36 protein-coding genes (2 of these 36 only partly in view) are annotated in these 57,671 nt (G+C 34.9%); 5 read left to right on the forward strand and 31 right to left on the reverse strand.

The window, feature by feature from the left end; all coding sequences use genetic code 11:
- Both QLQ96_RS18805 and QLQ96_RS18810 read left to right on the forward strand, forming a co-directional pair.
- Positions 1-354 carry the 3' portion of a TonB-dependent receptor gene (locus QLQ96_RS18805; protein ID WP_482492449.1) on the forward strand. 2,043 nt of this gene lie to the left of the window's left edge, so only the last 354 of its 2,397 coding nucleotides appear in the window; its start codon lies beyond the left edge, outside the window; it ends in the stop codon at positions 352-354.
- A gap of 37 nt (positions 355-391) precedes the next feature.
- Positions 392-1,723, forward strand: coding sequence for a hypothetical protein (locus QLQ96_RS18810; RefSeq protein WP_482492450.1), 1,332 nt, complete (start codon positions 392-394; stop codon positions 1,721-1,723).
- 111 nt (positions 1,724-1,834) lie between these two features.
- On the opposite strand, the gene QLQ96_RS18815 is transcribed toward QLQ96_RS18810, so the two are convergent.
- On the reverse strand, positions 1,835-2,710 hold the full coding sequence (locus tag QLQ96_RS18815) for an NmrA family NAD(P)-binding protein (protein WP_482492452.1): 876 nt from the start codon (positions 2,708-2,710) through the stop codon (positions 1,835-1,837).
- Between the two features lie 81 nt (positions 2,711-2,791).
- Here QLQ96_RS18815 and QLQ96_RS18820 point away from each other — a divergent pair, with 81 nt between their 5' ends.
- Complete coding sequence (locus QLQ96_RS18820; RefSeq protein WP_482492453.1) at positions 2,792-3,157, forward strand: winged helix-turn-helix transcriptional regulator; 366 nt, start codon at positions 2,792-2,794, stop codon at positions 3,155-3,157.
- Positions 3,158-3,200: 43 nt separating this feature from the next.
- Here the strand turns inward: QLQ96_RS18820 and QLQ96_RS18825 are convergent, their stop codons facing one another.
- From QLQ96_RS18825 to QLQ96_RS18895, 15 genes are all read right to left on the reverse strand, one after another.
- Positions 3,201-4,154 carry a M20/M25/M40 family metallo-hydrolase gene (locus QLQ96_RS18825; RefSeq protein ID WP_482492454.1) on the reverse strand — a complete coding sequence of 318 codons (954 nt, stop codon included), beginning with the start codon at positions 4,152-4,154 and terminating at the stop codon, positions 3,201-3,203.
- A gap of 155 nt (positions 4,155-4,309) precedes the next feature.
- Positions 4,310-5,356 (reverse strand): sialidase family protein, encoded by a 1,047-nt coding sequence (locus QLQ96_RS18830; RefSeq protein ID WP_482492455.1) that lies wholly within the window; start codon positions 5,354-5,356, stop codon positions 4,310-4,312.
- 228 nt (positions 5,357-5,584) lie between these two features.
- Positions 5,585-7,183: a SusD/RagB family nutrient-binding outer membrane lipoprotein gene (locus tag QLQ96_RS18835; protein WP_482492457.1), complete on the reverse strand. Its 1,599-nt coding sequence runs from the start codon at positions 7,181-7,183 to the stop codon at positions 5,585-5,587.
- A 16-nt stretch (positions 7,184-7,199) separates the two neighbouring features.
- Positions 7,200-10,286: a SusC/RagA family TonB-linked outer membrane protein gene (locus tag QLQ96_RS18840; RefSeq protein ID WP_482492458.1), complete on the reverse strand. Its 3,087-nt coding sequence runs from the start codon at positions 10,284-10,286 to the stop codon at positions 7,200-7,202.
- 262 nt (positions 10,287-10,548) lie between these two features.
- On the reverse strand, positions 10,549-13,209 hold the full coding sequence (locus tag QLQ96_RS18845) for a glycoside hydrolase family 3 N-terminal domain-containing protein (protein ID WP_482492459.1): 2,661 nt from the start codon (positions 13,207-13,209) through the stop codon (positions 10,549-10,551).
- Between the two features lie 12 nt (positions 13,210-13,221).
- Positions 13,222-15,465 (reverse strand): GH92 family glycosyl hydrolase, encoded by a 2,244-nt coding sequence (locus QLQ96_RS18850; RefSeq protein WP_482492460.1) that lies wholly within the window; start codon positions 15,463-15,465, stop codon positions 13,222-13,224.
- A gap of 10 nt (positions 15,466-15,475) precedes the next feature.
- Positions 15,476-16,960 carry an alpha-L-fucosidase gene (locus QLQ96_RS18855; protein WP_482492462.1) on the reverse strand — a complete coding sequence of 495 codons (1,485 nt, stop codon included), beginning with the start codon at positions 16,958-16,960 and terminating at the stop codon, positions 15,476-15,478.
- Between the two features lie 39 nt (positions 16,961-16,999).
- The gene (locus QLQ96_RS18860) at positions 17,000-18,850 is read right to left on the reverse strand and encodes a beta-galactosidase (RefSeq protein ID WP_482492463.1); all 1,851 of its coding nucleotides are present in this window, start codon (positions 18,848-18,850) and stop codon (positions 17,000-17,002) included.
- A gap of 136 nt (positions 18,851-18,986) precedes the next feature.
- The gene (locus tag QLQ96_RS18865; RefSeq protein ID WP_482492464.1) at positions 18,987-21,299 is read right to left on the reverse strand and encodes a beta-N-acetylhexosaminidase; all 2,313 of its coding nucleotides are present in this window, start codon (positions 21,297-21,299) and stop codon (positions 18,987-18,989) included.
- A gap of 302 nt (positions 21,300-21,601) precedes the next feature.
- Complete coding sequence (locus tag QLQ96_RS18870; protein WP_482492466.1) at positions 21,602-22,624, reverse strand: isoaspartyl peptidase/L-asparaginase family protein; 1,023 nt, start codon at positions 22,622-22,624, stop codon at positions 21,602-21,604.
- A gap of 89 nt (positions 22,625-22,713) precedes the next feature.
- Positions 22,714-23,832 carry a putative glycoside hydrolase gene (locus QLQ96_RS18875; protein WP_482492468.1) on the reverse strand — a complete coding sequence of 373 codons (1,119 nt, stop codon included), beginning with the start codon at positions 23,830-23,832 and terminating at the stop codon, positions 22,714-22,716.
- Positions 23,807-24,880: a carbohydrate-binding family 9-like protein gene (locus QLQ96_RS18880; protein WP_482496982.1), complete on the reverse strand. Its 1,074-nt coding sequence runs from the start codon at positions 24,878-24,880 to the stop codon at positions 23,807-23,809. The genes QLQ96_RS18875 and QLQ96_RS18880 overlap by 26 nt, the downstream gene beginning before the upstream one ends.
- A 7-nt stretch (positions 24,881-24,887) precedes the next feature.
- On the reverse strand, positions 24,888-25,853 hold the full coding sequence (locus QLQ96_RS18885; RefSeq protein ID WP_482492469.1) for a glycoside hydrolase family 130 protein: 966 nt from the start codon (positions 25,851-25,853) through the stop codon (positions 24,888-24,890).
- 286 nt (positions 25,854-26,139) lie between these two features.
- Positions 26,140-28,017 (reverse strand): sodium:solute symporter family protein, encoded by a 1,878-nt coding sequence (locus QLQ96_RS18890; RefSeq protein ID WP_482492471.1) that lies wholly within the window; start codon positions 28,015-28,017, stop codon positions 26,140-26,142.
- Positions 28,018-28,039: 22 nt separating this feature from the next.
- Positions 28,040-30,280 carry a GH92 family glycosyl hydrolase gene (locus QLQ96_RS18895; RefSeq protein ID WP_482492473.1) on the reverse strand — a complete coding sequence of 747 codons (2,241 nt, stop codon included), beginning with the start codon at positions 30,278-30,280 and terminating at the stop codon, positions 28,040-28,042.
- 130 nt (positions 30,281-30,410) lie between these two features.
- Between QLQ96_RS18895 and QLQ96_RS18900 the strand changes: the two genes are divergently transcribed.
- Both QLQ96_RS18900 and QLQ96_RS18905 read left to right on the forward strand, forming a co-directional pair.
- On the forward strand, positions 30,411-31,469 hold the full coding sequence (locus QLQ96_RS18900) for a sensor histidine kinase (RefSeq protein WP_482492475.1): 1,059 nt from the start codon (positions 30,411-30,413) through the stop codon (positions 31,467-31,469).
- A 69-nt stretch (positions 31,470-31,538) separates the two neighbouring features.
- On the forward strand, positions 31,539-32,252 hold the full coding sequence (locus QLQ96_RS18905) for a LytR/AlgR family response regulator transcription factor (protein WP_482492477.1): 714 nt from the start codon (positions 31,539-31,541) through the stop codon (positions 32,250-32,252).
- Positions 32,253-32,640: 388 nt separating this feature from the next.
- Here the strand turns inward: QLQ96_RS18905 and nagB are convergent, their stop codons facing one another.
- The 15 genes from nagB to QLQ96_RS18980 form a co-directional block, all read right to left on the reverse strand.
- Positions 32,641-34,554 (reverse strand): glucosamine-6-phosphate deaminase, encoded by a 1,914-nt coding sequence (gene nagB / locus QLQ96_RS18910; protein WP_482492479.1) that lies wholly within the window; start codon positions 34,552-34,554, stop codon positions 32,641-32,643.
- A gap of 139 nt (positions 34,555-34,693) precedes the next feature.
- Complete coding sequence (locus QLQ96_RS18915; protein WP_482492481.1) at positions 34,694-36,787, reverse strand: alpha-L-fucosidase; 2,094 nt, start codon at positions 36,785-36,787, stop codon at positions 34,694-34,696.
- Positions 36,788-36,917: 130 nt separating this feature from the next.
- Positions 36,918-38,297 (reverse strand): hypothetical protein, encoded by a 1,380-nt coding sequence (locus QLQ96_RS18920; RefSeq protein ID WP_482492483.1) that lies wholly within the window; start codon positions 38,295-38,297, stop codon positions 36,918-36,920.
- A gap of 71 nt (positions 38,298-38,368) precedes the next feature.
- Positions 38,369-39,013, reverse strand: coding sequence for a Pr6Pr family membrane protein (locus QLQ96_RS18925; protein WP_482492485.1), 645 nt, complete (start codon positions 39,011-39,013; stop codon positions 38,369-38,371).
- Positions 39,014-39,060: 47 nt separating this feature from the next.
- A complete protein-coding gene (locus QLQ96_RS18930; protein WP_482492487.1) occupies positions 39,061-39,618 on the reverse strand; it encodes a YdeI/OmpD-associated family protein in 558 nt (185 codons plus the stop codon).
- 114 nt (positions 39,619-39,732) lie between these two features.
- Positions 39,733-40,251, reverse strand: coding sequence for a hypothetical protein (locus QLQ96_RS18935; protein ID WP_482492488.1), 519 nt, complete (start codon positions 40,249-40,251; stop codon positions 39,733-39,735).
- Positions 40,252-40,291: 40 nt separating this feature from the next.
- Positions 40,292-42,712, reverse strand: coding sequence for a glycoside hydrolase family 2 TIM barrel-domain containing protein (locus tag QLQ96_RS18940; protein ID WP_482492490.1), 2,421 nt, complete (start codon positions 42,710-42,712; stop codon positions 40,292-40,294).
- A 181-nt stretch (positions 42,713-42,893) separates the two neighbouring features.
- Positions 42,894-46,415, reverse strand: coding sequence for a malectin domain-containing carbohydrate-binding protein (locus QLQ96_RS18945; protein ID WP_482492492.1), 3,522 nt, complete (start codon positions 46,413-46,415; stop codon positions 42,894-42,896).
- Between the two features lie 372 nt (positions 46,416-46,787).
- On the reverse strand, positions 46,788-49,517 hold the full coding sequence (locus QLQ96_RS18950) for an alpha-d-galacturonidase (protein ID WP_482492494.1): 2,730 nt from the start codon (positions 49,515-49,517) through the stop codon (positions 46,788-46,790).
- Between the two features lie 153 nt (positions 49,518-49,670).
- Entirely contained in the window at positions 49,671-50,552 is an 882-nt protein-coding gene (locus QLQ96_RS18955) for a sugar phosphate isomerase/epimerase family protein (protein ID WP_482492496.1), read from the reverse strand.
- A 94-nt stretch (positions 50,553-50,646) separates the two neighbouring features.
- Positions 50,647-51,792 (reverse strand): sialidase family protein, encoded by a 1,146-nt coding sequence (locus tag QLQ96_RS18960; protein WP_482492498.1) that lies wholly within the window; start codon positions 51,790-51,792, stop codon positions 50,647-50,649.
- A 143-nt stretch (positions 51,793-51,935) separates the two neighbouring features.
- On the reverse strand, positions 51,936-54,686 hold the full coding sequence (locus QLQ96_RS18965) for a glycoside hydrolase family 78 protein (RefSeq protein WP_482492500.1): 2,751 nt from the start codon (positions 54,684-54,686) through the stop codon (positions 51,936-51,938).
- Positions 54,687-54,764: 78 nt separating this feature from the next.
- Positions 54,765-55,367, reverse strand: a complete 603-nt coding sequence (locus QLQ96_RS18970) for a hypothetical protein (protein WP_482492502.1) — start codon at positions 55,365-55,367, stop codon at positions 54,765-54,767.
- A gap of 14 nt (positions 55,368-55,381) precedes the next feature.
- Positions 55,382-56,959, reverse strand: coding sequence for an MGH1-like glycoside hydrolase domain-containing protein (locus QLQ96_RS18975; protein WP_482492504.1), 1,578 nt, complete (start codon positions 56,957-56,959; stop codon positions 55,382-55,384).
- A 376-nt stretch (positions 56,960-57,335) separates the two neighbouring features.
- Positions 57,336-57,671, reverse strand: partial view of a glycoside hydrolase family 95 protein gene (locus tag QLQ96_RS18980; RefSeq protein WP_482492505.1) — the final stretch only. It continues 2,115 nt past the right edge of the window; only the last 336 of its 2,451 coding nucleotides appear in the window; the start codon falls outside the window, past its right edge — the gene reads right to left on this strand; it ends in the stop codon at positions 57,336-57,338.

Consider the following 57,671-nt stretch of genomic DNA (forward strand, 5'->3'; position numbering starts at 1 on the left):
AACGGAAACATTCTGCCGAATTATAACAAACAGCTTCCGAATGAACCTTTCTTTAATTTAAATGCCAATCTTCAGTACAACTTTAGAAATGTAATTCAAAGCAAATCAGAATTGAATCTGTATTACTACTGTGGTTATGTAGCACCGTTTTATACTTCGTGGTTAGAAACTGATACAACTACAGCACAATTTCCTCAAGATTTAGGTTTGAGCTATGTTTTTCCGAACAAACAATTCACAGTAAGTTTTGATGCTCGAAATGTTTTTGACGAACAGGTTTATGACAATTTCGCAGCTCAAAAACCAGGAAGAGCCTTTTATCTAAAAATCAACTATACCTTAAATAAATTTTAATCATTCAATAAATAACTAATTTTTAAATGCTATAAAAATGAAAAAAAACACATTTAAATTATTTACCTCTAGCCTACTTCTTGGTGCACTTGCATTGACTACGGCTTGCAGCAGCGACGATAACAAAAATTCAGAACCAGTTAACCCAGTGACAGATGGCCGTTGGATTACCGTAGCTGGAGCAGTAATGCAGACCGATCCAGGTGATGGAAATGGCGGCACAAAAGTTTACGCAATCAGCAAAGAAAATGCTATTGACCCTAACTTTTCTGTAAACGTTTACGATAATGGTTCGCCTGTACAATCTAGCAGAACGGCTCGTTTGCAATCTTCTGTAGACGGAAACACACTTTTCAATATCACTTATACAGGTGCGAATGGTGGTGAATTTATGACATACAAAGTAAACGGCGGAAGCAATTTTGCAGAATCTCAGGCAAAAGTAAATATTTCGCAATATGCTGGTACTTCTCCAAGATGGGTAAAACTTTTTGATGGTGATAAAACTGGTGTTGCAGTAAACGTGGCTACTCCGATTGTTAATATAAACGAAGACAAGTCATACAAAAATACAAGAGGAAAAGCTACTGTATTATCTTTAGACATGCAGAATACTTTAATCTCAGCTTACAAACAATACGATATTGCTTTAACTGCTGAGGAAGAAGCGCAAGGACACCACATTTTCCGTTTGGATGCTCCAACATTAAACAAAGCAGGAAACAAATTAATTATCGGAACATGGATGCGTAAAACAAATCTAGCTGATCCTTCAAAAAATGAAAGTTCATTTACACGTTTAGGTTCAAAATCTGTAGTTGTTGATTATCCTTCTTTAGAAAATCCAGTTGTAATTACTTCAAAAGTTGGCTTTGGAGATACTAGCGGATACAGAAGTTTTAACAGTTTTGTGGCTACTGATGGAAACATTTACCAAGCTACACAAAGAGATACTCAAAAAGGTTCTTATATTTTGAAAATTGACCAAAACAATCAATACGATGATAATTATGTATTTAGTTTAGATACGGCTTTGGGAGTTAAAGGAAGTTACATTGATGCTTGGAGATATGCTGGAAACGGAATCGCTTATGCTGTATATACTTTTGAAGGAACTAACCAAGGCTACTTAGCTAGATTAGATTTAAACACAAGAACGGCTCAAAAAGTTGAAGGTATTGACTACGACGCTGATTTAGATTTTGGACAATATCAAGGTTTTGTTGTTGATGGAAACAACTTCTATGTCGCTGTTACTCCAGTTGGAAAAGACGGTAACATTTATGTAATTGATATTCCTTCTGGAAAAGTTACTAAAGGTGCCAAATTGGTAAACAAACCAGGAAACCACTACATCGGGGTATTCTAAGAAATACGGACTGTGAAAACAGTCTGTGAACAATTCTCATTTTGAGATTTTTTTTTTAAAATTGGAACATTCCGCTTCTATTCGTAGTAAGCGGAATGTTTGCTTTTATGATTAGAATTTTGAAGCAAATTCTTTAGCAAAATCTTCCAATTTGATTTTACCTTCAACTTTACCATCATGGTTTAAGAAATCGGCTGCGATAGTTTCATTGCGCAAACCTGATCCCATTTCGGTGTACAAACCAGCCATTTCTTCTGGAACTCCTGCTTGTGTCATTCCCCCTAAATATTGCTCGTCTGTAAATTCGATCCAAGGAAGTTCTGGTTTGTCAATTGCAGCTCCGAAAGCTTTAACAATTTCTGAAGGTGTTTTTACATCACTAATGATATAGCGAATGTTTTTCCCTTCCTGAGTTTTCTGTAATTCTTCTGCCGCAGCCACCGCAATATCTTCAGGATGTACTAACGGAATGCGATTTGATGCTGGAAAATTGGCCCCCATTATTCCCGCTCCTTTTATCATTGGGATATCGTTGAAGAAATTAATGTAGAAATATCCCGCTCTTAAAAACGTAATAGAAATATCCAATTTCTCGTAAATCTTCTCAATATTATGCAAACCTGCAATTGGTCCGTTTCCTGTCGGCAAATCGGCTCCAATGCTGCTTAGCATTACTACTCTTTTAATGTTGGCTGTTTGGATTGCTTTCGCGAAAGCGTCACCAGCATCTGTAGTGTTTTTAATGATATTTATTCCACCCATATTTGGAGGTGTCATTGCAAAAAGAGCGTCTGCACCTGCAAAAGTTCGAGAAAGAAAATCGGTATCGCTAACTGATCCGATTGCGGCTTTTGCTCCTAAATTTTCGATTGCGTTTTTACGATCCGCATTACTGCTAACAACGGTTACATCGTGTCCCGATTTTACTAATTGTACCGCTAAAGGCTTTCCTATATTTCCTAATGAACCTGTAATTATAATTTTCATCTTAAAATGTTTTTTTATTTAACAAGACAAAGGTATCTTTGTACTTACTTTTACACAAGTACTTACTCTAAAGTATGTATCATGACAGCAATTAAAGAATCGTCTACTATTCAGGAAAACAAGCAGTATGCTTTGGAAAAATGTCCCGTAACTTTTGTTATGGAGAAAATTGGAGGCTACTGGAAACCTATAATTTTATATCATTTATCGACTGGAGATAAACGTTACAGCGAATTGAAAAGAGCAATTCCGGCTGTAACAGAAAAAATGCTTATTCAGCATTTAAAACAATTAGAGGCAGACGGATTGGTAATTCGAGAAGCAAAACCTGTTGTGCCGCCATTTGTAACCTATAAATTAAGTAATGCAGGAACTGGTCTGCTTCCTGTTATCGATGCCATGGCTTCATGGGCTTTTAAAGTGAAAGACGGCGTCTATAACATCTAAATAGAACACCGTCTTGCTCAAGCAAAAACTAACTAATTTATTTTTAATTCTGTTTAATAAAAAACAGTTTTTCTTCGTAATTGGCAATCTGTGTGAGGGCATTAAAAATATATTTTGCAACCAATGCTCCTCCTTCTGAATTAATCAGTTCAATGTCGTCGTCTGGCGTGTGGTATTGCGGATGCCCGCCTGTATGAAAACCAACTGCTGAAATTGAATCTTTGTAGAAAGAAACGTGATCTGAACCTCCAACATCGCCTGCAAATACAATCGGATTTAATCCGCTGTTTTGTTGCAGTTTCTTCATTAATTCTACTCCGTTTGGAAAAGTTCCTGCTCCGCCCATATAAAGCTCTTTTTTATCATTTAATCTTCCGACCATATCCATATTCAGCATAACTTTTACAGCTTCTTTTGGAACTGGTAAATGATTAATGAAATATTTTGAACCCAGCAATCCTTCTTCTTCTCCGCTAAACGAAATAAAAATTATGCTTCTTTTGGGTTTCACTTTCAATTTCGAAACTTCTTCTAAAATGCACAACAAAGCCGATACTCCAGAAGCATTATCATCTGCTCCGTTATGAATGGCAAAAGCTTCTTTCCTTTTACTTCCAGAACCTTGTCCGCCCCACCCCCAATGATCGTAATGCGCTCCGATTACAATGTATTCGTTTTTCAAATTAGAATCTGAACCTTCGATATAACCTACAACATTCTGCGTTGCCACAGAATCAGATTTCATTTTATTAATGCCTTCTTTGACAAAAAGATGGAATGGCTGATAATAAGAATTATTGAATTCTTTTAAACCATATTTTTTAAAATACTTCTGAATATAAGCTGCTGCTTCGTTATTTCCTTTAGTTCCCGGAAAACGGCCTTCTAATTTATCAGACGAAAGATATTTATCGTGTTTATAAAAAGTCTGCGCCATTTGTGCATTCACTAAAGTGCAGTAAAAGAAAATAGTTGCAATGAGGAGTTTTAGTTTCATAATTGTTTAATCTATAAATCAGACACGGATGATACAGATTTGCTTTGCAAAGAAGCGGTAAAAACGGATTTTTTCTTGATTATTTTTTATAAAGTCAGTACAAATCTGCCTTTCATGAAGTGAATCCGTTTTAACTGAGTTTATTTACTCGAAGATTATAAATCAAAAGAAGTATGTTTGATATATTTTCGATCATAAGTATACAGTACGTGTATTTTTTTATCTGTGGTCTGGATTATCGCAGGGTAACTGAACTCTCCTTTTTCCTGTTTTTCTAAATCGAATAATTTAGTCCATTTAAGGCCATCTTGAGAATATTCTACATCCAAGATATTTCTTCCGTTGAACCAGTCTTTCCCGATTGGAAGCGGATTATTAACTAGTAAAAATAAGTTTTTGTTGACTGTCAAAGCATCAATACCAGAATTCGAATTGATGACATTTATGGTATTCGTTCTAATCCAGCTTTTCCCGTTGTCTCCCGACCAGCTCGAAACCACTTTATTGTGTTTGCTTCTAGACAGCATCTGAATATCGCTCTTGCCATGAATTAAAAATGTTGGCTGAATGACATCAAAATTCTGATTGTTTTCTACCGCTATTTTCTTCCAAGAATCTGTTGCTTCTGTATATTCTTCAACATGTACTCGCCATTCGTCTGTGTTGACACTTTCTGTACTGCTTCCGCATAAAATTACGCCAGGAGAAGTTTCAATTGGTTTATTTCGAATTGGACCTAAAAATCCTTCTGGAAGATATTTCGGTTCTCCCCAGGTTGTTCCGTTATCTTTCGAAACAATCATAGCGCCAAACCATTCTCTCGGATTTTTTCCAATTTTATAAAACAAATATAAATTCTCGCTTTTGCTTTTAAACAATACCGGATTCCAGCAAGGAAGTGTATCACCTTTTTTAATCAATGGCTGAATTAAGTTTTTAGGTGCCGACCATTTTTTGTCTTTGTAAGCCGAAATGTAAATTCCGACATCTTTTGCGCCTTCATATTTTCCGCCAAACCAAGCTGCTAAAATTTCGTTTGGTTTGTATTCAACCAAAGTCGACGCGTGGCTGTTTGTTGTAACAGGCGGATCTGCAATATAACTGCTTTCAATATTTACGGCCTTCAGTTGTGCTTTTATTTCATTAGAAAAAAGAAATAAAACCAATAGAGCCACTACAGTATATTTTGTCTTTAAAATCATTTTATTTTGATAAAATTTAATATTAACCTACTGCTTGAAATTATTAAACACATATTCCCGAAGCTACGGGACTATGTGTTCAAGTAATTTTGTTATTCCTAAAAGGAATTTTTTTAACGAATTAGAGCTGGGGCAAAAATTCACTAGCTTAATTATAAAACAAAAGGAGAGTTACCCCTCCTTCTGCTCAAGTAACAAATCGATTGATCTTTTACTTTACCAAATTAATTATTTTGTGTCCCACCAAAGTCTTGTTCCACCTGAATCTGGGCCTCCTAATTTAGAAACTCCATCTTCTACAGCAGTTTTGTTTGATGAGTACTCATTTGTAGTGTAAATAATTCTCTTCATTAAAGATTTACCAACTCCAGCATCTGGGTTATCAGTATTTAAAACTGGATAGATTACTTTAGCATCGCTTCTACGTAAATCTGACCAAGCTTCCCAAGATTCTGGGAAAATTGCAAGGTATTTTTGAACCGCAATTTGAGTTCTTTGATCAGCAGTAGATGCAGACCAAGCAACTGGCAATTTAACTGGAATATCTTGCAAATCTAAAGTTGGAAATAATGTCAAGATGTTTGGCAATGTTGGCAATGTTGTTCCAGCAATGTAAGCGTTAATTTCAGCTGGTTCAGTAACTCCCCATTGCGCAAGCGATAATCTAATACCTGTTTCATACAAAGTTTTAGCATCAGCTCCCATATTCCATCCATTCAAAGCTCCTTCTGCTCTACTCAAGTAGTTTTCAGAAGCCATAAAGATTTCAATGTTTTTAGTTTCGCTAAGTGTGTTATTAGGACCATTTCCTAAAACCTCATTGTTAAAAGCAGAGAATTTAGTCGTACCAAATTGATCTTCTAAACCTCCAACTGGATTACCTCTATACACTTTTACAGCTGCTTCTGCATCAAGTGGAGCAAACCATTTTGCTAAACGCGGATCGTTGTAACCAACTAAGATACTTTCCATAGAAGCAGTCATTACATACCCCCAGCTGTTTACAATCATGTTTAAATTGTTTGGAGTAATGTTACTAGCTTTAAAGTAAGCATTTTGAGCATTAGTCTCTATAACTCCAGCAGCTACCGCAGCTTCTGCTTGAGTTTTTGCTGTTGCAGGTTCTTTATCAGAAATTCTTAATGCCAAACGTAGTCTCATACTGTTTCCAAAGACTCTCCATCTGTCAACACTTCCTGCATAAACTCTATCATTTGGGGCAAGAGAGGCAACCGAAGTTGCAGAAGTAGAAGCTAATGTAGCATTTGCTTCGTCTAATAGTTTAAAGAAGTCTGCATAAATAAATTCTACACTGTCGTAAGGAACTTTTTCTTTTCCGTTACCAGCTTCAGTGTAAGGAATTGGTCCGTAAGCATCAACCATTTGGTTGTACATGAAAACCTTCCAGATTTTTAAGATTGCAGTAGCTTCTGCATTTCCTTCAGATGCTTTGAAAGCATTTGATAAAGCTGGAGCAGCAACTGTGTAAAATCTTGTCCATCCTCTTCCTTCGTATCCGTTAACGAAAGCATTTCTTTCAGTTCCATATCCACAGTTTAAGTAGTGGATAAAAGTTGAAGATAAAATACCTGTAGCAATACCCCAAGTACCTTGATCATCTACACCTGGAGATGAATAAGAACCATTGTGAATACCAGCATATAGTGCAGATGCAAATGCAGGACCTGCTAATGTAGCATCTAACTGATCTTCAGTCAATGAATTAGGATCTTTGTTGATTTCGTCGAAATCCTTTGTACAACTAGAGAAAGTTGACAGCATTGCTATCGCAAGTCCTAGTGTTTTTATTTTTAAACTATATTTCATGATATCTCTTTTTTAATTAAAATCCGAATTTAACATTAACTCCATATTCTCTCGTTGAAGGAATGTTGAAAGATTCTATCCCTTGTAAGTTTCCTGTACCTGCACCAGCTTCTGGATCAAAGTATTTAGCTTCGTTTAAGAAGAAGAACAAGTTTCTACCTACTAATGAGAAATCGATGCTTGAAAATCCTGAGTTACCTAATAAACGTTTTGGCATTGAGTAACCAAAAACAAGCTCTCTTAATCTGATGTTTGTAGCATCATAAACAAATGGCTCTGCGATTGGAGTTCTTTGACCGATTGCTGTCCAATATTGTTCAGCATTGATGCTTGTTGTGTTTTGAGTGTAAGTTCCGTTTCCGTTATCTACAACACCATCAACAATGATTCCACCATTTCTTCCTGCTAAAGTAATATCACTTACCCCTAAACCAGCTTGTCTAGCTTGAGTGTATGAAATAACCTCACCACCAATTCTGAAATCAACTAAGAAGCTTAAAGAGAAATCTTTGTATTTAAAGTTGTTTTTGAAACCTGCAGTCCAATCTGGGTTAAAGTTACCAGCACGAACATCAAAACCATTTGTTGCCAATGGAATACCTGCACTATTTACAAGAACTTGTCCAGCTTCATTTCTTTGGAAACCTTTGATGTATAAGTCACCATACTCACCACCTTGAACAACTTTACTTCTCACTAAACGTCCTTCACCGATTACTAACTCATCACGTCCTTCAAAGATAGATTTTACTTTTGACTTATAAGAAGCGTAGTTTGCTGTAATATCCCAAGAAAAGTTCTCAGTTTGAATTGGCGTTGCAGTAAGCGTTAACTCGATACCTTTATTTTCAATATCTCCACCATTTACGATTGCTCTAGAATATCCAGAAGGCTCAGGAGTGTTGATGTAGAAAATTTGGTTGTTTGTTAATGTATTAAAGTATGTGAAATCTAAACCTAAACGGTTGTTGAAAAATCTAACATCTACACCAAACTCGCTAGAAGAAGAAATCTCAGGTTTCAAGTTTGGATTCGCTTTTGTACTTTCTCCGTATAACATACCACCGTTTCCACCAATGTATCTATATCTCTGATCTAATTCGTAAGGATTTGTATCGTTTCCAACTTGTGCGTAAGAAGCTCTTACTTTAGCAAAGCTAATTGTTTCTGGCAATGTAAACATATCAGAAAGAACAGCAGAAAGTCCGAAAGATGGGTAGAAATAGTCTTGTGGTAAAGTAGAAGACCAGTCATTTCTAGCTGTTAAATCTAAGAATAAATAGTTTCTGAAACCAATTTGACCAAATCCGTAAACAGAGTTAATTCTTTTTTCTGAAGCTGTAGAAGTAGATTGAACTGTTTGAACGTTTCCAAGTGCAAAGTAGTTTCTTTTACTTAAAACACCACCAGAGCTTAAAGCTGAATTATTTTGTTGCAATGAACTCGCACCACCATTAAGACCGATAGAGAAATCTCCGAATTTTTCACTATAAGCCAATAATGCATCGATGTTTAACTCGCTTACTGTTTCATAAGATTCGCTATATGAACCCATGTTGCTGTTGAAAGCTGCAGTTGCATATCTGTTTCTTACGTTTCTATTTGTCATTTGGTCTAAACCAGCTCTACCTTGTAAGCTTAATGTTTTAGTAAACTCATATTTAAGAGAAGCTAAACCAATAAATCTATTTCTTTTATCTGTACGAGCATCATCTCTTAAAGCTGACCAGAATGGGTTTCCACCTGGAGCTCCTGTTTCGTCAAGGAAATAGTTTACTTGTCTTTGTCCTGCAGCATCAACATATTCGAAATTTTTATAATCGTTATAAGCAATACTACGAGGCAATAAATAAGCAGATGTTCCGATAGACTCTTCACCAGTTCTCAATAAGTTATCGATATCCTGAACGATGTAGTTTGTTTTTACATCTAATGATAATTTATCAGAGATTTTGCTTGTCAATCTTAAGTTAAGATTATGTCTGTCCATTTGGTTTCCTCCAACAATACCTTCAGCACGTGTGTTAGTATAAGAGAAATAACCTTGCGCTTTTTCGTTACCAGAAGTAACTGTCAAAGTGTTTGCTAAGTTATAACCTGTTTTGTAGAAATCAATAACGTTGTTTGGCTGTGGAGAATAGCTTTGTGTAGCTGGTCCAGCATAATTTGGATTACGAACTAACTGCCAAGCAGATACCTGACGACCATCTAAAGGTGCTCCCCAGCTTGAGCTTGAGTTAGAAACATAGTTTCCGTTTGTACCTTGTCCGTACTCATTTTGTAAATTCATCAAGTTATAAGCAGAAGAAGCCATAAAGTTAGATGATAACGAAACTGAAGTTTTTCCAGATTTTCCAGATTTAGTAGTAATTACGATTACACCATTTGATGCTCTAGAACCGTAAAGAGCTGCTGCAGATGGTCCTTTCAAAACAGTCATCGAAGCAATATCTTCTGGGTTAATGTTAGAGATACCATCAGGTTGTGTAGTTCCTCCTGTATCAATATCAGGATTTGTACTAGTTGTTCCATTACTAATTGGCACACCATCTACTACATAAAGAGGTTGGTTGTTTCCATTAAGAGATCTGTTACCTCTTAAAGTAATTCTAGAAGAAGAACCTACACCATTAGAAGTTGTAGAGAAGTTAAGACCTGCAACTTTACCAGAAAGTGAGTTGGCAACGTTTAATGATCTAGCTTCAGACAATTCATCTACAGCAATGTTTTGTGCAGAATAAGTAATTGCTTTTTTCTCTCTTTTAATACCAAGAGCGGTTACAACAACCTCTCCTAATTGTTGTGTGTCTGCTCCTAAAGCTACATTGATTGTAGTTTGAGTACCAACAGCAACTTCTTTTTTAGCAGATCCTACATAAGAAAAAACTAAAACTGCTGATTGATTAGGAACATTAATGCTGTATTTACCATCAAAATCTGATGAAGAACTGGTTTTAGTTCCTTTAACAATAATATTTGCTCCAGGAATTGGAATCCCCGTTTGAGCATCTGTTATCGTTCCTTTTACTGTAGTCTGTGCTTCTAGGTTTTGGAACCCAAAAAGGCATATGACAAACAGTAATTTTAGTACGCTTTTAATCATATTAGTTGTTTTTTTAGAGTTAATAACATGTTAAATTTAAGAATACGTTTTGTTAACAATACATTATTTCGACAAATGACAATTTTGCAAAGGTGTTGGTGAAAGTTTACGTCAAAATTGAAAGAAAACGTTTTCATTTGTAATCCAACTCTTCCTTATTTTAAAGGCCAAAATCTATTAATCTAATAGATTTTGGCCTTTTTTAATTGTATTCACTTTTTTAACTAAAAATCGTTTAAAATTATGCTGTATTTAACGCTTTTTAGTTCGAAACTTTGAATTGGGTTTTTAGAACATCTGTTGAGTTTCCGCCAACCATTACTTCGAAGTCTCCTGGTTCAACAACAAACTGTAACTTCCTGTTATACAGACCTAATTCATCTTTTGTAAGTGTGAATTCTACATTTTTAGTTTCTCCTTTTTTAACATTTAATCTGTTAAAACCTCTTAAAGTTTTTTCTGGAGTCGTTACAGAACTGTAAACATCATTTACATATAATTGCACCACTTCATCTCCATCCAAATTTCCAACATTTTTCACATCAACCGAAACTTTTACTTCTCCGTTTGGTTTAATTTCGTTTGAACTGATCTTTAAATTTGAATATTCAAACTTCGTATAACTCAATCCGTAACCGAAAGTATATAATGGATTTTCACTTTCTGCCACATATCTGTGAATCGCAGACGGTTTTTGATTATAGTATATAGGTAACTGCCCAACTGATTTTGGAACTGTAATTGGCAATCTTCCTCCTGGATTGTAATCTCCAAATAAAACATCAGCCACAGCTCTTCCTCCAAATTCTCCTGGGAACCATCCCTCTAAAACTGCTGGAATATTATCTGCAATCCAATTTGTAGAAAGCGGACGGCCATTTAACAACACACAAACTACTGGAGTTCCTGTTTTCTGAATTGCTTCGATCAATTCTTGCTGAATTCCGTGTAAATTCAAATCAGCAACGTCTCTGTTTTCTTCAACCAATTCGTTTGATTCTCCTAAAACCACAATCGCAACATCTGCTTTTTTAGCCGCTTCAATAGCTGGCTGCATGTTTACTTTTTCTAAGTTCCAACGCAAGTGAGCTCTAGCTCCCCAGCCTCCTTCCCACATTTCAATGCGGACTTTGTATTTTTTACCAGCTTCGATATTTTTTGGAGTTGTAACAATGCTTGTCGCACCTTTTGTCCAGTTGTCGATAACTAATTGATCATCAACCCACATTCTGATTCCATCATCTGAACTTAAACCTAACCAACCATCAAATGATTTGTCTGATTGAATATAACCTGTCCAACGAATAGAGAAATCATCAACATTAACTCCATCTCCAGGAGCCCAAGGCCAGTCAAACTCTAATTGATTGTCAATACGAGTTAAAGCTGGAGTTCCTTCTAAATTTCTGTTATTGAAATATTCTCCTTTTAATCCGTTTTGAGATCCGTCTGAAGTAAATAAATATTTAGATGGAATAGCTTGACCTTTTACAATAAGCGGTACACCTTCTTCATAAACAACATTAGCCGTTTTTCCCATTACTTGCTGAACACCTTCAAAAACGGTTACACCAACACTATTTTTAGGAGAATAACCTCCAAGTCTTGAAGCATTTGCATTTGGTCCGATAACAGCAATGTTTTTAAGATTTTTACTTAAAGGTAAAATATTGTTTTCATTTTTCAATAAAACCATTGATTTTTGAGCTGCTTCTAAAGCAACTGCTTGGTTTTCTTTAGTATGAAAACGCTCTTTAATCAGATTTTTATCTGTGAACGGATTTTCGAATAATCCTAATAAGAATTTCAAACGTAAAACTGCTCCCGCTGCACGGTCGATGTTTTCCATTGTCAATTTCTTTTCATTTACTAATTCAATTACAGTATTTTGCCAAAATTCATTTGAAAAATCATAAAACTGCATATCAACACCCGCAGAAACTGCTTCTCTAATACTTTCTTTTGGAGAATCAGAAACTTTATGTGTAGTCTGAATGTATTTAATAGCTCCTAAATCTGAAACTACAAGTCCTTTAAAACCCCATTCATTCCTCAAAACATCAGTCAATAACCAGTGATTTGCAGCACAAGGAATTCCGTCTAACTCAGAATATGCACACATTGTTCCTAAAGCACCACCTTTTGTAAATGCTTTTTGGAAAGATGGCAAATGATCTTCTCTTGCGGAACGTTCTCCAACTAAAATTGGAGAAGAATTCCCTCCTGCTTGTGGAATACCATGAACCGCAAAGTGCTTAGGTTCAGCAATAATAGAACGATCTGATTTTAAATCATCTCCTTGCAATCCTTTGATGAATGCCAAACCAATTTCGCTATTTAAGAAAGCATCTTCTCCAAAAGTTTCAGCAACTCTTCCCCATCTTGGTTCGCGTCCTAAATCTAAGTTTGGCCCAAAACCAAAATGAACTCCATGCGCTCTGGCTTCCATACCAATTACTTTTCCAACTTTGTCGATAACAGAGGTATCCCAAGTTGCCCCAAGTCCGATGTTCATTGGGAAAGTTGTACTTCCTTCGTCTAAATATCCGTGAAGCATTTCACACATAATCAAAGCTGGAATTCCCCAACGGTTTCCTTTAATTACATTGGTTTGAAGGTCATTGATCATTTTTGCTGAACGCGGATAAAGATCATGAATCGCTCCAATTCCTAATTTTCCGATTTTTTCAGCCGATTTACCTTTAGCGAAATCTTCTTTTTCTTTAAAAAAATCTCCTCTATACATATCCATCTGACGCACTTTTTCTTCTAGCGTCATATGGCTTAACAAGTCTTTTACTCTGTCTTCAACAGGTGCTTTTGCATCTTGATACAGATACTTTTTCTGGGCGTGGGCTTGGTTTAAAAAACCAACAGCCATTACAAAAATAATGGCCGTTTTCCTCATTCTTAATTGTAACATAGTTGTGTGTGTTTAATTTTGGATCACTTTAAGCTTTGTTCCATTCACAAAATCATCGTGCGAAATAAAAAAAGTATTAAGTGATTTTCCGTTTAGCTCAATCGAATTGATTTTTCCACCATTATTGATTTGTCTTTCAATTACAATGCTTTCTTTTTTATAATATCCTGGATCTAGTTTGATTGTTATTCTATGAAACATTGGCGCTGTAATGGTATAAATTGGGTCTCCTGGAGAAATCGGGTAAATTCCCATCATCGAATACACCAACCAAGCCGACATAGTTCCAGTGTCATCATTTCCTGGCAATCCTTTTGGTTCATTTTTGAAATATTCGTGAACCAATCTTTTCACATTTTCTTGAGCTTTATACTCTTCGCCTTTCACATAATTAAACAAATACGGATTTGCGATGTCTGGCTCGTTTGCCATATCAAATTGTTTGGTGTCGAAGATTTTCTGCAATTGTGCCGAAAATGCCTTTTCACCACCCATTAATTTCATTAATCCTCTCATGTCGTGCGGAACCATAAAATTATACTGCCAAGCATTTCCTTCTATAAAACCAACATTTTCTTCAAAATTAGCTCCAGAAGAAGGATCAAAAGGTTCGTACCAGTCTCCGTTTGCTTTTCTTGGACGCAATAAATTCAGATTTTTATCAAATAATTTTCTGTAGGATAAAGAACGTTCTTTAAAACGTTTTACATTGTCTTTGTCTCCAAATTCGTTGGCCATAAGCGAAATAGCATAATCTGAAATATTGTATTCCTGAGTCGTAGAAACGGGACCTTTATTGTCGGTTGTCAAATATCCTTTTTTGATATAATCTTTCAATCCCGGACGAAGCGGATTATTTTCAATATTATCAGCGCCTTTCAACATCGCATAGTACGCTTTATTAACATCATAATCACGAACTCCTCTCATGTAAGTATCTGTAATTACAATACTTGCAGGATCACCCACCATAGTAAAAGTTTCAGTCGAATTCAATTCCCATTTTGGTAACCAGCCGTTTTCATCAAACATATCCAACATACTTTTTACCATATCAGATTGCTGTTTTGGATAAACCAAAGACATTAACGGATGTACATTCCTATACGTATCCCATAAAGAAAATACGGTATAACGAGTATCTTTGGTTTTAGCAATTTTACTTCTTTTGATTACCGGATACTCTCCGTTAATATCATTTAGAGTGTTTGGATGGATTAGTGTATGATACAAAGCCGTATAGAAAATCGTATTGTCATCTTTTGAACCACCTTCAACCAAAATTTTAGACAATTCTTCGTTCCATTCGTTGTAGGTTTCTTTGTAAATTGCATCAAAAGATCTGTTACCTACTTCTTTTGCTAAGTTTTCACGGGCATTTTCGATACTTACGTACGAAATTCCGATCTTCACTTCAACCGTTTCTTGTTTGTCGAATTTATACGTAAAATAACTTCCAATACTATCACCTACAACTGTCTTAATGGTATTATCCATCATTCTCGCTTTTCCGTTGTAACCCATCCATTGCGCTTCAACACCGTTGTATTTCGTAGGCTTTTTCCAAACTCCGAATTTATCAGCTGGTTTAGAAAATTGAGCCACAAAATAAACTGGGTAAGCATCTTCTGGGCTGTTGTAACAAAACGAACCAACCGAACGCATTCCTTCAATTTCTGTCGGTGACACTACTTTTATCATTGCACCTTCTTCATTTGTTAAACCTAAACCAAGATTTAATAAAATATTAGACTGCCCTTTCGGGAAAGTGAATCTGCTAATCCCAACTCGTTTTGAAGCCGTGAATTCGCCTTTAACCTTATACTTGTCGATGTTTACGCTGTAATATGCTGCTTTTGCAACTTCATTAGAATAAGTAGAACCGTATTTTAAATGATCGATTTCTACTGCTCCAGTCGTTGGCATCAATAAAATAACGCCCAATTCGGGACATCCAACGCCACTTAAATTAACTTGAGAAAATCCAGTCAAAAAAGTATTTTCATTCACATACGGATTAGAAAGCCATTGACTATCTTTTTCCATCGGAGTATTTTTTACTCCAGCCACATTAAACGGACTAATACTTGCCATTCCGCGCGGTGCAATTGGACCAGGATAAGCCGCTCCGTAATTTGAAGTTCCAATAAACGGATTGACAAAATCGGCAGGCTCCTGCGCAAAAATACTGATGCTAAAAAACAGCATGTATAAAATACATGCTGTTTCAATTTTATTTTTAATATTTAAAACCATAGGTTTCTTCTTATCTGTTGATCGCTTCGATTTTCAAAGTCCAAGCTTCTTTTGCAGGAAGGTTGTTTCTTAAACTTTCTGGAATAACTACTTTAAATCCGTTTCCTTCTTTTGTCCATTTTAAAGAAGTTTTAGAACCTAACATCATAATTTTTGTTCCTTTTTTAGGGCTGATCGCTTTCACTGTAACTTCAGCAGGAATTTTATCTTCTCCTTCTTTAGCTAAATAAAATGCAAATACATTTCCAGCTTTGTTTTGTGTAAAACAAATGTTTTCTTCTTTGTAAGGCTCGATTGGTTTTGTGTTGTAAATTGCTGTGCTGTTTACTTTCATCCAATCTCCATAAGCTTGCAATAAATCGTAAGCCCCTTTATCCCATTCTCCTTCTGGACTTGGCGCAATGTTTAATAATAAGTTTCCGCCTTTTGCAACGATATCAACTAACATGTGAATCCCTTGTCTTCCAGTCATGTATTCTGCACCTGGAGAATAAGACCATCCTCCGCCAGCTGGAATACAAGATTCCCATGGATAAGGCAAAGTTTTAGCAGGAACACGTCCTTCTGGAGTTAAGTAGTTTTGGTTTTTACCATGAACAGCTCTATCCACAACGATTAATCCTGGCTGTTTTTCACGTGCTTTTACAACCAATTCATCCATTTTAGGATCTTGATCTACAACTCTGTGTTTGATGAAACCGTTTTTAGATTCATTTTCTGTAAACTTCTCATCGTAGTTTTCTTTGATGTTAACTTGATCTCTTTTTCTAACCCATCCTCCATCTAACCATAAGATGTCTACTTTTCCGTAGTTAGTTAAGATTTCTAAGATTTGGTTATGAGTAAAATCAACATATTTCTGCCATTTTTCTGGATATAAAGACGGATCGTAATTTACGTTTCTGTCGAATGGAGGAAAGTACGGATCCCAGTAGTTCTCGTTATGCCAGTCTGGCTTAGAGAAATAAGCTCCAGTTGAAATACCTTCACCTCTAAAAGAGTTGAAAATCTCTTTTAAAACATCTGCTTTTGGGTTTGTATGAAACGGAACATCTTTACTCGTAATTTTGTAATCAGAATATTTAGTATCATACATATTAAATCCGTCATGGTGTTTTGTAGTAAAAACCATGTATTTCATTCCCGCATATTTAGCAGCTTTTGCCCATTTTGCAGGATCAAATTTTACTGGATTAAATGTTTTTCTTAATCCTTCATAATCTGCGATGTATTGATTGTAATTGTTAGGATTGCTTCCTTTTTTACGCTCACACCATCCGTAATCTTCAGGACAAATAGACCAAGATTCTACAATACCCCATTGGCTGTAAGTTCCCCAGTGCATTAGCAAACCAAATTTTTTGCCTTGCCATTCGTCTAAGTTCTTCAATACTAACGGATCTGTTTCTGGTACGTATCTTTCATCTTCATAAATCGCCTGCGCGAAAATCTGAGCTGAAAATAAAAGGGCGATAATGAATATTCCTCTTTTCATCTTTAATCTATTTATTAGGTTTTATTTATTCTTTTGTTTTTAGTTTAATTTATCAAGTATAGGTTGATCTGTAAAAATTAATTCTGTTTGAGCGTTTTCATTAAGCTGCTCGTATACAACAAAATTATTTGCACCTGCTTTCAACCAACAGCCTGGCACATAAAGCGTTTGTTGCGGCCCTACTTTCCAGTAGCGTCCAAGATTGTGTCCGTTAACAAATACAATTCCTTTTCCCCAATTTGTCATATCAAGAAAAGTGTCTGCTGGTTTGTCTATGTTTACTGTAGATTCATATACAACTGGTCGTCCTGGTTTTATCGATTCATTTTTAACAACTGGAACTTCGCTCATCGGCATTTTATACATTTCCCATCCACCACTAATTTCAAATTCATTAACGAATACTGGAGAAATAATTCCTTTCGTGTTATGTACTATTTCAGCTCCGTAATTAATACGTCCCATATTTTCAACTAGAATTTCTAAAATACCGTTAAAAGGAATCGTAACTGTCAACTCGTAATTTTTGAAAACTCTATTCAATTCACCCGCCTTAACTCCATTTACATAAACTGTAGCAAAGTCTCTTAATCCATCAATTTTCAATTTACCCGAAATAGGTTGAGTAAATCTTTTACGATATAAAACATATCCATTTCCTTGGCCTAATCCTTCAAATGTTAAAGGCTGATCATTTACAACAGCTTTTTCTTTTTTTATCCAACTTAAAACATCCATACTAGATTTGATAGGCTGGTTAGGATACTTTACAACTGGAATTTTCTCTGGAATCGGTGCTAATTTTGCTTTAGAATATTTTTGCATTACTTCACGAATAGCCATAAATTTTGGTGTTGCCCAACCTGCTTCGCTAATAGGCGCATCATAATCATAACTTGTAATATCAGGCTGAATATCACTTTCTTCATTATAATTTGCTCCAGATGTAAATCCGAAATTAGTACCACCGTGTACCATATAATAATTAAATGAAACACCTGCATCTAAGTACTTTTTAGTTTGAGCAGCAATCTCTTCAGATCCAATTTTAATAAATGGTTCTGCCCAATGATCTAACCAACCCGAATAAAACTCTGCGACCATGTAAGGCCCTTGCCCTTTGTGGTATTTGTCAACCTGCTTTTTTAAATTTTCTATATTGTTTTCCCCATTTGCAGTTGGCAACACGCCTTCAACCATTCCGCCTTCAAACAACCAAGTACCATCTGAAGTGAAAAAAGGCTCTTGAAACCCCGTTTCTTTAAGCATATTGTAAATTGCTGTTTTGTATGCTTTATGATCAGCAGCACTAATATCCGTTCTTTGAGAAACATACGAACCAAATTCATTTTCAGCCTGAACCATAATAATAGGCCCTCCCTGGCTAGCAAAATGTCCTTTTACCTCTGCATACAAATGTTCTAGATATGTTTTGCAAGCTTCTAAAAATGCTTTGTTATTCGTACGAATTACCAAATCTTTATTGTTTTGCAACCACCAAGGATAGCCTCCAAATTCCCATTCGCCACATGCATATGGACCCGGTCTAAGGATCACAAACAATCCTTCACTTTTAGCAATACTTAAAAACTCTGATAAATTTTTATTTCCTGTTTTAAAATCCCATACACCTGGTGCTATTTCGTGATAATTCCAAAACACATAGGTTGCCACGGTATTCATTCCCATAGCTTTAAGCATTTGCAATCTATGTCTCCAATACTCTTTAGGAATACGCTCATAGTGCATTTCTCCTGAATGTATTTTAATAGTTTTCCCGTCTTTTTGAAATTCTCCATTAGCTATAGAAAATCCTTTCGTTTGTGCCGTAGTAAAAAACGGCATCAAGCAAATCAATAATATCCCGAGCTTAAATAATATCTTATTCATTTTTTTTCAGATTATATATTTATAAACTTAAAAAATTGCAATCTTAAAGTAGTAAGCGACCTAGATGATCAAATACTACAGAGAGTTATTCTTTAATAATTCTATTTTATAAAACTATTGAGTCAATAGCTAAAAATTAATTCACCACAATCTCATCCACAAACAACCAAGAACTTTCTCCTTTTGGACTTTTCTTTAAGTTGCCAGCAATTACTTTTACATAACGTGCATTTTGTTTTTGGAAATTGATTTTGAAATCTTTCAATTCTGGAACTGCATTTACAGCATACGGACGCGTTATTTTTCCAACTTGTCTGTACTTAAATCCATCGTCAGAAATGAAAACTTTAACTTCAATTGGAAAATTAACTCCAGCTCCTTGGCTTTCTAAAGCTCCAAGTGATACTTGTTCAATACTTTCTTGTTTTTCAAGGTCAATTACCAATTCCATATCGTTAACCAACCAAGCTTGCCATTGTCCGTCATGAAAATTTTTGCTTCCGCGAATGGTATTCACCATTGTATTAGCATCTCCTTTATAACTTTGATTGAAAGGCGTTAAGTATTTCACTTTTTTAGCAAATCCTTTATGGAAAACAAGCGTATCTGTATATGTTTTTCCTACTGGTTTTTCATCTTGAAATAAAGAAGCTTTTAAAATCGTTGTTTCTTTGATGTCAATTGGACTTGTGTATTTTATAGCGTGATGATCGATGCTTTTGTCTCCTAAAACATAACGAATGTCTGGATTCGGAAACTCATTTTTTAATTCTACTTTAATTTGTTTATTAGCCAAATCAGCTGTAGAAGAAGCGGTTACCAAATAAGCACTTTTTGCATAATTGATTCCTAAATAATCGTAACGTTTAAATAAGGAGAATAATCTTGTTGTAAAATCGTTCCAATTGCGTTTCTCTTTTGGGCTCCATAAAGTTTCTGATAATGCAGCCAATCTTGGAAAAATCATGTATTCAGAATCTTTTGGTCCTGCAATATGTTCAGCCCATAAATTAGCCTGACCACCCAAAACATGTCCTGCTTCTTGAGGCGTCATCGTTGAAACAACTGGATCAAATTTATAAACCTCGTTCAACGGATTATAAGCATCAAAAGCTAAAGGTTCTTCGTTTTGCGGGCCTTGGTAGAAATTAAAATAACAAGGAGATTCTGGTGTCATAATCACATCGTGACCTTGATCTGCAGCTTCAATTCCGCCTTTCATTCCTCTCCAGCTCATAACAGTAGCGTCTGGAGCCAAACCACCTTCTAGAATTTCATCCCAACCGATAACTCTTTTACCTTTTGAGTTGATGTATTTTTCCATACGTTTTACAAAATAACTTTGTAATTCGTTGACATCTTTTAAATGTTGATCTTTAATTCTCTTTTGGCAATGCGGGCATTTTGCCCAATTGGTTTTAGTCGCTTCATCGCCGCCAATATGAATGTATTTTGAAGGGAAAATCGTGATTACTTCATCAATTACATTTTGCAAAAATTCAAAAGTCGATTCTTTTCCTGCACAATAAATATCAGTCAAAGGCCAAACTCCGCCTGACGGAACACCAATTTTCTGATCAAAACAAGCCAATTCCGGATACGATGCAATGGCGCTGCTTACATGCGCTGGCATTTCGATTTCTGGAATTACTTCAATGTTTTTTGAAGCTGCATATTTTACAATTTCTCTTAATTCATCTTGTGTAAAGAAGCCTCCATAAGTTCCCTTTTGATCTGCGGTTACTGGAAGTCTTGCATTCCATGATAAGTTTTCCTGATCTACTCTCCAAGCGCCAACTTCTGTTAGTTTTGGATATTTTTTAATTTCGATTCTCCAGCCTTGATCATCAACCAAATGCAAATGCAAAACGTTCATTTTATGCATTGCCAAACGATCGATTGTAGCCAGAATATAATTTTTATCGAAGAAATGACGAGATAAATCCAACATTAAACCTCTCCATTTAAAACGTGGTTCGTCGTTAATTGTTAAACTCGGAATCTCCCATTTTGCAGAAGTAATCGCAAATTTACTTTCAATCGCTTCAGGAAGTAATTGTCTAACGCTTTCTAAACCATACATAAAACCAACATTTCCTTTCGCAGAAATTACAATGCTCGTCGGATTTACATCTAAAACATAAGCTTCATTTTTTAAGTTCGGATCAACTTTAAACTGAACAAAATTACTTACAGGAGCTTTAGTTGTCGTTTCTGGTTTCCATCCTGCAGCCACTTCAAATTTAGAAGCCAAAGCATTTGCAGCATCTTTTTGGAAATCACCGTTTACAACAAACTTTGTATCTTTTGTAAATTCAAAAACTCCTGTTTTAATAAAAGTTTGACTCGGTTTTGGAATGATTCGAATATCATTTTCCGTGTAAACTTTCTGCGCGTTAGCCGAGAAAATTGAAGCAATTAAGGTTAATATGAATAGTATTTTTTTCATTCTTTGTTTTTTGGTTTCTCTGCGTAAATATTTCTAAACACATAGAGACATAGTTTTTTAAAGCTTAAAAAGGCATTTCACTTATATAAAAGCATCCCAAAACTTCGGAGCTTAATATGAAAAAAATTGGTTTCCTTTTTATGTTTTGAAATTTTTAATTTCGTTTTGTCGCTTTCGACGTAAGGAGAAATCACTATAGGACTTCCTGATACTAATTCATCAATCTTTGTGAAGCTACTTTCGAAAATTTCTCCTTAGATCGAAATAACAAATATTACATTTAATCAATTTAAACGTGATAATTATTTGTCCCAAGACATTTTAAATTTTGCATCTTCCATTCTGTGACCTTTCACATCATCAGAAACAGCATAATTAAATCCTGATCTTAGGCTGTAACCTGCGTATTCACCATTTTTATTCAAAGCAATAAAACCAACTTGCAGATATTCCATGTCTTTGTGGTTCTTATGTTTGTTGTAAATACGTTCTGTAATTTCTTTACAAGCATCGTAAGGTGATTTTCCCTGACGCATCAATTCGACAACCATCGCGCTTCCAGCAGTTCTGATAACAGCTTCTCCCAAGCCTGTTGCGGCTGCAGCACCCACTTCGTTGTCCAAGAAAAGACCCGCGCCGATAATTGGGGAGTCACCGACGCGTCCGTGCATTTTCCAAGCCGCACCACTTGTGGTACATCCGCCCGAAAGATTGCCATCTTGGTCTAACATTAGCATACTTATGGTATCGTGATTTTCTATATTGATAACTGGTTTATATTTAGAATCTTCCAGCCATTTTTTCCAATCTTTTTCAGATTCAGGAGTTAAAAGATTTTCTTCTTTAAATCCTTCCGATAAGGCAAATTGTAACGCGCCTTGTCCCGCTAACATAACGTGAGGCGTATTTTGCAATACTCTTTTTGCAACAGAAATAGGGTGTTTTATTCCTTGCAAGAAACAAACAGATCCGCAATTGCTGTTGTGATCCATGATACAAGCATCAAGAGTTACTTTTCCTTCGCGATCCGGATATCCTCCGTAACCAACGCTGCGGACAGTTGGGTCGGCTTCAGGTATTTTCATTCCAGCTTCGATTGCGTCTAAAGCAGATTTTCCTTCTTTTAGGTTTTTCCAAGATTCTTTATTCGCAGGCAAACCGTGATTCCATGTCGAAATGATAATCGGTTTCCTCTGTTTTTTTTCTTTAGATTCAACTTCTGGTTCATTTTCGTGGTTTGCAGCAAATCCGCTTACACCCAAAACAGAACTAATGGCTAATGTGCCTAAAGTTGTTTTTTTGATAAAATCTCTTCTATTTGACATGTCTTTTGGTTTTAATTCAACTTTCAGAAACTGCTGTTCTTAATGTTGCTAAATTAATCAGTAATAACTTTTAATCCCAGTAAAATTGACTACAAAGCTGATTTTACCTCTTTAATTGTCTTTAAATTACTATCTGATAAAGCATTTCCGTCAAAAAATGAAACTCCGGTTGCGCCATTTTTCTTAGCTTCTAAAATTGCTTCCTTCAATTCTGCATCCGATTTTAAACCTGGAATATAAATTCCTGTATTTACTTTTGTTGGTTTTCCTTCTAAATCTGCTACGCCTTGTTTTGTTGCGTAACCAACCCAGTCAATTTCTTCATCATAAAAACTATGATAAATCATTGGATATACTTCGTCAATATTCCATTTATCCCAACGCTGACGCACCATGTGGTCTGCCATTTCTGGATAAGGAAATACTGCTGCCGTTAGTTTTTTATTGTATTTATGAGCAATTTTATAAGCATCATCAACCACCGCTTTTACTGCATTCAATCTGAAATTTTTCCATTCCATATCAATTGAAGTATTGTGGCTTTGTTTTGGGTTTTTATGATGTTCTTTTTCGAATTTGCTTACGCAGGCATCACAATAACAGAAATCAAATTGTGGTAATTCTACATCTTGGACTAAGTTGTATTTTGGCAACAAACTGATTGGCAAGAAAATATCTGGGAAACGAATATAATCTAAATGTACACTTTCGATTCCTTCTACTTTTGCTAAACCTTCGACCAAACCTAAAACGTGGTTTCTAGATGCTTCTTTTGTCGGGCAAAGCCATTGGTAATAATCTACATACGGGCGGTTATCAAAACAAGATTTTCCTTCTTTGCTAACTTGATACCAGTCTGGATGTTGTAATGCTATTGAATCATTTGGGCGATTCATTGCCATAATCCACGCGTGTACTTTTAGTCCTTCTTTTGTTGCAAGCGGAACTAATCTTGCTAATAGTTTTGGATCGGTTTGCGTGTTGATTAGAACTTCGTCGATACCGCCGTCTTTGTATTTTTTGAATTCTTTTGAATAATCTGCATCCGATTTTTTAGCATCAGCAGTTGTCCAAACACCGAAAGTGAATTTTCCGTTTTCTTCTGCTTTAGCGTCTTTTTGTCCGCACGAGAATAAACTCAGCGAAAGCGCAAGAACTATAATCTTTGAAAAGTTCTGTAACTTATTCGTTCGTAATAATTTTACCATCTTCTTTAATTATTAAGGTTTTGTTTGAAAAAGGACTCTTTACCAAGATATTAAATCCTGATGAATGATTTTCTAAAACTGGTTTTAAAGTCTTTCCTTCAACCACTATATTTTTTTTACTGATACTTTGCAGTGATTTTGCCCAAGATTTATTCTTTTCGAAATATCTTTTTTGAGCGCGGTACAACGTATACAGTTCCCATTTTACTTTTTCTTCCTGCGGAATTGTAAAAGTATCCTGTCCTCCTATTTCTTTGGATGAGAAGTATACATAAGCCCATTTTTCGGGCTCATGCATATTTATAACTCCCATAGGCGACCAAACCCAATTGTATTCTGGGAGAAATTTTCCTTCTTTATCTTTTTTACGTTCATATTTTCCATCAACAACTGAATGCTGCCAATTCACTCTAGAGAAATTGACTTTCCAGAATTTATCTTTCGGAACAATGTCATCGAAATATGATGTTTTGTAAACCGACCACGGAATTGCAATTTCTAATGTCCAGCCTTTATCAATATCTGAAGCATTATTTAAAGTTCCGTCAATCTTTACAGCCGATTTTAAACCTGTGATATTCCAGTCGTTTAAAACCGTATTTTTTTCTCTGTAAGGTTTATTAATGAATAAATCCCAAGCGGTGTTTAACGCATTTATTTCCAATTCATAATAATTATGTGTGTCATTATCTGGATCAATAAAAACCTCAAAATCATTATTATAAAAAATTATGGTATCACGTTGTTTTAGATTTGCCCAAACGTGTGGCTCTTCTATTTTTGCTAGGATATAGTAGTAATTATCGTCCCAAAGCATTTTGACTTGAGTATTGTATTTTGGTTTTTCAACGCCTTCTATGTCTACAAAAGGTGTTGTCCAATCTGCTTTTTCCCAAGCTTTATCTGCTCCGTCTCCGTCAATAACAATTTCTTTTGAAGTTTTATACGCAACATAACTTTTAGGACTGACCTCCTTTTCAGATTGCGCATAACCCAACAAACCAACAAAAAAAACGGCTAGGGACAATAATTTACCTCTACTATGCATCATTATATTATAAACTATTATCTTTTGTAAATTGAATTACTTCACTCAATTTTCCGAAAGCGATTGCTACGTGCGTATCAGCCGCACCGTAATATACTGCTAATTTATCTTCTTCTGTATCGTGTAAAGCAGCACAAGGGAAAACTACGTTTGGAACATCTCCAACCATTTCATAAGTTTCCGCTGGCCCTAATAAATAAGGCTGTGTTCTGTATTTTACTTGGTCTGGCGAATCAACATCTAAAAGCGCCGAACCCATTGCATAGCGGAACCCGTTGCAAGTATTGATAACTCCGTGGTAAATCATTAACCATCCTTCGTTAGTTAAAATCGGAATTGGTCCTGCTCCAACTTTTGTACATTGCCAAGCACTTTTTTCAAATGGAGAAGGTTTCATCACCAATCTGTGCTCTCCCCAATATTTCATGTCTGGGCTGTAGCTAATCCAGATATCTCCAAATGGCGTGTGTCCGTTATCACTTGGACGGCTTAACATAGCGTATTTACCGTTAATTTTTTGTGGGAATAAAACTCCGTTTCTGTTGAATGGCAAAAAGGCATTTTCACATTGGAAAAATTCTTTAAAATCGAAAGTATAACCAATACCAATTGTTGGTCCGTTGTAACCATTACACCACGTAATCCAGTAACGATCTTCGATCCAAACCACACGAGGATCGTATTTATAAGCAGATTCGATCATTTCTGTGTTACCAGATTTCATCTCAATTGGTTCGTGGTTGATATCCCAATTGATACCATCTTTACTGAAACCAGCAAAAATATTCATTTGAACCGCTTTATTATCACATCTGAAAACCCCAGCATATCCGTCTCCAAAAGGTACAACTGCACTATTGAATATACTGTTTGAACTAGGAATCGAATATCTGTCGATAATTGGATTCTCAGAATATCTCCACATTACATCTTTACTGTTTTCGGGTCTGTCTTGCCAAGGAATAGTACTCATTTTTTTGTTTTTTTATTTATTAGTTTTTTTATTCTTATTTTGAAAGCAAAAGTTGGAGCTTTTGCAATGCTTATTTTTTTAACACATAGATACATAGCTTTTTGAAACTTTACTAAGCGTTCCCATAGTTGAAACTATGGGCTATGTTCAAGTTCTATGTGTTAGAAACTAGTTTCTTTCTATTTCCTTTTTAAAGTAAAAGAAAATCTATGTTTCTATGTGTTTAATTTTATTCTCAATTCAAGAAATCTTTCTTCTTGCTTCTAAAATCTTTCTAGTCTAAAATCTACTCTTCAATCTTTCTAACTCTATCCAGCCAAGTAAATTTAAGCACTGTAGTTGTAACTAAGAAAACCACTAATGCCACTAAAGCTTTTGGATAATCTCTGATAATAAAATAAATCGGAAGCAAAATCATGCTTGACTGCCAAACAATTCCGATAACGCAATTCATCATATCCAAATAGAAATCATTATTTTTTTGGAAAGACTGATCTTCAGCCTTTAATTGTTTGTAAACTGGACCCCAGAATCCCCACGGTCTTACATTGCTATAGAACGATTTTAGAACTTCAATATCGGTAGGTTTGCTTAAATAAGTTCCTAAAAGACAACCTAAAATTGACATTCCGAAAATTAATGGAAATAAGTAAATCGATGGTACTTGCGAAAGATCATGCAAGAATGTTCCAGCAGTTAAACTTCCTTTACTTTGATCCAAAACAAACTGAAGAGAAGCTGCTATTAATCCGCCGACCATTCCCCAGAAATACCCCCATCCATTAAATCGCCACCAAATCCATTTTAAGAAGTTGGCTGCAACGTAACCTCCGTACAGCGCACTTGTAATCCAAAGTGTTAATGAGTTAATAGAATCTGCAAAGAATCCCATGAAAACTCCTAAGCCAACAACCAAGAAAGAAGAAATCTGACTTACTTTAATATAATGTTGGTTTGAAGCAACTGGTTTGAAGTATTTTTTATAAATATCATTTACAATATAAGCTGGACCTGCATTTACGAAAGCAGAGAATCCAGACATGAAGGCAGCCAATAAACCTGCAAGAAGAATTCCTTTAATTCCAACAGGGATATAAAGATTGACAACTTTTGGCATCAATAATTCTAAATCTGCACCTGTTAAATTTACGTTAGCATTTAACTCAGGAGCTAAATTCACTAAAGCAATTACTACGATTCCAGTAATTAATAAATATCTCGGAATGAATAAAATCAAGTTCGTGAAACCACTCATGTAAGCTGCTTCTTTTACCGATTTTGTAGAAAGAACACGCTGTAAATCGTAACTCGGAGTCGGACCAGCAACACTAGCAAAGAAACCTTTGAAAAGCGTCATTCCGATGAAAGCACCAAACATTTTATAACCTTCAGTATCGATTAATTTATTGAAAGTTTCGAATTTATCGCCCCATTGTGTTTCAAATTCCCATCCGAAGAAAACATTTTTCCATTCTGGCGTAATAACCGAATTGATTTGAATATCAGTATAATTAATGAAGGCATAACCTGCAATTAAAACGCCGGCAATAATCATAATAACATATTGAACAACTTCTGTCGCAACAACAGAAAACATTCCCCCTTTAACAGTATAAATTGTAGTTAAGAAAATGATTAACAAAGCATAAGCTTGTTCTGAAGTTAAGAAAACTCCTCCATTCATATGAACTGTCAAATCCCAAGGAAGAATAATGGTTACAAATTTCCCGATTCCGACGAAGAAATATGCAATGAAACCAATAGTAGAAATGATTGCAAAAATTGCTACAATAACATGAGATGCTTTTCCTGCCATGTCACTTCCAAAACGAGTTAGAATCCATTCAGAACCAGTCATTACTTTCGATCTTCTGATCCAGACTGCGAGGAACATCATGACAAAAATCTGATTCCAAATTGGCCAAAGCCACATAAACATAAAGCTTTTTACTCCATACAAAAATAAAACCCCAATCATCCAGGAAGTTCCTGAAACATCAAACATTCCTGAGCCATTGCTCAATCCTAAAAAATACCATTTGATTGATTTCCCGCCAAGAAAATAATCATCTAGTCCTTTTGATGCTTTTCTTGAAATCCAGATTCCTATACCTACTGAGAGTACGATATAGATTAAAATGATTGATACGTCTATTATATTCATTAATTTATTTATTTTGAGTTAGTTAGTTCAGACCCCAGTTTTTGTTTGGCTGTGCTCCCATTACAAAATGTAATACGCCGCCTTTTAGCATATCTTGGTGAGAGATTGCTGTTTTATTAAATGCTTTTCCGTTTAAAGTAACCGATTGGATATAGAAATTCTTTTCTGAAACATTCTCTGCTTCAATCACAAAAGTTTTTCCGTTTGGAAGATTTAAAGTTGATTTTTCAAAAATCGGACTTCCAATTTCGTAGTCTCCAGATGCTGGATTCATTGGGTATAATCCCATTGAACTGAATACATACCAAGCTGACATTTGTCCGCAATCTTCGTTTCCGCTTAGACCGTTTGCAGTCGTATTATATTGTGTATCCAAAATATGACGAACCCAATATTGGGTTCTCCAAGGCTGACCAGCGTGATTAAACATGTAAGCAATGTGGTGGCTTGGCTCGTTTCCGTGCGCATATTGTCCGATTAAACCAGAAATATCAGCCGAAACATTGTTTCCTGTAATCTCAGAACTCTCTGTGAATAATTGCTCTAAACGTTTTGTAAAAATGTCATTTCCGCCGTGAAGCTTAATAAAATTGTCCACATTGTGAGGTACAAACCAGCTGTGCTGCCAAGCATTTCCTTCAGTATAATCGGTATGTTCTCTGTGGTTAGAGTGTTTTGGATCGAAAGGTTCGTTCCAAGATTTCCCATCTTCCGATTTTCCTCTCATGAAACCTGATTTCGCATCAAATAAATATTCGTAAGCTTTTGCACGTTTAGAGAAAAACTCATAATCTGCTTGTTTGCCTAAAGCTTTCGCCATTTGAGCTACGCACCAATCATCATAAGCATATTCTAAAGTAATCGTAACCGATTCGTCTAATAAATTATAAGGAATGTATCCGTATTTTTTGTAGAAATTCAATCCGCGTTCGTCTTGCATCATCGTTGCTTTCATTGCTTCAAAAGCTTTTTCAGCATCAAAACCTTTAATACCTTTCAAATAAGCATCAACAATAACTGGAATCGAATGATATCCTGTCATAGTATTGGTTTCATTGGCGTATAATGTCCAAACCGGAAGTATTTTTTTAGTTTCGTAATACGCTAACATTGAGTTAACCATATCAGAAACTCTATTCGGATCTAAAATAGTAAGTAGCGGATTTTCAGCTCTAAATGTATCCCAAAGAGATAAAGTAGAATACGCTGTATAATTTTTTGAAGTAACAATTTTATCGTCTTCTGTTCTAAATTGTCCGTTTTTATCGCTGTACGTTACAGGCGCAACTTGAGCGTGATATAAAGCGGTATAGAAAATTGTTTTTAAAGAATCAACTGGAGTTTCAACTGTAATTTTGCTTAAAGCTTTATTCCAATCTGAAGAAGCGGTTGTTTTTACATTTTCAAATGCTGGATTTTCTGCATCCAGATTATCTTTCGCATTAGCGATACTTACAGAAGAAAGTGCCACTTTTACACCTAATTCTTTAGAATTTTTAGAATCGAAGAATAATTGCAAAGCCGTATTTTCGCCTTCTGCACTCTTCGCTGCAACTACTTTTTTATCAGCAGTAATAATTGATTCTGTAATAGGTTTAGAAAATTTCGCTACAAAAAACACTTTCTGATTTTTTGCCCAACCCGTACTGAAACGGTAACCGCTAATAGTAGTTTCATCTTCAACTGTAATAGCTGTTTTTGTCGCTTTGTCCCAATTAATAGCAAAACCTAAATCGACTACAACAGATTGTTTGTCGTTATTATTATAGGTATATTTATGGTATGCGGTTCTTTGCGTAGAAGTTAATTCTACATTGATTTTAGGATCTTCAAGAAAAACTTGGTAATAACCCGGTATTGCTTTTTCGTTAACATGACTATATTTTGATTTATACGGTAGGAAATCGCGTGATGCGGCTTTGGCGGTTAAGTCTAACTTTTTGTTTGTTGGCATAAATAAAATATCTGCCAGATCACCGATTCCTGTCCCGCTTAAGTGTAAATGACTAAATCCAGAAACTATGGAGTCAGAATAATGATAGCCAGAGCACCAATCCCAGCTCGAAACTCCATTATCTGGACTCACTTGCAGCATCCCAAACGGAACCGTTGCACCCGGATAAGTATGTCCGTGCCCACCAGTACCTATAAAAGGATCTACATAATTTGTTGCAAAACTTTGTTTATGTTGGTTTTTATCTACATTTATTTTGCAACTTGCAGTAAAAATTACCGTCAGAGAAAGCAGCGTAATTTTCCTCATATCAAAACAATATTAATTTAACTTTAAATTTAGATAAATTCAACTTTTACCAAAATATTTTTAGACGGACGACATTTAAACAGCTCTAAACATCAAAAAAAAGTAATAAACGACATTTTATTCTACGATTATGATTTTCAACTCAAATAAACCCTACAGCTTACCTACACGCTACCATATTTACTTTTGGCTAACCTATTTTGTATTCAATACATTCCGTTGGGGAAGTTATTTTAACGATTACGTTTATTCCTTAAAAACCACACTACTCGGATTCCCGATTCACATGGCATTGTGTTATCTGAATATCTTGGTTTTAATGCCACATTTGGTTTACCGCAAAAAATACGTCCTATATATAGTAGCGGTATTGTCGGCAATTTTTGGCATGGTAGTCTTAAAATTTAATCTGACTTATTTGCTGATCACCCACAACGTTTGGCCTGAAGGTCCGCAGACCATCAACACGCTTACACTCAACTATACTATAGATATGATGATGGGCGAATTGTATGTAATGACTTTCGTTACTGCAATTAAAGTCACTTTAGATTTCCTGAAAGAACAAAGACGTGTTACAGATTTAGAAAAATCTCAATTAGAAACCGAATTGCTGTTTTTGAAGTCACAGATTTCTCCGCATTTTTTCTTTAATACCTTGAATAATATTTATTCGCTTTCTGTAGAAAAATCAAACAAAACGCCAAAAATTGTTTTAAAACTTTCAGAATTAATGCGCTACATGCTTTATGAAACAAAAGGCAAAAAACAGACTCTTGAAAATGAGATTTTGTGCATTCAGAATTATCTGGATCTAGAAAGAATTAGAAACGGAGAGCGTCTAGAAGTAGACATGTCTATTTCTGGAGATATTCACGATAAAGAAATTTCTCCGGTACTTCTTTTGACTTTCGTCGAAAATGCTTTTAAGCACGGCGTAAACAAAAACACTGGAAATGTTCTAATTGACATCAGATTTAAAGTAAAGGGAGATTATTTATATTTCTCAATTTCAAACCCTATGCCCGAATTTACCGTACATAAAGATAATTTTAACAAGTCAAGTGGTATAGGTATTGAAAACGTAAAAAAAAGACTCGAATTAGGATATAATAAAAGCGACTATAAGCTTTCATTTAAAAATAAAAAGAATATTTTTGTCGTTAAACTAGTTATAAAAGTTACCTAACCCTACTTTTAACTATACCTAAAACTATACTTACAAGAAACCAAACACTCGCCAAAAATAACCGTACAAATGAAAATAAAGTGTTTAATTATCGATGATGAGCCATTGGCAATAAACGTTATTAAAAATTATATCGAACAGATTGAAGATTTAGAACTAATAAATACCTTCAGTAATTCTATTGAAGGATTAAATTTCTTAAAAAACAATACTATCGATGTAATTTTTCTAGACATCAACATGCCTGTTTTGGACGGTATTAATTTTATTAAAAGTTTAGAAAACCCTCCTTTACTTATCATAACAAGCGCCTACGATCAGTTTGCTATTGAAACTTATGAACTTGACGTTTTAGATTATTTGGTAAAACCAATTGAGTTTCCTAGATTGATGAAAGCGGTAAACAAAATCAACAAACGTCTTAACAACGGCAGCAAAATTCCGCAGGAAAATAATAAAGAGAATCCTTTTATTTTCGTTAAAATCGACAAGAAAAAAATGAAAAAGATTTTCTTGAACGAAATTTTAGTTATCGAAAGCTTAAAAGATTATTTAAAAATCAGTACAACTTCTGGAAAGTTTATCATTCACAGTACTTTATCTGATTTTACAAGTTTATTGCCAGAAAGAGATTTTATCAGAATCCACAGATCCTACACCATCGCGATTGACAAAATCGACGCCGTGGAAGGAAATAGCATTGAAATTGAAGGACTTCGCTACGTGATAGGAAGATCTTATATCGATGAAGTAAAACAGAAAATTTTAAATTCTTCTATATAGGTTTTTAACCGCAAAGACGCTAAGATTTACGCAAAGTTCGCAAAGATTTATTTAGCCACAGATTAAAAGATTAAATGGATTTTAAAAATCTGTGCGAATCTTTTTAATCTGTGGCTAACTTTTTATTTAAACATTTCACACTTTATTCAGAACATAGCCCAAGGTTTTAACCTTGGGTACACAAAGCTTTGCGAACTTTTTTTGCTCAATATTTAAATAAAAATTCTTTGCGAACTTTGCGTAAATCTTAGCGTCTTTGCGGTAAAAAAATTGCGATTAAATAAAAAAACGAAAATGCGGCCAACCACGACCGCATTTTCTCTCAATTATAGGTAACTAACCAAAATAAACCATGAAATAGTCTATTATTTTTATTGCTGCAAAACCACTAAAAGTGATATCTTTTAAAAGCTTCGATAGCCGAATAATCTGCCAAACCTAAGCTGTGATATTTTTCTGCAGTCAATCTATTTCTGTCTTCAACTCGCACCCAAAACTCTCTGCTATCATCACCTTGAAACATAACGCCGTCTTTTTGAGACTGGTGATAAAAAATTGCATGTCGTTTCTTTAAAACCTGGTCAGGACTCATTGGAACTGCCATGTCAATTTGGTACGATTCCCATTCATGCCATGCACCTCGGTACAGCCAAACCCAGCAATCGTTCATAAAGTCTTTGTTTTTTAATCTTTTCAAAGCTTCAAACAAACTGTCTAAACACACTTTATGAGTTCCGTGCGGATCTGCTAAATCTCCAGCGGCATAAATTTGATGCGGTTTTATTCTTTCAATAATGTCACACATAATGTCGACATCTGCATCCGAAAGATTATTCTTTTTAACTGTTCCAGTTTCGTAAAACGGAAGATCTAAAAAGTTTACGTTAGAATCTGGCAAACCAATGTAACGAGTCGCTCCATAAGATTCGCTTCTTCTAATTAATCCTTTTAATTTTCTAACTTCTGGCGAATCGATTTCTGTTCCTGTTCTGTTTTTCAGAAAATCAATCATTTCCTGAGAAACTCTAGAATCTGGATTCACTGCTTTAGAAATTTCTGCAAACTTCAAAGCTTCTTCATCAGAAACTGCAATATTTCCAGAAGTCTGGTACGCTACATAAACATCATGTCCTTGCTCTACCAAACGGTCAAATGTTCCTCCCATCGAAATCACATCATCATCTGGATGCGGACTGAAAATAATTACTCTTTTCTTTTCTGGAGTAGAACGTTCCGGTCTGTATGTATCGTCAGCATTTGGTTTTCCACCCGGCCAACCTGTAATGGTTTGCTGCATTTTATTAAACATCTTAATGTTCAAATCGTATGCAGTTCCTTCTTCTGTCAAAAGACTTGACATTCCGTTGTCGTTATAATCTTTATCCGTCAGTTTCAGGAAAGGTTTCTTCGTTAACTCACTTAACCAAGCCACCGCTTTTAATTTTAATTCATCTGTCCAAACACAAGATTTTACCAACCAAGGCGTTTTAACTCGTGTCAATTCAGACGAAGCTTCTGTATCTAGAACAAATGTTGTGTTGTTATGCTCTTGCAAATACGTAGCTGGAACGTGCGAAGAAACTTCTCCTTCGATTGTCTTTTTTATAATGCCTGCTTTACTGATTCCCCAGCCTAGCAAAACGATTCTTTTTGCATTTCTTACAGTTCCAATTCCCATTGTAATGGCTTTTCTCGGAACATTATCAATTCCTAAAAAAGAGGAAGCCGCATCGACACGCGTGATATGATCCAAAGTAATACTTCTGGTTCCCGAATTCACGTGAGAACCTGGCTCATTAAACCCGATGTGTCCTGTTCTACCGATTCCTAAAAGCTGAAAATCTAAACCTCCATAAGAGATAATTTTCATCTCGTAATCGATGCAATATTGTTGTAATTCCTCGGCACTCACCTGCCCATCTGGAATATTGATATTTTTCGGAAGAATATTGACATGATTGAATAAATGCTCGTGCATAAAATGATAATAACTCTGAATATCATTTTTATCCATCGGATAATATTCATCTAAGTTGAAAGCCACAACGTTTTCAAAACTCAGACCTTCTTCTTTGTGCATTCTAACCAATTCTTCGTAAACCTTAATTGGCGAAGAACCTGTAGCCAAACCTAAAACACAAGGTTCGTTAAGCTCATTTTTTCTCTGAATTAAATTGGCGATTTCTTGTGCAATTAAAAAAGAAGCTTCTTGAGACGATTCGAAAATAACATTGTGAATCTTCTCAAAACGAGTTTCTTCAAATTTCCCTGCTTCTCTAAAACCTATATCTTCTTTAATCATTTACATTATCATTTAATTTCTAAAATAAAAGTAGAATTAAATAATCCGTTCCTGTTAAAAATTCGACTAATAACGACTGCGCTTCGGCAAAAGACAAAATAAGAATGCTAAGCTATTTTTAAAGTTTCTAAAAAAGTAATTATTCAACAACTCCAATTTCGGCAATCGAAACATTTTGTCCGTTTCCTACAGCAGCTGTAGCAACAAATCTTAAAAACCTTGCTTTAACTTCAGTAAAATTCTTAATTTGTTCAATCGGGTTATGCTTAATATTTGAGAATTCTCCCTCCGATTGTTTCGTCCAAGTAATATTATCTTCGCTAGTGTAAAACTCATAATTTGAAATCAAATTCAAATTATTTCCAACTTGCTGTGGTGTGTAAGTAAAACCTTTTATATCTCTTGCTTCACCCATATCTATAATAATGGTTTGAGGCAATTTATTTTCATTATTTCCAAATCCCCAATCTGTATTAGCATCCCCATCAATAATTCGTTCCACAGATTTATCATCTCCGCTTGAAACCGAAATCACTTTCCATTTTTCTTTAGAAACACCATATTTCGCCATTTTAACTCCGCTGTTGATTTTCTCTTTTGCATTTCTCGAAATGGCTTTAATTTCCACCTCTTTATTATATACGAATGAACCTTTGTATAAAGTGCTTTTCTCCGAAGGATTTTTTCCGTCAAGCGAATAATAAACGGCATTTCCATCTTCCGACTTAATCGTAACCAAACCGTTTTTATCACGAAGAATTTGAGGTTCTTTCACGAAAGTCGGCGCATTATACGCTTCGATCGCACTAATTACAAAACCTGCTTTTGCATCTAAAATATTAACTCTAATTGCAGAGGCCGTAACGCGATCTAAACGCAAAATTCTTTTAAAACCAATTGTAGTTTCATTGGCAATCGTTTTCCATTGCCCGTTTACATTTGCTTCAACCGAAAAAGCTTTTACGCGTTGCCCAAGCTTAATATATTCTTGAAGTAAAATTCTATTAATTGCTGTTGGTTTTTTAAACGTAAATTCGATTGTAGCCTGTTTGACTTTATCGTCAGTTGCCCAGTAACTTTCTTTATTCCCGTCAATCACATTTTGAGGTCCGAAATTAGAATCTGTAGCTCTTGTGTTTGAAGCCTGAACTTTTGCACCTTTTAATAATTCTGTTTTAAAATCGGCTTTAATTGTGGCAACCAATTCTTTTAATCTAGCTTCGTCATTTTCATGAACCAAACCGCGTCTGTCAACAGGAAGATTCAATAATAAAGTTGCATTTCGTCCAATCGATTCGTAATAAATGTCTACCATTTCGTCAAGCGAACGAACCTTATCATCTTCAACTGAATGATAAAACCATCCTGGTCTTATTGAAACATCGGCTTCACCAGGAACCCATTTTTCTCCATCTTCATGTCCAGACATAAATTCGCTGTAATGTACTTTCCCTGCTAATTCGTCTTTCTGGCGTAATAAAGACCAATTAGTTTTTCCAGCGCGCCCCTCTTCATTTCCAATCCATCTTGCTTCTGAAGGTCCAACTCCCCAAACTAAGGTTTTTGGAGCGAGACTGTAAATTAATTTATAAGTCTCATCCCAATTATAATAGGTAAGTGTGTTTATTTTTCTAGTTTCGTTTGCGCCGCCGTAATAACCGTCTCCGCCATTTGCTCCATCAAACCACATTTCGAAAACATCTCCGTAATTCGTCAATAATTCTTTTAACTGATTTCTGAAATACGTAATATATTCAGGTTTTCCATATTGCGGATGATTTCTATCCCAAGGTGAAAGATATAATCCTAGTTTTAAGCCATATTCTTTACAGGCTGCAGCTAATTCTTTAACCAAATCTCCTTTTCCATTTTCCCACGGAGAATTTTTTACAGAACGTTCCGTGTAAGCTGAAGGCCATAAACAGAAACCGTCATGATGTTTGGCAACCAGAATTATTCCTTTCATTCCAGATTCTTTCACCACGCGCGCCCATTGACGAACGTCTAATTGCGACGGATTAAAAAGTTCTGGCGATTCGTCTCCGTAACCCCATTCTTTATTGGTAAAAGTATTTAATGAAAAATGTACGAAAGCGTAGAATTCCATTTCCTGCCAATCGATTTGTTTTTGACTCGGAAGCGGCCCGAAAGGCTTTGGAGCATTAGCGAATTCTTGACTCGAAGCATTAGAAATTACACCAAAAAGACATAAGGAAAGGAATATTTTTTTCATTGCTAATCTGCTTTAAAACGGTCTATAAAGCATAAATGTACTATAAATTGAAATCTATCAGATAGAATTTCGACCAACAGCAGATTTTAAAGCATTTTGGTTTAAAATGGTTTTATTTAAATATTAATTTTTAATCTCCACCGCCGCCACATCCACCGCACGAACTTCCGCATGACGATCCACAAGAGCTTCCATCTGAAGAACTACACGAACTTGAACTTCCAGAATCGCCAGAAAAAGAGCCATTTTGATTATAATTCGTTATCGGAACAAAAAAAGTATATAACACTGCACTTCCATAAAAAAAATAATTCCATTCCCAATTGTTTTCAGAGTTATTTATTTTGATTTCCTGTTTAACTGAAGATGGAATAACCTTAGTAAACATTAGATTTATAATACGGTTTAAACTATAGATCGAAACTATTATTAAAGGGATAATCGCAAATATTAAATACGTTACCGGCTTACCTCTCCATATTCCAGTAATGAATCTGCTGAAAATTATATCTAGAAGTAATCCCAAAATAATCATCGATAAAATTATAATAAATGAAAATTCCTTTGAAGCAATAATTCTATTTTTGATTCTGTAAGTTGCTTTTTGTAATTGTTCGAAAATTGGTTTCTTCATAATACTAAGACACAATGGTTTGTAATCCATTGGCCCCAAATCTTTCATAATCTCAATTACAGTATTTTCATATTGATTATCGCCCAAACTGTTATCGAGTAATTCTAATCTGTTATTAGTTAAAATTCTAATCTTTTTACTCATTATCAAATTATTGACAACACCATGCACCACTTTTTCCAATTTATCTTCTTTAAGAAAAACCAATTCTAAAGCAGTAAGATTTTCAATAATAGGATTGGATTGAATTTTTTCAAATAACAATTTAAAACTTCGTTTCGCGTAGAAATTCAAAAGAAGGAGCATTAAAACGAATAACAAAATATACCCCATTAAAAAGTATGGGTTTTTAATTTTTATCAATAGAGAAAAAATTAGAATACATACCGGAAGACAAGCAAACATAGAATATTTCAAAAAATTTTTTCTCAGTTCATGAACGTCAAATTTGCTTTTTTCAAGCTGCAAAGAATCCATTTCATTCTGATAATTCCAAATTTCTGCGGGCTGCATTCCAAAATTGCTACCATACAATTCTTTAGTACGTTCTTTAGCTATCCTAAATTTTTCAAATTCAGACGGATTATGTGTAGATGGAATATGTTCGATTCTTTTTCCTAAAAGATTGCAGAAGTTCGAGTACGAGTTTGTAAATATCAAATGCTGATGCCATACAATATCTACAATTTCAGAAGGAGAAACCATTTCATTGTTGGTTGCTGCTAAGAACATAAATTTTTTATATTCTAATAAAGCACTTTGTGTAAAGTATAATGTCCAATGATTTTCGAGTGTAAGTCTAGTAGAAAATCCATATTGATCAGTAGCATTATCAAAGTCAAAACGCTGTACTTTTTCCCAAAGCATTTTATCCATAAAAAATCTTTAATCATTAAAATCTACATCAAAAATAGCATCTTATTTTTGTCTTACAAATTATAAACTATTTAAATTCTCTTGGTTCTTATTTTAGAAATAGAAATTAGAATCACTGACAAAACCACAAAAGCAATTAAAACAAATACACCATTTACAATTGCAGTTTCAAAACCTAATTTAGTGACATCAATAAAAGGATAAGGATAAAAATTTGTCAATATTCCGTGAAATAAAGTATAGATTATATAAATGATTGGATAAACTAGCCAAAATAAAATAACCTTAAAAGAAACCTTTTCCGGACTTACAAAAAACAGCCAATAAAAGAAAAATAATACCGGAACAACGGTGTGAAATATTTCACTCACAATAAGGTGATGTCCTTTTAAATCGATAATTGGACGGAGAAGCAAATTAAAAACGATTCCGACAATTAGAATATAAACTGTTATTGCTGTGAGAGTTGTGCCTTTTCTGAAAAATGAATTTATTTGAGATTTTCTGCCAAAGAATAAGATCGCTCCGCAAATTAAAACTATACTATTGGTTAAAATTGTAAAGAAGCTAAAAAAACGTACCGCAGCGCTCAAAAAAGTAAATTCAGAGCCTTTTAGCAGTAAATAAAATTGAACAGGCAAAGCGTATAATTCTAGAGCAAAAATAATACCCAGCAAAATTTCCCCTTTTATTGTTGTGGTATTTTCTAATTTCATAGTATAATAAGTCAGTCCTCTAAAATAAGCATTTTTATTCGATTTTGCTACATTACTCTCTTTTGCTTTTCGCTTTCGGCAATTGTTTTTTCAAGTCTTGACAACTGTGTTTTTTCTTGTTTGGCGCTCATAATCCAATGAATCATGACTTTTTTGTAAGATGGTGCTTGTTTCTCAAAAAACTCCCAAGCTATTCTGTTGCTTTTAAATTCTTTTTCGTAAGTTTCTAAAAGAGGAACAGGTTCTTTTTCATGCGAATATATTTTCGATTTATTTTCTGTTCTAAAACTAAAGGCTTTTAAACCTGCATCGGTCATTAATCCCGCTTTAGTCAAATCTTCCATTTTCTGAATATTAATCGCGCTCCAAATGCTTGAAGTCTTCCTTGGTGTAAATCGAATCGTATAACTCTCTTCATCAATCGATTTTCGAACACCATCAATCCAACCAAAACAAAGCGCTTGATCTACAGATTCTGACCAGCTTATGGAGTTTTTTTTGCTACCAACTTTGTAGAAACCAACCAAAAGTTCTTTTTCTTTCTGATGATTTTTCTCTAGCCATTTTCTAAAGTCAATTGGGTTTTCGAAAAAAGTCGGTGTCATATTAATTTTATTACTTCATAAATATATAAATTCTAAACAAAAAATCCGTTTCTATTTCGAAATGGATTTTATTATTTTCTTTCAAATATCTAAGTCTATTTGAAAAATATATTTTTATTGTGACACTTTACCTCTATCCACATAATTCACTATAGTTGAAAAATTTCTAATAACAGCCAAAATATCTTGAATTGGTTCATTTAGATTCTCTAAATTTATTTTATTAGTTTTTAAACTTTCTTTTCTGCGAATAACAAAGAAAAATGATTTTCCTCTTTTTTCTTTTACAAAATCATAATCAACAGCCTTAATATCTGCCCATCTTACTAAGACAAGCGATGAAAACGGAAGCATCGTTTTTCTAATCCAAAAACCTTCTTTATTAATTTTAAATTTTGGTTCATTGTCAAAAAGCAACATCCAGCAATAAACACAAAATATTGAAAAAGCTAAAAAGACAATAGTAAAGACTCCATTTGGATTAAATTTTTCCCAATGAAAGAGTTCTTTGGGAAGTTTGTAAATCATTAAAATTACAATCGATGTAAAAACTATAACTAAAAAAGCTTTAGTCGACATACTTTCTTTTACTTCTATTTCTTTTAAGCTAGCACTATTTCTTAATGTTTCCAAATTAATTATACGATTTAATAATCGCTAATATAATAGATAATTAATTAACTGCTACATTTATTAATTTTTCAGGAATCCCATTTCCTGTAGTCGCTTTCAACTGAATCTTTTCTCTCTTCCCGTTTGATTGAATAATCACAACACATTTTCCGTTGAAAAGCTTGCAAGAATTCGCTTTAAAGGACTCCAAATTGGCTTGATAACCATTATCAACTCCAACTAATTTTCCTCCTCCAGTAACTTCAAAATTAATTAAATCCATTGCGTCAGGAACTAAGTTTCCGCCTTTATCAGTCATAGAAACTGTTACATAAACCAAATCATAAGTATCGTTTTTAATTTCGGTTTTATCTGCTTTTAGATCCAATTTAGAAGCTTCTGCGGCTGTGCGAATTTCTTTTTGCAAAACCACTTTTCCATTCTTTCTTGAAACAGCTTTTAACGTTCCCGGTTCGAACTTCACTTTCCATGAAACATGCAAATCATCATTTTGCTTGGATTTCTTTCCAAGAGATTTTCCGTTTAAAAACAATTCTACTTCATCTGCATTATTGTAGTACGCCCAAACGTTGATTTCCTGATCTTTTTTCCAGTTCCAATGCGGTAAAATGTGCAGAACGGTTTTATTAGACCATTCGCTTTGATACATATAATACACATCTTTTGGAAGTCCCGCTAAATCTACAATTCCGAAATACGAACTTCTCGCAGGAAATGGATACGGGTCTGGTTCTCCGATATAATCGAATCCTGTCCAAATAAAAGTTCCCGCCATAAAATCCTGACTTTTAATTGTTTTCCAATTTTCCTCGTGCGTTGCTCCCCAATACGATTTCACTTGATCGTAAGCCGAAACCGTCCAATCTGAATTTCCGTCAAACGGAGCACCGTGTTTTGTTGGCCAAGCTTTTATAACATCCGATTGATCGTAATGTCCGCGCGTTTCTAAAGCCGAAACACTTTCTGAAGCTAATATTTTTTGTCCTTTAAATTTAGTTGGGAAATCTTTATAATCTTCGTGTTTATAATTGAATCCCAAAAGATCTAAAGCGCCAGATTGATAAATGAAATTTTTCTCTATTACATTTTCTGTCAAAGCAGAAGTCACGGGGCGAGTTACATCTAACGATTTTACAATATTAGCCAATTCTCTCGTAATAGCAATTCCCGTACTGTCAAATTGTTCTCTGATTTCGTTACCAATACTCCACATCATAACCGAAGGATGATTGCGGTCTCTTTTTATAAAATCTTCTAAATCTTGTTTATGCCAAGCATCCCAATCTTTATGATAATCGTTGGTTACTTTTTTCTTTTTCCAAACATCAAAAGCTTCATCCTGAACGATAAATCCCATTTCGTCGCACAATTGCATCATTTCTAAAGAATGAGGGTTATGAGACATTCTGATGGCATTTACACCCATTTCTTTCATCAAAGTCAGTTTTCTTTTAACCGCATGAATGTTTTCTACAGCTCCCAAAGCGCCATTATCATGATGCAAACAAACTCCGTAAATTTTAGTTGGAACACCATTTAATGAAAATCCTTTTTCTGCATCGAAATTGAAAAATCTAAATCCAAGCGGAGTTTCGTAATTATCGACTAGTTCAGATTTCACGTAAACTTTTGTAATTACTTTATACAAATACGGGTTTTCAACATTCCATAATTGTGTCTTCACAACCTCAAGATCATGCACCTTCGTTTCAAAAGTTTTAGCCCCAATTTTTTCTATAGAAATCTTATTCGCCACTTCCTTATCCTTAGCATCTAAAATCGAAGTGACCAATGTAAATTCTCTAGCGGTATCATTGTCATTATTAATTGTAACTTCTAAATGCACTTTTGATTTCTTTGTTGAAACTTCAGGCGTAGTTACAAAAGTGCCCCACTTTCCAACATGCAATTTTTCAGTTGTCACCAATCTCACATTTCTGTAAATTCCAGAACCTGTGTACCATCTTGAATTTGGCTGAGAATCGTTATCAACTTTTACAGCAATAATATTGGCCTGTCCATAATTTAAATACGGAGACAAATCATAACCAAAAGAGATATATCCATTTGGACGCATCCCCAATGATTTACCGTTTATAAAAACTTCGCTATTCTTAAAAACACCATCAAATTCAATTGAAATCGTTTTACTTTTCCAGCTTGCAGGAATAGTAAAAGTTTTGCGGTACCAGCCTTTTCCAGCAGGCAAAAAACCTTGCGCTTGTTTGGTTTTAGCCTCTTTATCAAAAGCGCCTTCAATACTCCAATCATGAGGCAATTGAAGCGTTCTCCAATCTGACACATTATAATTAGCATTTACTGCTTCAGGATAATCTCCTAATTTAAAGTTCCAATTTTTGTTGAAATCTTCAACAATTCTAGCTTGTTTTTGTGCAAAAATTGATACTGAAAATAGCAATGCAATTGTAATGGTTTGAAAAATGTTTTTATGTTTAATCATAAATATGTTTTTATTTTAATCTAAATCTATACGTCATTTTTGTTAGGCTGAGCGAAGTCGAAGCCAAGGCTGGCATTACTTTGCGTGGGCTTCGACTTCGCTCAGCCTGACAAACTAATACATCATCAAAAGGAAACCTTAGAACCTTTGCTCCTCTGCACCTTTGTCCCTAACAAAAAACCTATTGAAACTCGAAATTATCCAACATCAACCCCTTCAAATCATCTCCTTCTAAAGTAATTTTATACGTTCCTGCGTTGATATAACCTCCCGATGTTGTGTTTAATATTTTCCATTTTTCTGGAGAAGGAAAAAATTCAATCGTGTCATTTCGCATTAAAATTCCGTATGCATCTTCCATTTTGAATTTTACTTTTAATGGCGTCTCATTTCGATTCATAAAACGGAAACGCATTAGATAAATTCCTGCTACGCCTGGTTTTACTTCAAACTCGATACTATTATTTGTCTTTTTAGTGAATTCAATATAATCGGCTTTTTTGAAATTTCCTTTTTCAATTCCTGTTCCAGTTATTTTTGCTTTTTCTGCTTCTATGATTACTACTGGTCTTGAATCGTCTTTTTCACCCATATCGTATATTGGAACAAGTGCAATTGTCGAAATTGTTTCAGCGTTATCAAAAAGAACCTTCTCGCCTTTCTTTATTTTTTTAGTGAAAACATCAAAAGAAATTCCATTGTTGTTTTTAGCTTTTTCTTCTATTTTTTTAAAATCTGAAAGCGAATTTAATGTTTTCGTTTTATCATCAACTAAAACATAAACATTCGATTCTTCTTTTGCGGTAAACGAACCTGAAACTTTTGAATTATTAGGAAACTGTAAATAATCTGCACCAAAAACTTCTGAAGGCAATTCAGTAAAAATAACTTCTGAGTTTAAGAATTGCTTCGAATTGACATCTAACCAAGAAGCAATTTTAAAATCTTTGGAATCCAAGCTTACATTCTGAATATTTTTCGGAGATTCCTCTGCAGGTCTTGCGTGATAATCTTTTGTACCAATTGCAATTGCTGAAATTATAGCTTGTCCTGCTTTCACATTTGGAAATGAAATTTTAATTTTTCCGCCAGTGCTCCTGATTTTAAAAGTTTTTTTCAAAACATTATCATATCCTGCTTCTGACCAAATATCAAAGTCTTTTAAAACGATATTATCATTAATTGCAACATCAAATAAACGCCAACCTTTGCAGTCTAATCCGCCACCAGTTCCGTACCACGGTTCTGTGAAATACAATTCGACTAAATATTCTCCATCTGGTGCAGGAAATTCGTAACGCAATTTATCAACTCCATATCTGAAATTCTGAAACAAAGTTTGATCTTTTGTTCCGTTTACAGGATCGAAACTGCTTCTTTGGCTTGCAAAAAAATCGGGCAATTTTTCAAAATTATCTGTCCACGATAAAGATCCCCAAGTATTTTCTCCGCTTTTATGTGTGTCTGTAAGCCAAGTATTTCCGTTACTATCTGTAAATTCAGAACCGCCACAATTAACTCTATAAATATAATTTATACCCCTTTTTGCTTTTAAAATATCTGTTTTATCAGCAACCAACGATTCTACATTTGGCGCTTTCGGAAGAGTATTCAAAACGATATAATCTTTGGCAACGGCTTTTCCGTTTACATATCCAACGGCATATAAAACATTATATTGAATATTGACATTGTTGAATATAAAATGCTTTCCAATTCCTGGATTTTTTAGTTTTCCAAGTGAAACTTTGTTTACATCATTGAACAATTCAACTTCATCACAATTGGAGTAAATATCGATTCCGTTTTTGATTCCGGCTTTTTCCCAACGGCTCGGCCAAGTGTGCGAAACAATATAAACCATTGGATTGGTTTTGTTTGAAGCGTAGTTGGCGCGATACATATAAAAAGCATCCAAAGGCTCTCCCCAAATCGTAAAAAGTCCTTTATAATTTACTGGGCCAACTTTATCAATATCTCTAAATCCTTCTCCATTTTGAACACGTCCCGGATTTTCGTGCGAAGCAAAAAGCCAATTGAATTGTCCCGCAATTTTATCTCGAACCGATTCTGCTTCTCTCACTTTAATTTCCATTAATTGAGAAAAACGATTTTCGCTTAAAGTTCCTTTTTGATCGAATTCGCCTTCCGTATGTAAATCGGTAGAACGCCACGCTCCGTATTCGCCATTTAATAACTGAGTCGTCATTTCTAAATGGTATTTTAACGGATCTCCACCATAAGTTCCTGACCAGTTTTGAACGACATTCCAATCTGTTCCTTCTCCTCCATTACAAGTCGTAACAATTCTTTGTGAAGCCGATAACGGATCCATTTCGCGGATAATCTGCGTGCATTCTTCTGCAAATTCTTTCGGAATTGTACTTTCATTCTGCAATCCCCACATGACAACAGACGGACTATTTCTTCTTTCTTTAACCCATTCGCGCAATAAGGTTTTAAAATTTTCTTTGAATTCTGGCGTGTCGTACCAAATATGCGCCGAAAACTGACTCCAGAATAAGATTCCGTTTTCGTCTAATTCTTTTTGGTACAATAAATTATGAGGCTGATGCGCTTCTCTAAAAGCGTTGAATCCGCCTGCTTTGATTTGCTCGATTCTAGCGTGAATTTGTTCGTCTGAAAACGCATGACTATTTCCAATTTGATGTTCGTATTCGCAAACACCGTTTATGAAAACAGGTTCGTCATTAATAAAAAATCGATTGTCTTTTCCGTCACGACTTACTGGCCAGCTTACCCAACGAATTCCGTAAGGCGTTGATAATTGATCAATTATTTTTCCGTTCTCAAAAACAGAAGTAACCAATTTATACAAATATGGATTTGACGGCGACCACAATTTAGGAGTTTGAATTTCCGGTAAAGTCTGAGCAACCGATTTTATTTCGCCCGAAGTATTTTTAACTGTACTTTTTGAGCTTACAACTTTCTTTCCTGAAGCATCAAAAAGGACATTTTCGATCGTTAAATTTCGATCTGAAGTTCCGTAATTTTTGATTTCTGTAGTCGTAAGCAAAATCGCTTTTTGTTTCGAAACCGATTTGTCATTCCAGATATGAACGCCAAAAGGTTCGATTCTAACATCGTTTGTCATGACTAAAGAAACAGGTCTAAAAATCCCCATTGGCTGAGAACCTTCTGAAAATCCCCATTCACCAGAACAACCTCCGCAAACCCATGGAAGATCTGCAATAAAAGATGGATGCGATGCTTTTACCAAAATCTGGTTTTCTTTTTCTAAAGAAACAGCTTTCGTAATATCAAGCGTAAAAGTGGTTCGCCCACCTTTGTGTTCGCCCACTTTTTTTCCGTTTACCCAAACTGTTGCGTAAGAACTAACGCCTTCAAAAAACAAAAAGAGCCTTTTACCAGCAGCAGTTTTATCGAGTTTTAATGTTTTTTTGTACCAAGCGGTACCGTGTAAATTTCCATGTTTTGTTCTCCTGAAACCATAATACTGATCCCAATTGTGAGGCACACTTACCTGCTGCCAATCGGAATCAGTTTTTGGATGGTCTACAAACCTCTCTTCCTGCACCGGAAGATTTTCCAATATTATAGTTTCCCAAGACGAATTCAGTGAAATCTCTTTACGAAATTTCCCTGAATCTTTGCTTTGACTCCAAACAAAGCAAAGACTTGAAAAAAAACAAAAAATAAAAAAAACTATTCTGTTCATATTTTTAAAAACCATATAAGTTATATAAGGTAATTTAAGTTCATTGTGTGTCCTGCAAGGTTTCCAAAACCTTGTAGGTTTATTTTTTAATGTTCTTTTATAATGCCTACAAAATTTTGAAACCCTTTTAGGAAAATAATATTCTAATTTCTTGTTCGCGTGAGGGATGGCAGTGGAGCTCTTTTTTGAGGCGATTTTTCTTCGCCTCAAAAAAAGCGGGAACGTACAGCCCGACCCGGAGGGACACGCCCAAATTATTCTTTTAATTCTAAACTTTACTTATACCTACAAAGTTTTAAAAACCTTACAGATCTATTTTTTACGTTTATTTATAATACCTACAAGGTTTTGAAAACCTTGCAGGAACGTAGATTAATAAAACAACCAATCAACTGCTGCTTTTTCTCCTGCATCAATATAGCCAACATCACGTGGTGTAATATTTTGATCTGCGTCGATGAAACCTAAAATCAATACTTTTCCTTTTCCTAAATCTAATTTATTTTCTCCAGGCTGAAAAGTGTAGGTATGAATGTTTACACGTGGTAAATCTTTTAAATTCATCGCGCTTGCCAAAATTACTTCGGCTTGACCGTGAGCATTTCCAGCAGCATCTGTTTCTAAACTTGGCGGCAATAAAAACCTTTTTTGATCTGAATTGAAATACCCAACTACTAATTTAACCGCTTTTGTGTTTCTAAACTTCAAATGTGTTCCTTTTTCATTTTGCTCATTTTCTACAAACGAATATCCTCTTAAGTTTTGAAGTTCAGGAGCTATTTTTGTTAATTCAGAAATATCAGTTCCGTAAACTTTTGTTCCAGTTTTAACTAAATAAGTTCCCGGTTTTTCATCAATAAAAGTTACTTCAGCTGTTTTCCAAGGTTTTCCTTCTTTGCTTTCAATTTTACCGTCTTTTGAAGATTTTAGCTTGTCTAGGTTTCTTTTGAAATTAGCCAATTCACGCTCATAATGCGGCAATAATTCCGCCCAAGTTTTGTTGTTTCCGTCGTCTCCTCCAATCGGAATTCTACGTTGTGCAGTTTGCATACTGTTGGCATAGTAATATGTATCTTTCGTTAGCTTCACCAATAATTCGTAGTGCTCTAAACTTTTTTCTAAATGAGGCGTTGCTTTGTCTAAATCGGCAATATCATTTGAATAACTGTATCTTAAAACCAACAACGCTGCTTTTACTTTTTCTGAAAAGAAATCAGCGAAAGCTTTATAAGCATGCATATCATTTTTAAGACGCGCAAATTCTTCTTTATCTTTTGTTACGCTTGCTTCGGCTTTGTCGATAGCTTCAACAGCCAATCTTCCGTGTTCTGTAATTTCAGCAATGATTTGCGTTGGAAGTTCGCCAGAATGCGGCTCTTTGTTCCATTCTTTTTTAGCGTATTCTAAAAGCAATTCTCCCGCTGGTCCACAAGATTCGTGGAAACCTGGATACACTCTCCATTTTGACGGATTTACTAATTGGCTTTCAAACATTCCTAACAATAAAGTTTGTCTGTTTCCTTCTGTGATTCCGAAACGTCTTAATGTTTTTGGAGCGATTTCTCCTGTTTCTTCGTATGCTTTTAAAATATTATTTGCTGCTTCTTGAGTCGTTCCGAATTTCGCAGCCAAATCTTTATCCCAATATTTAACTTCTTCATTTCTGTCTCTTTTGCTGTCCCAAGCATATCTTGCCCAAGCTTTGTACCAAATCCAATCGCGATCCATTTCTAATAAACGTTCGCCTGATTTTGTTTTATCAGCAGAATAAGGCCAATCCCAATAAGAAGCTTGCGGATATAAGTGTAATGCATTCGCTCCGTGAACGCTGTGCATTGCTTTAACCGTTTTTTGAATAAAATCTGGAGAACCGTATCTAAAAGGTTCTAAGTTTGCCAAAATATGAACGTTTTCAATATGAATTGATTTTAGAGCGCTCAATTGTTTGTGCGTTTCTCCCCAAGGTCCGCCTGGAGTATAAGTTGTTAAAGACTCTCCCGTGTATTTACTTTCTGTATAAAGATTTTTGTATAATGGAAGTGATTTTTCCATTACCAAAGGTCCGTCTGTATCATGAGAACGCAAAATAATCGGTGGTTCTTCTGTTTTTCCTAAAGCTTGTAAACCATCGCGAACACCTGGAATAATCGTTTTGGTAAACCATTCAACGTCATCATCAACCGTATTGATTGCTTCTCCCAAACAAACCATTAATCCAACGTTTGGATATTTTTCGATGAAAGCTGCAATAGATTTTCTAGTATAATCTGACAACAAAGGCGTGATTGGTCTAGAACGATCTTGTGTTTTAATGTTGTAATGCTCTGCAAAAGGCTTAGAAACAATAATGTTGTAGAACATCTGAATTACCCAGATTCCTCTTTTGTTGGCTTCAACCGTTAGGAATTTATAGATTTCTTCGTTCTTTTTGAAATCTTCATCGCTTACTTCAACCGCAAAAGGATATTCCTTCAGTTTTACCAAAGAAGCAAAAGGATGTCCGTTCCATAAATACAAAGAATTCATGCGGTTATCAACCAACATATCTAAGTATTTTATCCAAAGTGCTTTATCGTAAAACCAAGGAAAAGTTTCTGGCGTATACGGATATTCGTAAACATCGCGTCCTGGAAGATAAACCGGTTTCTGCATTCCGATACAAGCGCCACGCAAAACCATTTCTGGACTGTCTTCAATATTAATTTCTGAAGGAAGCTGACCTGAACTTTTAATTCTGTCTACCAATTCCATTGCGCCGTACAAAGTTCCGCTTGCATCTGTTCCTTCAATGAAAATGATATTTTTTTGAGTACGAATTAAAAAACCTTCTTTCTTGGTTAATTTGCTATCATCAATTTTAGCACTTTTTGCATTCTTTTTCCAAAAATCAGTTCCTTTTTCTCCAATAACAATTACTTTATCTTTTGAGCTTTTTAATTTATCGGCAGAAGCAACAGTGAAACCTTTTGCTGAAAGCGTTTCTGATAATTTCTCTGCTCCAAATTTTGCTCTTGGCGAACTCGCATCACTAACAATAGTAATATTTTGCGCTGTTGCGAAAGAGACGAAAAGACATAAAAAAAGTAATTGTAAATATTTCATAGTATGCTGTTTTTGGGTATTCTATTTTAAAATTTAATCTGCTAAATCTGCCAGATCTGCGTGAAAGTATCTCTCGCAGATTTAGCAGATTCGGCAGATTGATAGTGAAAAATTGTGCTGTTTAACTTTTACATATTTTCACCTATTTTCTTTTTAATTCTGGAAAATTTTCTTCAAATAAGCTACGTTTGCTCCGTAATTGGCTTTTACATTATGAACTTGATTAACGTCTCTAGAACGTTCTACAATCAGCCAGCCGCTCCATTTCATTTCGTCCAAAGTCTGTTTGATTTTTGGCATATCGATCGCTGGGTCATTTTCTAACCAAAATTGATCGGTATTTGAAGCGTGAATCTGAGCTACATATTTTCCTAAAATCTTTAATTCTGACGAAATATCTCTTTTGTTGTCTAAAGCATTCGCAAAGTTGAAAGAGCTTTTAATGTATTTTGAACCGACTTCGTCTAAAAGTTTTTTCTCTTCTGTCGCACTCAAAGAAGTTTCAATTGCAATTACACCGCCAATTTTACCTACTTCTTTTCCTGCCCATTGCAATCTCTTAATCACTTCTGGACGCAGTTCTGGATTTTTAACTAAATCGGTTTGAGTTCCTAAAGGTAAATACGCCACTTTTACTTTCATATTTTTCATTGCCTGAACACAATCGTTAATCATTGGTGTGATTTCTCGTGTAGCAAATGATTGTGCGTAAAATCCAGACATCGCAATTGAACTGATGCCAACTCCTGTTTCTTTTGATTTGTCTAAAAATTTTTGTCTTTCTACAGAATCTCCTAGTTTGCTGTCAAAAGTTGGTCGGTTTCCTAAACCTCCCATGTCTAGTTCGATTCCGTCAGCTTTTATTTCTGCTGCTAAAGCAAAAGAACCTAATTTTTGTCTTTTCAAAATCATCCAATCACAAACCGCAACTTTATATTTTTGCTTTTTGTTTGAAGACTGAGCCGTTGCACAGCTGTTGAATGTTGTTGATAAAACAACAAGCATTGCAATTAATAAATGTTTTTTAGATTTCATTAGCTATATTTTTTGCCACGAATTGCACTAATTTTCGCGAATTACTATTTTTAAAAATTTGTGGAAATTGGTGAAATTCGTGGCGAACTTTCTTTTACTCTTCTTCCGCTTTTACAGCTGTTACCACTTTTCCTTCTTCACCTGGCCAAACACCATTTTTGATTGGAAGTGCTACTAATTTACTCGGATCAACTTTTACATATTTCAGTTTTTCTCTTCTCCAAGTATAAACAATATGCACCATTCCGTCTGAACTTTGAATCATTGAAGGATATGAATATTGACTGATTTTTGAATCTTCTAAAATCAAAGCTGCGTTCCAGTGAATTCCATCTTTAGAAACCGAAACATTTAAAGGTGTTCTTGGACCTTTTGCTTCTTTTCCAGGAGGAAGAACGTGATTGTAAACCAATAAATGTCTTCCGTCTTTTAAAGTTACAGCATCCGTTCCTGAGTTGTTATTTGGAAGTCCTATTAACTCAATATCTGACCACGTTTTTCCGTTGTCTTTTGAGAAAGTGCTGAAAATTGCTCTATTTCTTGTTCTTCCAATGGCTTGAATGTTGCCGTCTTTATGAAATAAAATACTTGGCTGAATCGCGTTGATTTTTTGTTTCCCTCTTGAAAGCGTATCTCCCATAACCCAAGTTTTTCCAAAATCTGGAGTAGATTCCATACGAAGTCTCCATCCGTCGCCTTCGATGCTTGACGGACATAATAAAGTCCCGTTGCTTAATAAAACTGGTTTGTTTTTGATTGGCCCTAAGAAACCATCAGGCATTTTTTGAGCCTCAGACCATGTTTTTCCGCCATCAGATGAAGTTCTGATTACGCCCCACCATTCCGATGGTTTTGGTCCGATTTTGTAGAAAAGCATTAAATCGCCACCCGGAATTTGATATAAAACTGGATTCCAAGTTGGCAATCTCGGTCCTTCTTTCATAACGCCATCAGCCACTTTTACGCCTTCGTTCCAAGTATCACTTCCCTTTGGTTTGATTGCAACATAAATGCAAACATCAGGATGTCTTTCGTGAGTTCCTCCAAACCAAGAAGCAACTAAATCACCATTTGTAGCTTCGACAATTGTAACCGCGTGACAAGACGGATATGGCGCTTTGTCGTAGATAAACTGATCTACTAAAATACCTTCTTTCCAAGTCTTTTTTTCTAAAGCTGATTTACAACTTCCTAAAAGGAAAAGTCCAAACAAGACAAATGCTAATTTTGCGATCTTCATTCTTAATTAAATTATGAATTATTTTTTTTGACTATAAATATAAACCTAACATTTTTTTAGGTGAAAATATTTATTAAGTGTAAAAATAACACTAAAAAATTAACAATGTATCCTGTACTGTCCCGAAAAACTAAAAATGTAGCTTATTTAACGTTTACCGCATAATTTCCTGACGAAAGTGTCACGATAACCTGATTTTTATCTGTAGAATAAGCAAAAGAAGTCTTATCCAGCCTCTGTTTGTTGATTGAAACAGCCGAAATATCATTTGCTGGAAGATATACAACTGCAGAAGTATTTGCAGGAATTGTAATATTCCAAACTAAAGCTTTTTTGTCTTTTTTCCAGTCGCTTTTAATTAAGCCATAAACTGATTCGTAAGAAGCATTTACATAAGTCAATCCCGCATTGAAATCTGGTTTCATAATGATTTGTTTGAATCCTGGAGTTTCAGGATTGCTTTTGATTCCGGCCATATTTTCGTAATACCAAATCAATAAATCGCCTAAAAGCATGACGTGATTTTGCGAATTCATAGCTGGATCTGCGGTGTTTCCATTCCAAAGTTCCCAAATCGTAGTCGCGCCGTTTTCAACCATATAACCCCAACTTGGATAGGTTTTGTTTGATGCTAATTTAAAAGCCAAATCGCCACGACCAAAATTGGTTAACGTTCGCATTAAAAACTGTGTTCCGATAACGCCTGTACTTACGTGACCTTTTTTAGTCACTTCAACTTCATGCGCTAAATTTTCAAATATTTTGGTTTGAAGTCCGTCTGGAACTATTCCGAAAGTTAAAGGCAATAAATTGGCAGTAACCGTATTATTGGCGTAACTGTTTTTATCTGTATTTAAATATTTAGCGTTGAATGCTTTTTTGATTCTTAAAGCCAAATCATCATAATGCTGAATGTCATTCTCTTTTTTAGAAATCACAGCAAATTTCTTCATGATGTTCAAAAGCTGATAATAAAACGCACTCGAAATCAATTCGCCATCAGTTAAACGAGCTGGATCTTTTGAACGTATTAATTCTAAAGATTCTGGCGGAACGCACCAATCTCCATATTTATCTTTGGTCATTAAATCATCAACCAAATAATTTTCTTCCATATAATCCATCCATTTTTTCATGTATGGATATTGCTTTTCGACCACTTTTGCATCACCAAATTGTTGATACAACATATCGGCAACCGTGATATAAGTTCCCGGCCAAGTTACATTGTCTCCGTAATAACGCCAAAAAGCAGGAGCAACATCTGGAAGTCCTCCATCAATAGTTTGTGAATTTTTAATATCGTCTAACCATTTTGCGTATAAAGTCTGATTATCAAATAAAAAACTTTCTCCGTAAGCACCCGTTGTTCTGTCTCCCAACCAAGGCTGACGCTCGTTTCTTTGCGGACAATCGATTGGCATTCCTTTGTAATTTCCGCTGATTCCCCACCAAGCATTCTTAAAGATCTGATTCATTATCGGATTCGAAGAATCGAAAGTTCCTGTGGTTTGAATGTCATCATAAACGACTTTTCCAACAAAATTTTCTACAGTTGGTTTTGTAGTAAAACCTGAAATTTCAACAAATCTAAATCCGTGGAAAATAAAACGAGGTTCCCAAACTTCTTCTCCTTCCCCTTTTAAAGTATAAATATCAGTGGTTTTTGCATCTCGCAAATTGGCAATGTAAAGCGAACCGTCTTTCTGAAGCGATTCAGCAAATTTCATCGTGATTTTATCGCCTTTATTTCCTTTAACTTTCAATTGCAACCAGCCCACCATATTTTGTCCCATATCTAAGATATAAGTTCCTTTTGGAGTCTGTTTTATCGAAATCGGTTTTACTTCACGCTTTACCTTCATATTAGCTGACATCTGTCCTTCATAAAACCCTCCAGGCTCTTGAACATATTCAGCAGAAAGCCATTTTTTATCATCAAAATTAACGGTGTTCCAGCCTTTCATTTCTTTGCGGGCATCATATTCTTCACCATCATATTCGTTGTTTGATAAAATCGGTCCATCGGTTGTAATTTTCCAAGTATCATCAGTTCTGATCACGTCTTTGCTTCCATCTTTATATTCCACAAATAACTGCAAAGCCATTTTCGGATAACCAAAAGTTTTGATTTTATACGGCTTATAATCCTGACGCATCGTGAAAAAACGTCCGTTTCCTAAAATCGTTCCTAACATGTTTTTTCCTTCCTGCAACTGCGAAGTCACATCAAAAACATTGTATTTCACATTTTTCGTATAATCCGTCGGAACTGGAGCTAAAACCTGATCTCCTATTTTATTTCCGTTAATGTAAAATTCATATAATCCCATTCCGATAATATAAACCTTAGCATTTTTGACTTTCTTTTTTAGATTGATTTCTTTGCGAAGATAACGTGCTGATAATCTTGAATATTGCGAAATACTATCGCCAAGAGACGTTTTTTCATAACCAATCCATCGTGTTGATTTCCAATCTGCGTAAGTCAAAATCCCGATGCTGAAATGTGCATTTTCTTTTGATTGGATTTCTCCTTTATTCGTAAAAACAGTTACTTTCCAGAAAACATCCTGACGGTCTTTCAGTTTTTTTCCGTTATAAATTACATTTACAGAAGCGTCACTTTTTACTTTTCCGCTATCCCATAAATCACCATTTCCGGCATTTAGTTTTTCTAAACTTGAAGAAGCTATAATTTGATAAGCCGTTTGTTTTACATAGTTTACGGCTGCTTTTATTTTCCAGCTTAATCTTGGCTGTAAAACGTCAATTCCTTCTGGATTGGTCAGCATTTCGCATTTTAAATCACTCACCATGATTTTATTTTGGGCTGTCGCCGAAAGTGTTAAAAGTGAAATGATTAAGGTAAGATGTAAAAAAAACTTTTTCATGGCATTATTTTAAACTGGTAGTTTTTGTACTAAAAACTGATATTCGATTCGGAGATAGCTATTTAAAACTGTTTCGTTTTATAAAGAATATACATTGCCGTATCTTCCTCTAATTTTATCAATTAAGCTTAAGTCGTTAACTTCAATATTCCAACTCTTAAGCATTTTATGTGCGTTCCAGCGAATTTTCCAATTGGAATCTTTTGTCTTCTCTCTTAATTTTGAAATAACTGACTGTTTAATCCCTTTACCATCAAAATCCACCCAATATTCTAATAGTGATAAAGCGTTAAAACGAATTTCTAATTTTTGATTATCAAGTTCTTTAACCAACATTTCTCTAACCTTTTCAGCATCTAAAGAATCCGTTTCATCAACTGTGATATTCTCTAAAAGCGGATAAAGCTGTTGCATTTTATTTTGATTTATGGCAATTGAAAAAATCCTTGCAAATTCTTTGGTTAAGAAATCATTCCAAAAACTATAATTTTCGCATTCAGATAAGGAATAATAAATTAGGCTAATTTTGTCCGTTTCTGAAAAAAGTTTTTCTTCACAAAAACTTTTTAATGCTTCAATATTCTTTCTGCATAATTTTTCTGTTGCTTCTTCTACTTTTTCAGAAGCTTCAAAATCCAGATTTGAATATTCTTCATAACCAATTATAGCGTCAAATATCATTTTTTATATTTTATTTAATTCGAAATCACGCGTTCTAACTTCTCAGAAAAAGCAATTTCTTTTCCATTTTTAAAAACTTTGAAACCTTTTCCTTTTTTATATTTTTCTCCCGTTTTATCCCAAAGAATGGTAATTATATTGCCGTGATATAAAACATTATCCAGACAAAACCAATCCCATTTTTCTTGCGGAATCAAAGGATTCACTTCAATTTTTTCATCAGCTCTCGGACGTAAACCGACTAATCCTGTAATCATTAAGTCGTTGAAAGTTGAGTGATTGTAATAACGGCTTCTTTCTCTGTCGCCCATTAACCAATAGCCTGTTGTTTCATCCAAATATTCACCAAGATAAGGTTTTCCTCTATAATATTGCGATTGAACGTACAATTCCATTTGTTTGAAATAATCAGGTTTTCCAACAAAATTCTGATTGTAATCGTTTAGAACATTCGCCATAGCTGTCAAAGTCTGCGAACTTGCAAAAGGCCAAATCGCGCCATCCCACTCACAAGTTCCGGTTCCGTGAGTTCTGAAACGCGGACTTCTTCTTTCAGCAGTTGTTAAACCAAACGGAGCCGAAAATCCTTTTTCATCTTTCACTTGTTCCCAAGCTTTTTCAAATCCTTTTCCTTTTTCAGGAAGATTAAAATACCACGGAATAAATCCGATCGCTTCACGAACTTGTGCTAGTGTATCTTTTTGTGTCAAAGTTTCAAAGAATTCACTTTTTGGATTCCACAATTTAGTTTCCACTAATTGCTTCAAATCATCAGCTTTAGCTTTGAATTTTGCTTCAACATCTTTATCGCCTTTCATTTCAGCCATTTTTGAAATCGCTACAGCGTTTCCGTACATATAACTGTTAATCGTTGGTCTTGCATTTTGTACTTTACGCCCTCCACTTAACGATTCTTCCATTCCATCTTTTACATCATGCTGCCAAAATAAACCATCTTTGCGTTGACGGTCTTTTTCCCAAACGGCGTAATCGGTAACCATATCTGGATATAGATCCAATAAGAATTTTTCATCTTTATTCACCAAATAACGATTGTATAAAGCATCGGCTGTCCAACTGCTGAATTTATACAATTTGTTCATCGGTTTTCCATCGTTTCCTCTATACCAAATTTTAACATCTTGTTCAATGTATTTCGGATCATGAACCCATCTGAATTCATTAATATGATGCCCCAAAGCACAACTAATCATATTGTATTTATCAGCATACGAACGATCAACTAAAAACTCGGTAATCGCAAATCCTTGCGGTGTATTTTTGATGTGCTTACGAACGCTCCACCATCTGAAATAATAGATTTCTTCAAAATTTTGTTGAGGACATTCAAACAGCGGAATATTCTTTTCCATCCAAGTCCAAGCACTGTCATTCGGAATCGCAAATTTTAAATTCTCATCTTCCATTGTGTTAAAATAATCAACATAATGTTTGAAGTTTTTTTCTTTTAAAATAGCCGATTTTCCTAATTGCGAAGATCCTGCACCAGATTTGCAACTGCTGTTTATGCAAGCAATTATAATGGAAAGGGCTATTATTTTATGTTTGAAATTTGTCAACATCTTATTCATTTAATTTTAATAGTTTGGGCGTGCCCCTCCGGGTCGTGCTGTCCGTTCCCGCTTTTTTTGTTCGGCAGAAAAAAGCCTCACAAAAAAGAGCTCCACTTCCATCACTCACGCGAAAGAAGTTTTCGTTTTTTCAACACCTCTATTTTTCCTGCAAGGTTTTCAAAACCTTGTAGGTATTTATTGAACTCTTTTGGGCTAAAGCCTTTTATCGCATAAATCTTAAACCTCCAGCTAAAGCTGAAGGCAATTCATTTTTTCACGTGATTTTTTCATTTCGAAAACCTAGACTTGCTATTTTATACCTGCAAGGTTTTTAAAACCTTGCAGGAACGACCTAGCTTTTATATTTCCTTATATAACTTATATGGTTTAAAATTTAATTCCCAGTAAAAGTATACGTCTGCCCAGCTTTCATATTCACATCGTAAATATTATAATTAGGTAGTTTTACTTTTTCCAGTTTTGCTTCATTTGAAATAATTGGTTTCTTTACTTCAACATCATAAAACAAAGGATTTGTATTTTTCCCTTTTGCTTTTTTAATCGAAGAACCACTTAACGTATTTTCTACTTTCAAACGGCAGTTTCCACCAATTTTCGAATAGATTTTTAAAGTTGAAACTTTATTGTTTTTCCAAGTCATATCGATTACAAAACCACCTCTTGCCACTAAACCTTTTATACTTCCGTCTTTCCAAACCGTTGGTAAAGC

Source organism: Flavobacterium sp. B167r (genome assembly GCF_056824315.1).

Coding starts and splice junctions, on each gene's coding strand:
- QLQ96_RS18810 (WP_482492450.1), top strand. CDS start 392: ATGAAAAAAAACACATTTAAATTATTTACCTCTAGCCTACTTCTTGGT.
- QLQ96_RS18815 (WP_482492452.1), bottom strand. CDS start 2,710: ATGAAAATTATAATTACAGGTTCATTAGGAAATATAGGAAAGCCTTTA.
- QLQ96_RS18820 (WP_482492453.1), top strand. CDS start 2,792: ATGACAGCAATTAAAGAATCGTCTACTATTCAGGAAAACAAGCAGTAT.
- QLQ96_RS18825 (WP_482492454.1), bottom strand. CDS start 4,154: ATGAAACTAAAACTCCTCATTGCAACTATTTTCTTTTACTGCACTTTA.
- QLQ96_RS18830 (WP_482492455.1), bottom strand. CDS start 5,356: ATGATTTTAAAGACAAAATATACTGTAGTGGCTCTATTGGTTTTATTT.
- QLQ96_RS18835 (WP_482492457.1), bottom strand. CDS start 7,183: ATGAAATATAGTTTAAAAATAAAAACACTAGGACTTGCGATAGCAATG.
- QLQ96_RS18840 (WP_482492458.1), bottom strand. CDS start 10,286: ATGATTAAAAGCGTACTAAAATTACTGTTTGTCATATGCCTTTTTGGG.
- QLQ96_RS18845 (WP_482492459.1), bottom strand. CDS start 13,209: ATGTTACAATTAAGAATGAGGAAAACGGCCATTATTTTTGTAATGGCT.
- QLQ96_RS18850 (WP_482492460.1), bottom strand. CDS start 15,465: ATGGTTTTAAATATTAAAAATAAAATTGAAACAGCATGTATTTTATAC.
- QLQ96_RS18855 (WP_482492462.1), bottom strand. CDS start 16,960: ATGAAAAGAGGAATATTCATTATCGCCCTTTTATTTTCAGCTCAGATT.
- QLQ96_RS18860 (WP_482492463.1), bottom strand. CDS start 18,850: ATGAATAAGATATTATTTAAGCTCGGGATATTATTGATTTGCTTGATG.
- QLQ96_RS18865 (WP_482492464.1), bottom strand. CDS start 21,299: ATGAAAAAAATACTATTCATATTAACCTTAATTGCTTCAATTTTCTCG.
- QLQ96_RS18870 (WP_482492466.1), bottom strand. CDS start 22,624: ATGTCAAATAGAAGAGATTTTATCAAAAAAACAACTTTAGGCACATTA.
- QLQ96_RS18875 (WP_482492468.1), bottom strand. CDS start 23,832: ATGGTAAAATTATTACGAACGAATAAGTTACAGAACTTTTCAAAGATT.
- QLQ96_RS18880 (WP_482496982.1), bottom strand. CDS start 24,880: ATGCATAGTAGAGGTAAATTATTGTCCCTAGCCGTTTTTTTTGTTGGT.
- QLQ96_RS18885 (WP_482492469.1), bottom strand. CDS start 25,853: ATGAGTACTATTCCTTGGCAAGACAGACCCGAAAACAGTAAAGATGTA.
- QLQ96_RS18890 (WP_482492471.1), bottom strand. CDS start 28,017: ATGAATATAATAGACGTATCAATCATTTTAATCTATATCGTACTCTCA.
- QLQ96_RS18895 (WP_482492473.1), bottom strand. CDS start 30,280: ATGAGGAAAATTACGCTGCTTTCTCTGACGGTAATTTTTACTGCAAGT.
- QLQ96_RS18900 (WP_482492475.1), top strand. CDS start 30,411: ATGATTTTCAACTCAAATAAACCCTACAGCTTACCTACACGCTACCAT.
- QLQ96_RS18905 (WP_482492477.1), top strand. CDS start 31,539: ATGAAAATAAAGTGTTTAATTATCGATGATGAGCCATTGGCAATAAAC.
- nagB (WP_482492479.1), bottom strand. CDS start 34,554: ATGATTAAAGAAGATATAGGTTTTAGAGAAGCAGGGAAATTTGAAGAA.
- QLQ96_RS18915 (WP_482492481.1), bottom strand. CDS start 36,787: ATGAAAAAAATATTCCTTTCCTTATGTCTTTTTGGTGTAATTTCTAAT.
- QLQ96_RS18920 (WP_482492483.1), bottom strand. CDS start 38,297: ATGGATAAAATGCTTTGGGAAAAAGTACAGCGTTTTGACTTTGATAAT.
- QLQ96_RS18925 (WP_482492485.1), bottom strand. CDS start 39,013: ATGAAATTAGAAAATACCACAACAATAAAAGGGGAAATTTTGCTGGGT.
- QLQ96_RS18930 (WP_482492487.1), bottom strand. CDS start 39,618: ATGACACCGACTTTTTTCGAAAACCCAATTGACTTTAGAAAATGGCTA.
- QLQ96_RS18940 (WP_482492490.1), bottom strand. CDS start 42,712: ATGATTAAACATAAAAACATTTTTCAAACCATTACAATTGCATTGCTA.
- QLQ96_RS18945 (WP_482492492.1), bottom strand. CDS start 46,415: ATGAACAGAATAGTTTTTTTTATTTTTTGTTTTTTTTCAAGTCTTTGC.
- QLQ96_RS18950 (WP_482492494.1), bottom strand. CDS start 49,517: ATGAAATATTTACAATTACTTTTTTTATGTCTTTTCGTCTCTTTCGCA.
- QLQ96_RS18955 (WP_482492496.1), bottom strand. CDS start 50,552: ATGAAATCTAAAAAACATTTATTAATTGCAATGCTTGTTGTTTTATCA.
- QLQ96_RS18960 (WP_482492498.1), bottom strand. CDS start 51,792: ATGAAGATCGCAAAATTAGCATTTGTCTTGTTTGGACTTTTCCTTTTA.
- QLQ96_RS18965 (WP_482492500.1), bottom strand. CDS start 54,686: ATGAAAAAGTTTTTTTTACATCTTACCTTAATCATTTCACTTTTAACA.
- QLQ96_RS18970 (WP_482492502.1), bottom strand. CDS start 55,367: ATGATATTTGACGCTATAATTGGTTATGAAGAATATTCAAATCTGGAT.
- QLQ96_RS18975 (WP_482492504.1), bottom strand. CDS start 56,959: ATGAATAAGATGTTGACAAATTTCAAACATAAAATAATAGCCCTTTCC.